General features: G+C 65.1%; 54 protein-coding genes and 1 other RNA gene (2 of these 55 running past the window's edge). 42 read left to right on the top strand and 13 right to left on the bottom strand.

Features of this window, described 5'->3' with window-relative positions; all coding sequences use genetic code 11:
* From HDG32_RS11605 to pyrF, 11 genes are all read left to right on the top strand, one after another.
* Positions 1 to 291, top strand: partial view of an IclR family transcriptional regulator gene (locus HDG32_RS11605; RefSeq protein ID WP_184066825.1) — the 3' end only. 738 nt of this gene lie to the left of the window's left edge; 291 of the gene's 1029 nt are visible here — the last part of the coding sequence; its start codon lies beyond the left edge, outside the window; its stop codon occupies positions 289 to 291.
* Positions 288 to 1403 carry a 2-dehydro-3-deoxygalactonokinase gene (locus HDG32_RS11600; RefSeq protein ID WP_184066822.1) on the top strand — a complete coding sequence of 372 codons (1116 nt, stop codon included), beginning with the start codon at positions 288 to 290 and terminating at the stop codon, positions 1401 to 1403. Before HDG32_RS11605 ends, HDG32_RS11600 begins: the two co-directional genes overlap by 4 nt.
* Positions 1404 to 1448: 45 nt before the next feature.
* Positions 1449 to 2129: a 2-dehydro-3-deoxy-6-phosphogalactonate aldolase gene (locus tag HDG32_RS11595; RefSeq protein WP_184066819.1), complete on the top strand. Its 681-nt coding sequence runs from the start codon at positions 1449 to 1451 to the stop codon at positions 2127 to 2129.
* Positions 2126 to 2914, top strand: coding sequence for an SDR family oxidoreductase (locus HDG32_RS11590; protein WP_184066816.1), 789 nt, complete (start codon positions 2126 to 2128; stop codon positions 2912 to 2914). Before HDG32_RS11595 ends, HDG32_RS11590 begins: the two co-directional genes overlap by 4 nt.
* Positions 2915 to 3034: 120 nt before the next feature.
* Positions 3035 to 4033: an arabinose ABC transporter substrate-binding protein gene (locus HDG32_RS11585; protein ID WP_184066814.1), complete on the top strand. Its 999-nt coding sequence runs from the start codon at positions 3035 to 3037 to the stop codon at positions 4031 to 4033.
* A gap of 207 nt (positions 4034 to 4240) precedes the next feature.
* Positions 4241 to 5797, top strand: a complete 1557-nt coding sequence (gene araG / locus HDG32_RS11580; RefSeq protein ID WP_184066812.1) for an L-arabinose ABC transporter ATP-binding protein AraG — start codon at positions 4241 to 4243, stop codon at positions 5795 to 5797.
* A 54-nt stretch (positions 5798 to 5851) separates the two neighbouring features.
* Complete coding sequence (gene araH, locus HDG32_RS11575) at positions 5852 to 6868, top strand: L-arabinose ABC transporter permease AraH (protein ID WP_184022903.1); 1017 nt, start codon at positions 5852 to 5854, stop codon at positions 6866 to 6868.
* A gap of 51 nt (positions 6869 to 6919) precedes the next feature.
* Entirely contained in the window at positions 6920 to 7720 is an 801-nt protein-coding gene (locus HDG32_RS11570; protein WP_090801880.1) for an SDR family NAD(P)-dependent oxidoreductase, read from the top strand.
* Positions 7717 to 8658, top strand: a complete 942-nt coding sequence (locus tag HDG32_RS11565) for an SMP-30/gluconolactonase/LRE family protein (RefSeq protein ID WP_184066810.1) — start codon at positions 7717 to 7719, stop codon at positions 8656 to 8658. The genes HDG32_RS11570 and HDG32_RS11565 overlap by 4 nt, the downstream gene beginning before the upstream one ends.
* A gap of 220 nt (positions 8659 to 8878) precedes the next feature.
* Complete coding sequence (locus HDG32_RS11560) at positions 8879 to 9940, top strand: aldose 1-epimerase (RefSeq protein ID WP_184066808.1); 1062 nt, start codon at positions 8879 to 8881, stop codon at positions 9938 to 9940.
* A gap of 171 nt (positions 9941 to 10111) precedes the next feature.
* Entirely contained in the window at positions 10112 to 10927 is an 816-nt protein-coding gene (gene pyrF, locus HDG32_RS11555) for an orotidine-5'-phosphate decarboxylase (protein WP_184066806.1), read from the top strand.
* An 81-nt stretch (positions 10928 to 11008) separates the two neighbouring features.
* Here the strand turns inward: pyrF and HDG32_RS11550 are convergent, their stop codons facing one another.
* The 4 genes from HDG32_RS11550 to thiL form a co-directional block, all read right to left on the bottom strand.
* Positions 11009 to 11539: a cupin domain-containing protein gene (locus HDG32_RS11550; protein ID WP_184066804.1), complete on the bottom strand. Its 531-nt coding sequence runs from the start codon at positions 11537 to 11539 to the stop codon at positions 11009 to 11011.
* 32 nt (positions 11540 to 11571) lie between these two features.
* A complete protein-coding gene (locus tag HDG32_RS11545; RefSeq protein ID WP_184022908.1) occupies positions 11572 to 12072 on the bottom strand; it encodes a CinA family protein in 501 nt (166 codons plus the stop codon).
* Positions 12073 to 12180: 108 nt separating this feature from the next.
* Complete coding sequence (locus tag HDG32_RS11540) at positions 12181 to 12756, bottom strand: phosphatidylglycerophosphatase A (RefSeq protein ID WP_184066802.1); 576 nt, start codon at positions 12754 to 12756, stop codon at positions 12181 to 12183.
* A complete protein-coding gene (gene thiL, locus HDG32_RS11535; protein WP_184066799.1) occupies positions 12746 to 13747 on the bottom strand; it encodes a thiamine-phosphate kinase in 1002 nt (333 codons plus the stop codon). The genes HDG32_RS11540 and thiL overlap by 11 nt, the downstream gene beginning before the upstream one ends.
* 178 nt (positions 13748 to 13925) lie before the next feature.
* Here thiL and HDG32_RS11530 point away from each other — a divergent pair, with 178 nt between their 5' ends.
* The 3 genes from HDG32_RS11530 to HDG32_RS11520 all read left to right on the top strand — a co-directional run bounded on the left by HDG32_RS11530 (position 13926) and on the right by HDG32_RS11520 (position 17675).
* Positions 13926 to 16265 carry an NADP-dependent malic enzyme gene (locus HDG32_RS11530; RefSeq protein ID WP_184066796.1) on the top strand — a complete coding sequence of 780 codons (2340 nt, stop codon included), beginning with the start codon at positions 13926 to 13928 and terminating at the stop codon, positions 16263 to 16265.
* Positions 16266 to 16684: 419 nt separating this feature from the next.
* On the top strand, positions 16685 to 17098 hold the full coding sequence (locus HDG32_RS11525) for a ribonuclease (protein ID WP_184066793.1): 414 nt from the start codon (positions 16685 to 16687) through the stop codon (positions 17096 to 17098).
* Positions 17099 to 17114: 16 nt separating this feature from the next.
* Positions 17115 to 17675: a barstar family protein gene (locus tag HDG32_RS11520; RefSeq protein WP_184066790.1), complete on the top strand. Its 561-nt coding sequence runs from the start codon at positions 17115 to 17117 to the stop codon at positions 17673 to 17675.
* 129 nt (positions 17676 to 17804) lie between these two features.
* On the opposite strand, the gene HDG32_RS11515 is transcribed toward HDG32_RS11520, so the two are convergent.
* From HDG32_RS11515 to speE, 3 genes are all read right to left on the bottom strand, one after another.
* On the bottom strand, positions 17805 to 18545 hold the full coding sequence (locus HDG32_RS11515; RefSeq protein WP_184066787.1) for a 16S rRNA (uracil(1498)-N(3))-methyltransferase: 741 nt from the start codon (positions 18543 to 18545) through the stop codon (positions 17805 to 17807).
* A 19-nt stretch (positions 18546 to 18564) separates the two neighbouring features.
* Positions 18565 to 18978: a glyoxalase/bleomycin resistance/extradiol dioxygenase family protein gene (locus tag HDG32_RS11510; RefSeq protein ID WP_090801864.1), complete on the bottom strand. Its 414-nt coding sequence runs from the start codon at positions 18976 to 18978 to the stop codon at positions 18565 to 18567.
* A 104-nt stretch (positions 18979 to 19082) separates the two neighbouring features.
* Positions 19083 to 19985, bottom strand: a complete 903-nt coding sequence (gene speE / locus HDG32_RS11505; RefSeq protein WP_184066785.1) for a polyamine aminopropyltransferase — start codon at positions 19983 to 19985, stop codon at positions 19083 to 19085.
* 266 nt (positions 19986 to 20251) lie between these two features.
* Here speE and tkt point away from each other — a divergent pair, with 266 nt between their 5' ends.
* Together tkt and gap are read left to right on the top strand one after the other, a co-directional pair.
* Positions 20252 to 22273, top strand: a complete 2022-nt coding sequence (tkt, locus tag HDG32_RS11500) for a transketolase (RefSeq protein WP_184066782.1) — start codon at positions 20252 to 20254, stop codon at positions 22271 to 22273.
* Positions 22274 to 22385: 112 nt separating this feature from the next.
* Positions 22386 to 23396, top strand: coding sequence for a type I glyceraldehyde-3-phosphate dehydrogenase (gene gap / locus HDG32_RS11495; protein WP_184066779.1), 1011 nt, complete (start codon positions 22386 to 22388; stop codon positions 23394 to 23396).
* A 71-nt stretch (positions 23397 to 23467) separates the two neighbouring features.
* On the opposite strand, the gene HDG32_RS11490 is transcribed toward gap, so the two are convergent.
* Entirely contained in the window at positions 23468 to 24154 is a 687-nt protein-coding gene (locus HDG32_RS11490) for a FadR/GntR family transcriptional regulator (protein WP_184066776.1), read from the bottom strand.
* A 236-nt stretch (positions 24155 to 24390) separates the two neighbouring features.
* Here HDG32_RS11490 and HDG32_RS11485 point away from each other — a divergent pair, with 236 nt between their 5' ends.
* The 3 genes from HDG32_RS11485 (at position 24391) to HDG32_RS11475 (ending at position 27405) form a co-directional block, all read left to right on the top strand.
* Entirely contained in the window at positions 24391 to 25719 is a 1329-nt protein-coding gene (locus HDG32_RS11485; RefSeq protein ID WP_184066773.1) for a C4-dicarboxylate transporter DctA, read from the top strand.
* A gap of 135 nt (positions 25720 to 25854) precedes the next feature.
* Positions 25855 to 26865, top strand: coding sequence for an allantoicase (gene alc / locus HDG32_RS11480; protein ID WP_184066770.1), 1011 nt, complete (start codon positions 25855 to 25857; stop codon positions 26863 to 26865).
* A 27-nt stretch (positions 26866 to 26892) separates the two neighbouring features.
* Positions 26893 to 27405: an ureidoglycolate lyase gene (locus tag HDG32_RS11475; protein WP_184066767.1), complete on the top strand. Its 513-nt coding sequence runs from the start codon at positions 26893 to 26895 to the stop codon at positions 27403 to 27405.
* Positions 27406 to 27507: 102 nt separating this feature from the next.
* On the opposite strand, the gene fur is transcribed toward HDG32_RS11475, so the two are convergent.
* Complete coding sequence (gene fur, locus HDG32_RS11470; RefSeq protein WP_013090534.1) at positions 27508 to 27936, bottom strand: ferric iron uptake transcriptional regulator; 429 nt, start codon at positions 27934 to 27936, stop codon at positions 27508 to 27510.
* Positions 27937 to 28088: 152 nt separating this feature from the next.
* On the opposite strand from fur, the gene HDG32_RS11465 reads away from it, so the two are divergent.
* The 9 genes from HDG32_RS11465 (at position 28089) to HDG32_RS11425 (ending at position 38010) form a co-directional block, all read left to right on the top strand.
* Entirely contained in the window at positions 28089 to 28937 is an 849-nt protein-coding gene (locus HDG32_RS11465; RefSeq protein ID WP_184066951.1) for an outer membrane protein assembly factor BamE, read from the top strand.
* Positions 28938 to 29291: 354 nt separating this feature from the next.
* Positions 29292 to 30089 carry a 4-hydroxy-tetrahydrodipicolinate reductase gene (dapB, locus tag HDG32_RS11460; protein ID WP_184066764.1) on the top strand — a complete coding sequence of 266 codons (798 nt, stop codon included), beginning with the start codon at positions 29292 to 29294 and terminating at the stop codon, positions 30087 to 30089.
* A 78-nt stretch (positions 30090 to 30167) separates the two neighbouring features.
* Positions 30168 to 30887: a MotA/TolQ/ExbB proton channel family protein gene (locus tag HDG32_RS11455; RefSeq protein ID WP_184058458.1), complete on the top strand. Its 720-nt coding sequence runs from the start codon at positions 30168 to 30170 to the stop codon at positions 30885 to 30887.
* 91 nt (positions 30888 to 30978) lie between these two features.
* Positions 30979 to 31410, top strand: coding sequence for a biopolymer transporter ExbD (locus HDG32_RS11450; RefSeq protein ID WP_184066761.1), 432 nt, complete (start codon positions 30979 to 30981; stop codon positions 31408 to 31410).
* 184 nt (positions 31411 to 31594) lie between these two features.
* Positions 31595 to 34186 (top strand): leucine--tRNA ligase, encoded by a 2592-nt coding sequence (gene leuS / locus HDG32_RS11445; RefSeq protein ID WP_184066758.1) that lies wholly within the window; start codon positions 31595 to 31597, stop codon positions 34184 to 34186.
* Between the two features lie 88 nt (positions 34187 to 34274).
* Positions 34275 to 34826 (top strand): LPS assembly lipoprotein LptE, encoded by a 552-nt coding sequence (gene lptE, locus HDG32_RS11440; RefSeq protein WP_184066755.1) that lies wholly within the window; start codon positions 34275 to 34277, stop codon positions 34824 to 34826.
* Positions 34827 to 34880: 54 nt separating this feature from the next.
* Positions 34881 to 36008 (top strand): DNA polymerase III subunit delta, encoded by a 1128-nt coding sequence (holA, locus tag HDG32_RS11435; protein ID WP_184066752.1) that lies wholly within the window; start codon positions 34881 to 34883, stop codon positions 36006 to 36008.
* Between the two features lie 264 nt (positions 36009 to 36272).
* On the top strand, positions 36273 to 37544 hold the full coding sequence (locus tag HDG32_RS11430; protein ID WP_184066749.1) for a glutamate-5-semialdehyde dehydrogenase: 1272 nt from the start codon (positions 36273 to 36275) through the stop codon (positions 37542 to 37544).
* A 49-nt stretch (positions 37545 to 37593) separates the two neighbouring features.
* Positions 37594 to 38010 carry a CopD family protein gene (locus HDG32_RS11425; RefSeq protein WP_184066746.1) on the top strand — a complete coding sequence of 139 codons (417 nt, stop codon included), beginning with the start codon at positions 37594 to 37596 and terminating at the stop codon, positions 38008 to 38010.
* Positions 38011 to 38122: 112 nt separating this feature from the next.
* Here the strand turns inward: HDG32_RS11425 and HDG32_RS11420 are convergent, their stop codons facing one another.
* A complete protein-coding gene (locus HDG32_RS11420; RefSeq protein ID WP_184066743.1) occupies positions 38123 to 38968 on the bottom strand; it encodes a MurR/RpiR family transcriptional regulator in 846 nt (281 codons plus the stop codon).
* A gap of 297 nt (positions 38969 to 39265) precedes the next feature.
* Between HDG32_RS11420 and edd the strand changes: the two genes are divergently transcribed.
* From edd to HDG32_RS11400, 4 genes are all read left to right on the top strand, one after another.
* Positions 39266 to 41242 carry a phosphogluconate dehydratase gene (edd, locus tag HDG32_RS11415; RefSeq protein WP_184066740.1) on the top strand — a complete coding sequence of 659 codons (1977 nt, stop codon included), beginning with the start codon at positions 39266 to 39268 and terminating at the stop codon, positions 41240 to 41242.
* 2 nt (positions 41243 to 41244) lie between these two features.
* Positions 41245 to 41886: a bifunctional 4-hydroxy-2-oxoglutarate aldolase/2-dehydro-3-deoxy-phosphogluconate aldolase gene (gene eda / locus HDG32_RS11410; protein ID WP_184022929.1), complete on the top strand. Its 642-nt coding sequence runs from the start codon at positions 41245 to 41247 to the stop codon at positions 41884 to 41886.
* 256 nt (positions 41887 to 42142) lie between these two features.
* Positions 42143 to 43546 carry a gluconate:H+ symporter gene (locus HDG32_RS11405; RefSeq protein WP_184066737.1) on the top strand — a complete coding sequence of 468 codons (1404 nt, stop codon included), beginning with the start codon at positions 42143 to 42145 and terminating at the stop codon, positions 43544 to 43546.
* Positions 43547 to 43556: 10 nt separating this feature from the next.
* Positions 43557 to 44051, top strand: coding sequence for a gluconokinase (locus tag HDG32_RS11400; protein ID WP_090801834.1), 495 nt, complete (start codon positions 43557 to 43559; stop codon positions 44049 to 44051).
* Between the two features lie 98 nt (positions 44052 to 44149).
* Here the strand turns inward: HDG32_RS11400 and purB are convergent, their stop codons facing one another.
* Positions 44150 to 45538 carry an adenylosuccinate lyase gene (gene purB, locus HDG32_RS11395; protein ID WP_184066734.1) on the bottom strand — a complete coding sequence of 463 codons (1389 nt, stop codon included), beginning with the start codon at positions 45536 to 45538 and terminating at the stop codon, positions 44150 to 44152.
* Positions 45539 to 45702: 164 nt separating this feature from the next.
* Between purB and HDG32_RS11390 the strand changes: the two genes are divergently transcribed.
* The 6 genes from HDG32_RS11390 to HDG32_RS11365 all read left to right on the top strand — a co-directional run bounded on the left by HDG32_RS11390 (position 45703) and on the right by HDG32_RS11365 (position 51553).
* On the top strand, positions 45703 to 46659 hold the full coding sequence (locus tag HDG32_RS11390) for a LysR family transcriptional regulator (protein WP_184066731.1): 957 nt from the start codon (positions 45703 to 45705) through the stop codon (positions 46657 to 46659).
* A 162-nt stretch (positions 46660 to 46821) separates the two neighbouring features.
* Positions 46822 to 48144, top strand: a complete 1323-nt coding sequence (locus HDG32_RS11385; RefSeq protein WP_184022933.1) for a Glu/Leu/Phe/Val dehydrogenase — start codon at positions 46822 to 46824, stop codon at positions 48142 to 48144.
* A 284-nt stretch (positions 48145 to 48428) separates the two neighbouring features.
* Complete coding sequence (locus tag HDG32_RS11380; protein ID WP_090801828.1) at positions 48429 to 49322, top strand: glutamate/aspartate ABC transporter substrate-binding protein; 894 nt, start codon at positions 48429 to 48431, stop codon at positions 49320 to 49322.
* A gap of 91 nt (positions 49323 to 49413) precedes the next feature.
* Positions 49414 to 50154 carry an amino acid ABC transporter permease gene (locus HDG32_RS11375; RefSeq protein ID WP_184066728.1) on the top strand — a complete coding sequence of 247 codons (741 nt, stop codon included), beginning with the start codon at positions 49414 to 49416 and terminating at the stop codon, positions 50152 to 50154.
* The gene (gene gltK, locus HDG32_RS11370) at positions 50154 to 50831 is read left to right on the top strand and encodes a glutamate/aspartate ABC transporter permease GltK (RefSeq protein ID WP_184022936.1); all 678 of its coding nucleotides are present in this window, start codon (positions 50154 to 50156) and stop codon (positions 50829 to 50831) included. The genes HDG32_RS11375 and gltK overlap by 1 nt, the downstream gene beginning before the upstream one ends.
* Positions 50828 to 51553, top strand: coding sequence for an amino acid ABC transporter ATP-binding protein (locus HDG32_RS11365; protein WP_090801826.1), 726 nt, complete (start codon positions 50828 to 50830; stop codon positions 51551 to 51553). Before gltK ends, HDG32_RS11365 begins: the two co-directional genes overlap by 4 nt.
* Before the next feature lie 100 nt (positions 51554 to 51653).
* On the opposite strand, the gene HDG32_RS11360 is transcribed toward HDG32_RS11365, so the two are convergent.
* Complete coding sequence (locus HDG32_RS11360; RefSeq protein WP_184066725.1) at positions 51654 to 52613, bottom strand: class II glutamine amidotransferase; 960 nt, start codon at positions 52611 to 52613, stop codon at positions 51654 to 51656.
* A 163-nt stretch (positions 52614 to 52776) separates the two neighbouring features.
* Between HDG32_RS11360 and pyrC the strand changes: the two genes are divergently transcribed.
* The 3 genes from pyrC to rnpB all read left to right on the top strand — a co-directional run bounded on the left by pyrC (position 52777) and on the right by rnpB (position 55228).
* Positions 52777 to 53838 carry a dihydroorotase gene (gene pyrC / locus HDG32_RS11355; RefSeq protein ID WP_184066722.1) on the top strand — a complete coding sequence of 354 codons (1062 nt, stop codon included), beginning with the start codon at positions 52777 to 52779 and terminating at the stop codon, positions 53836 to 53838.
* An 11-nt stretch (positions 53839 to 53849) separates the two neighbouring features.
* Positions 53850 to 54779, top strand: a complete 930-nt coding sequence (locus HDG32_RS11350; RefSeq protein ID WP_184066719.1) for a DUF3025 domain-containing protein — start codon at positions 53850 to 53852, stop codon at positions 54777 to 54779.
* Between the two features lie 35 nt (positions 54780 to 54814).
* An RNA gene (rnpB, locus tag HDG32_RS11345) (RNase P RNA component class A) lies at positions 54815 to 55228 on the top strand.
* 86 nt (positions 55229 to 55314) lie between these two features.
* Here rnpB and HDG32_RS11340 read toward each other — a convergent pair.
* On the bottom strand, positions 55315 to 55737 hold the full coding sequence (locus HDG32_RS11340) for an OsmC family protein (RefSeq protein WP_026226035.1): 423 nt from the start codon (positions 55735 to 55737) through the stop codon (positions 55315 to 55317).
* Positions 55738 to 56374: 637 nt separating this feature from the next.
* Here HDG32_RS11340 and rplM point away from each other — a divergent pair.
* Positions 56375 to 56640: the 5' portion of a 50S ribosomal protein L13 gene (gene rplM / locus HDG32_RS11335; RefSeq protein WP_013090508.1), read on the top strand. It continues 163 nt past the right edge of the window; only the first 266 of its 429 coding nucleotides appear in the window; the start codon lies at positions 56375 to 56377; its stop codon lies off the right edge, out of view.

Genomic DNA, 56640 nt, shown 5'->3' with positions numbered 1-56640 from the left:
GACAACCGCCCCGATGCGCCGACCTTCCTGCAGCGCATGACGAACTACGCGGCCGGCGGCTACACGTTCGATCTCGAAGAGAACGAAGCGGCGATCCGTTGCGTCGCGGCGCCGGTGCGCGATGCGTCGGGCGCGATCGTCGCGGCGTTGTCGGTGGCCAGCACGATTCCCTATATGCCGCTCGAACGGATGGACGAACTGATTCCGGTCGTGCAGCGCGAGGCGCGCGCGATATCGGAAGAACTCGGTTGGCGCGCACCGCGACCGGCCACGCGCAGGATCAAGCGATGAAACAAGCGGGCACCGCCACGCTGGCGAACCACCGGGCGCCCGCCGCGCCCACCTCGGGCGTGAAGCCGGACGCGACCGCCGCCGCCGATACCGCCGCCGTCGATTTCACGCACGCCGCGCTGATCGCGCTCGACTGGGGCACGACGTCGCTGCGCGCCTATCTGTTCGACGCGCACGGTCGCGTGCTGGCGACGCGCGCATCGACGGCCGGCATCATGAATCTGCCGCGTGGCGCGGCCGAGGGCGGCTTCGACGCCGCGTTCGACGACGCCTGCGGCGCATGGCTCGACCATGCGCGCGGCGTGCCGGTGATCGCGGCGGGGATGGTCGGCAGCGCGCAGGGCTGGCTCGAAGCGCCGTATGTCGAGACACCCGCGAACGCCGATGCGCTGGTGGCCGGTATCGTCCGCGTGCAGACCGCGCGCGGCGCGACGCTGCATATCGTGCCGGGCGTGCTGCAACGCGGGGAATTGCCGAACGTGATGCGCGGCGAGGAGACGCAAATTTTCGGCGCGCTCAGCGCGGACGCGGACGGCGCGCACGACGCGAACTCGGTCGACAGCAACGCCCGCTCGCTGATCGGCCTGCCCGGCACGCACGCGAAATGGGCGGTCGTGCAGGCGGAGCGCATCGAGCGCTTTCATACGTTCATGACCGGCGAGGTGTTCGCCGCGCTGCGCGAGCACACGATTCTCGGCCGCACGATGATCACGCCCGATCGCCCGGATACCGAAGCATTTCTGCGCGGCGTGAACATCGCGCGCGAGAAGGGCCAGGCAGGCGTGCTCGCGACCGTGTTCAGCACGCGCACGCTCGGCTTGACCGGCGCGCTGTCGAGCGAGGCACAGCCGGACTATCTGTCGGGCCTGCTGATCGGGCACGAACTCGCCGGCCTCGAAGCGGTACTCGCGCAGCAAGGCAGCTCGCTCGCGCAGCAGAGTCTGCGGCTGATCGGCAACGACGCGCTGTGCGAGCGCTACCGCCTCGCGCTCGCGCAATTCGGCTGTCTGCGCGCGGAGCCGGTCAGGCATGCAACCGAACGCGGCCTGTGGCGCGTCGCCGTCGAAGCGAAGCTCGTCCGGCCGTCCGCCCAGGCGGCGCGCGCAGGCTGACCGGCGGCAGAGCCCTTTACGACGCTCACGAAACAAGGAACCGACATGCAACCACACATCAATCTGCCCGCACCGTACATGCCGCACGCGGGTCTGATCGCCGCGTTCGAAGCCTGTCCGCTGATCGCGATCCTGCGCGGCGTCACGCCCGCCGACGCGGCCGATCACGGTCAGGCCCTGTACGAAGCCGGTTTTCGCATCGTCGAAGTACCGCTCAATTCGCCGCAGCCGTTCGACAGCATCTCGGCGATCCGCAAGGTGCTGCCGGCCGACGCGATCGTCGGCGCGGGCACGGTGCTGCATCCGCTGTTGGTGGACGACGTGAAGGCCGCGGGCGGCGAACTCATCGTGATGCCGCACAGCGATCCGGAAGTCGTGATCGCCGCGAAGGCGCGGGGCCTCGCCTGCGCGCCCGGCGTCGCGACGCCGACCGAGGCGTTCATCGCGCTGAAGAACGGCGCGGACGTGCTGAAGATGTTCCCCGCCGAGCAGCTCGGCTGCCAGGTCGTCAAGGCATGGCGCGCGGTGATCGCCGCGCAGGTGCCGCTCGTGCCGGTCGGCGGCGTCACGCCGGACAACATGGGGCCGTTCCTGAGCGCCGGCGCGAACGGTTTCGGCCTCGGCTCGGCGCTGTACAAGCCGGGCCAGAGCGCGGCGGTGACCGCGTCGCATGCGAAGGCGTTCATCAACGGTCTGCGGATCGCCCGCGCGGGCGTGAAGAAATGAACCGGCTCGCCGGCAAAGCCGCTCTCGTGACGGGCGCTGGACGTGGCATAGGCGCGGCGATCGCGCTGGCGTTCGCGCGCGAAGGCGCGGCGGTCGTGCTGGCGGAACTCGACTTCGACACGGCGCAGCGCACGGCCGCGCAGATCGAGGCGGAAGTTGGCACCGGCGCCGGCGCGCGCGTGCTCGCGGTGCAGACCGACGTGACGCAACCGGCGTCGGTGCGGCACGCGGTCAGCGAAGGCGAACGCGCGTTCGGCGCGCTCGACATCCTCGTCAACAACGCGGGCATCAACGTGTTCTGCGATCCGCTGACGATGACCGACGCCGACTGGCGGCGCTGCTTCGCGGTCGATCTCGACGGCGTGTGGAACGGCTGTCGCGCGGTGCTGCCGGGCATGGTCGAGCGCGGCGCGGGCAGCATCGTGAACATCGCGTCGACGCACGCGTTCAAGATCATTCCGGGCTGCTTTCCGTACCCGGTCGCGAAGCACGGCGTGATTGGCCTCACGCGCGCGCTCGGCATCGAGTACGCGCCGCGCAACGTGCGCGTGAACGCGATCGCGCCGGGCTACATCGAGACGCAGCTGACGCACGACTGGTGGAACGAGCAGTCCGATCCGGCCGCCGCGCAGCAGGCGACACTCGATCTGCAGCCGATGAAGCGCATCGGCCGTCCGGAGGAGGTGGCGATGACCGCGGTGTTCCTCGCGTCGGACGAAGCGCCGTTCATCAATGCGAGCTGCATCACCGTCGATGGCGGGCGCTCGGCGCTGTATCACGACTGAATTCGCATCGCCAGAAGACGCACAGAACACCGGACGACGCGCTGGCCGCGTGTGTCAGACCGGTACAAGAAGACGCGGCCGATTACCTTCTCGTTATCAATTAGTCAGGAGACACGCATTATGAAACGCAGAATTTTCCTCACGCTGGCAGCGGCGGCGGCGGGTGTGCTTCTCAACGCACCGGTCGTACAGGCCGCCGATTCGGTCAAGATCGGCTTTCTCGTGAAGCAGCCGGAAGAACCGTGGTTCCAGGACGAATGGAAGTTCGCCGAGATCGCCGCCAAGGAGAAGGGCTTCACGCTCGTGAAGATCGGCGCGCCGTCGGGCGAGAAGGTGATGAGCGCAATCGATAACCTCGCCGCGCAGAAGGCACAGGGCTTCGTGATCTGCACACCCGACGTCAAGCTCGGGCCGGGCATCGTCGCGAAGGCGAAGGCGGACGGCCTGAAGATGATGACGGTCGACGACCGCCTCGTCGACGGCGCGGGCAAGCCGATCGAAGCGGTGCCGCACATGGGCATCTCGGCGTATAACATCGGCAAGCAGGTCGGCGACGGCATCGCGGCTGAAATCAAGAAGCGCGGCTGGGACATGAAGGACGTCGGCGCGATCGACGTGACCTACGAGCAGTTGCCGACCGCGCATGACCGCACCACCGGCGCAACCGACGCGCTGGTCGCCGCGGGCTTCCCGAAAGCGAACATCGTCACCGCGCCGCAGGCGAAGACCGACACGGAAAACGCGTTCAACGCCGCCAACATCGCGCTGACGAAGAACCCGCAGTTCAAGCACTGGGTCGCTTACGCGCTGAACGACGAAGGCGTGCTCGGCGCGGTGCGCGCGGCGGAAGGCCGTGGCTTCAAGGCCGACAACATGATCGGCATCGGCATCGGCGGTTCGGAGTCCGCGATGAACGAGTTCAAGAAGCCGCAGCCGACGGGCTTCTACGGCACCGTGATCATCAGCCCGAAGCGCCACGGCGAGGAAACCTCGGAACTGATGTACGCGTGGATCACGCAGGGCAAGGAACCGCCGCTGCTGACGCTGACGACCGGCATGCTGGCGACGCGCGACAACGTCGGCGAAGTGCGCGAGAAGATGGGCCTCGCGTCGAAGTAATCGCAAGACTTGCGGTGGTATGAAGTACACCGCCGGCGCGTCGCTTTCCCTGCCTGGCGCAGGGGACGGCGCGCCGGCGGCGAGAGACGATCTGCGGTAGACAGACGGACCGCGCGCGATACGCGTACGGTCAACATGAAGCAGCAATATCTTGCATGGGACCGGAGTAAGCGCTAAAGCGCTAACTCCGGTCGACAAGGAGGCGAAGTGTCAGCGACGCTACGTTTTGACAATATCGGCAAGGTTTTTCCAGGCGTGCGTGCGCTCGACGGCGTGTCCTTCGACGTCAACGTCGGCCAGGTGCACGGCCTGATGGGCGAAAACGGCGCGGGAAAATCGACGCTGCTGAAAATTCTCGGCGGCGAGTATCAGCCCGATTCGGGCCGCATGCTGATCGACGGCAACGAGGTGCGCTTTCCGAGCGCGGCCGCGTCGATCGGTGCCGGCATCGCGGTGATTCACCAGGAACTGCAGTACGTGCCCGACCTCACGGTCGCGGAGAATCTGCTGCTCGGCCAGCTGCCCAATGCGCTCGGCTGGGTCAACAAGCGCGAGGCGAAGCGCTTCGTGCGCGAGCGGCTCGAAGCGATGGGCGTCGCGCTCGATCCGAACGCGAAGTTGCGCAAGCTGTCGATCGCGCAACGGCAGATGGTCGAAATCTGCAAGGCGCTGATGCGCAACGCGCGCGTGATCGCGCTCGACGAGCCGACCAGCTCGCTGTCGCACCGCGAGACCGAGGTGCTGTTCAAGCTGGTGCGCGATCTGCGCGCCGACAACCGCGCGATGATCTACATCTCACATCGGATGGACGAGATCTACGAGCTGTGCGACGCGTGCACGATCTTCCGCGACGGCCGCAAGGTCGCGTCGCATCCCACACTAGAAGGCGTGTCGCGCGACACGATCGTCAGCGAGATGGTCGGGCGCGAAATTTCGGACATCTACAGCTATTCGGCGCGGCCGCTCGGCGAAGTGCGTTTCGCGGCGAAGGCGATCGAAGGTCATCCGCTCGCGCAGCCGGCGAGCTTCGAGGTGCGGCGCGGCGAGATCGTCGGCTTCTTCGGACTCGTCGGCGCGGGCCGCAGCGAACTGATGCATCTGGTGTACGGCGCCGAGCATCGCAAGGGCGGCGAACTCATACTCGACGGCAAGCCGATCAAGGTGCGCAGCGCGGGCGAGGCGATTAAACACGGCATCGTGCTGTGCCCCGAGGATCGCAAGGAAGAGGGCATCGTCGCGATGGCGAGCGTTGCGGAGAACATCAACATCAGCTGCCGCCGTCACTATCTGCGCGCGGGCGTGTTTCTCGATCGCAAGAAGGAGGCGCAGACGGCCGACCGTTTCATCAAGCTGCTGAAGATCAAGACGCCGCATCGGCGGCAGAAGATCCGCTTCCTGTCGGGCGGCAACCAGCAGAAGGCGATTCTGTCGCGCTGGCTCGCCGAGCCCGATCTGAAAGTCGTGATTCTCGACGAACCGACACGCGGCATCGACGTCGGCGCGAAACACGAGATCTATAACGTGATCTATCAGCTCGCGGAGCGCGGCTGCGCGATCGTGATGATTTCGTCGGAATTGCCCGAAGTGCTCGGCGTGTCCGACCGGATCGTCGTGATGCGCCAGGGTTGCATTTCCGGCGAGCTCGCGCGCAAGGACGCGACCGAGCAGTCGGTGCTGAGCCTCGCGCTGCCGCAAAGCTCGACCGCGCTGCCTGAAAACGCGAACGCCAACGCCGCCAACCAGAGCGCGTCGCGCGCGGCCTGAACCTTATCCGGACGCGAGTCCGCAACCCGTGGGGAACGGGGAGGAGTATTGAACATGCAAGCCAGAGAAAACCTCGCGCAGCAGACCGCCAAGAGCGCGGCCGACGCGCTGATTCCGCAGACCGGCGACAAGGCCAAATGGTGGCAGCAGATCACCGAATACAGCCTGATCGTGATCTTCATCCTGATGTTCGTCACGATGTCGCTGACCGTCGATCATTTCTTCTCGATCGAGAACATGCTCGGCCTCGCGCTGTCGATCTCGCAGATCGGCATGGTCGCGTGCACGATGATGTTCTGCCTCGCGTCGCGCGACTTCGACCTGTCGGTCGGCTCGACCGTCGCGTTCGCCGGCGTGCTGTGCGCGATGGTGCTCAACGCGACCAACAGCACGGTCATCGCGATCATCGCGGCGGTCGCGGCGGGCGCGGTGATCGGCTTCGTCAACGGCGCGGTGATCGCTTATCTGCGCATCAACGCGCTGATCACGACGCTCGCGACGATGGAAATCGTGCGCGGCCTCGGCTTCATCGTGTCGCATGGGCAGGCGGTCGGCGTGTCGTCGGATACGTTCATCGCGCTCGGCGGCCTGACGTTCTTCGGCGTGTCGCTGCCGATCTGGGTCACGCTGATCTGCTTCATCGTGTTCGGCGTGATGCTTAACCAGACCGTGTACGGCCGCAATACGCTGGCGATCGGCGGTAATCCGGAAGCGTCGCGGCTCGCCGGTATCAACGTGGAGCGCACGCGCGTCTACATCTTTCTGATCCAGGGTGCCGTCACCGCGCTTGCCGGCGTGATTCTCGCGTCGCGTATCACGTCGGGTCAGCCGAACGCCGCCGAAGGCTTCGAGCTGAACGTGATCTCCGCATGCGTGCTCGGCGGCGTGTCGCTGTTGGGCGGCCGCGCGACGATCTCCGGCGTCGTGATCGGCGTGCTGATCATGGGTACGGTCGAGAACGTGATGAACCTGCTGAACATCGACGCGTTCTATCAGTACCTGGTGCGCGGCGCGATCCTGCTCGCGGCCGTGTTGCTCGACCAGTTGAAGAACCGCGGCTCGCGCGATTGAGTCGCTTTCACCCCATCCCAAGCACATCCAAGCTCATAAAGGAATCGAACGATGTCGTCTCCGGCCAATGCAAACGCCAGCCTCGCTGACACCGCGTACGCGCGCTATCCGAGCCTCGTCGACCGTACGGTGCTGATCACGGGCGGCGCGACCGGCATCGGCGCATCGTTCGTCGAGCACTTCGCGGCGCAGGGCGCGCGCGTCGCGTTCTTCGATATCGACGCGAGCGCGGGCGAAGCGCTCGCCGACCAGCTCGGCGATTCGAAGCACAAGCCGCTGTTTCTGGCCTGCGATCTGACCGACGTCGACGCGCTGCAAAAAGCGATCGCCGACGTGAAGGCCGCGCTGGGTCCGATCCAGGTGCTCATCAACAACGCTGCGAACGACAAGCGCCATCAGATCGGCGACGTGACGCGCGAGTCGTTCGACGCGGGCATCGCCGTGAACATCCGCCATCAGTTCTTCGCGGCGCAGGCCGTGATGGAGGACATGAAGGCCGCGCGTAGCGGCTCGATCATCAACCTCGGCTCGATCAGCTGGATGCTGAAGAACGGCGGCTATCCGGTGTACGTGATGTCGAAGTCGGCGGTGCAGGGGTTGACGCGCGGGCTCGCGCGCGACCTCGGCCACTTCAATATCCGCGTCAACACGCTGGTGCCGGGCTGGGTGATGACCGACAAGCAGCTGCGCCTGTGGCTCGACGACAACGGCCGCCGCCAGATCAAGGAAGGCCAGTGCATCGACGCCGAGCTGATGCCGGCCGACCTCGCGCGCATGGCGCTGTTCCTCGCCGCCGACGACAGCCGCATGATCACCGCGCAGGACATCGTCGTCGACGGAGGCTGGGCGTGAGCGCCAGCCCGCGCGTGCAGCGGGCCACGCTGCTGCTCGACGCGCAATGCGAGCTCGGCGAAGGCGCGACCTGGTGCGCGAGGAGCGGCCGCTTCTACTGGACCGACATCGAAGGCGCGCGGCTGTGGCGCTACGATCCGGCCGACGGCCGCAGCGATTCGTTCGACATGCCCGAGCGGCTCGCCACCTTCGCACTGTGCGAAAACCCGCGCTACGTGCTGCTCGGGCTCGCATCGCACCTCGCGTTTTTCGATCTGCAGACAGGCAGCACACAGCGCATCGTCGACGTCGAGCCAGGCATGAATACACGCGTCAACGACGGCCGCTGCGATCGGCAAGGGCGTTTCGTGTTCGGCACCAAGGACGAAAGCGGGCAACGGCAGACGGTCGCCGGCTTTTATCGGTTGAATCACGATCTGTCGCTCGAACGTTTACCGTTGCCAGCGCCGGCGATTTCGAACAGCATCGCATTCAGTCCCGAGGGCGCGACGATGTACTACTGCGATTCGCCGACGCGTGAAATCCGCGCGTGCGACTATCGCGCGGACGGCGGCATCGCGAACGATCGCCTGTTCACTCGCCTGACCGATGCGAACGGCATCCCCGACGGCTCGACCGTCGACAGCGACGGCGGCCTGTGGAACGCGCAATGGGGCGGCGCGCGCGTGGTGCGTTACGGTCCCGATGGCGTGGAAACCGAGCGCATCGACGTGCCGACCACGCAGCCGAGCTGCGTCGCGATCGGCGGTGCCGCGCTCGGCCAGGCCACGGGCAGCGCCCAGGGCGAGACGGCGCTCGACACGCTGTACATCACGAGCGCCTACGCCGAGCTCGATGCGACGGCGCGCGCGGCCGACACGCTCGCGGGCGACCTGTTCGTCGCGACGCTCGCGCGGCGCGGTGTTGCGGAGCCGCTGTTCCAGGGCGCGCCTATCTAGCGCAGAATGACGCAGCCCCGGCCGCACGCCGGGGCCGCGATCCTGAAGGTGAAGCAGAAGTCGATGTGGCAGTTTCGGTCCGCGAGCAATACGCCCGCGATCGGCCGGCAACGAATCGGCAGCATGCAGTTCGGACTCGAGGCGAATTGGTCACAAAAAGTCGCCCGCCACTCCCGTCAACCCTGACGGCAACGTCCCACGCCTCTCGATGGAGCCAGATATGACTGTTGCGAATCTCGTTTCAGCCTCATCCCCAACCTCTCAAACGCGACGCTCGCGACTCGCCGCGGCCGCCAATCCCGTGCTGGCGGGCCCGAGCACGTCGGCGGTGGCCCTCGGCGAAGGCAGCGCCGGCGATGTCGCGTGCATCACGCTCGCCAACTCGCACTTGCGTCTCGATGTCGCGCCGACGCTCGGCGGCGGCGTGACCCGCTTCGACTGGCGCGACGACGGCGCGTTGACGCCGATCTTCCGGCGCTGCAGTCACGTCGGTGTCGATACGCAACCGAACCAGCTGGCCTGCTATCCGCTCTTGCCGTACTCGAACCGCATCGGCGGCGGCCATTTCAGCGTGGCCGGGCGGCGCGTCGAGGTGCCGCGCAACCGCGCCGACGAGCCGCTGCCGATTCACGGCGACGGCTGGCTCGCGCAATGGCAGGTGCTCGACGCGGGCCGCGAGCACGTGCGTCTCGCGCTCGACCGCAGCGACGGCAAGCCGTACGCGTTCCGCGCGACACAAACCTACACGCTGGACGGCCCAACGCTGGTCGTCTCGCTCGACATCGAAAACGCTGGCCGCGAGACGCTGCCGTTCGGGCTCGGCGTGCATCCGTTCTTCGTGCGCGACGCGGACACCGAGCTGTCGGCGGCGGCCGGCGGCCTGTGGCTCTCGGGCGACGACTGGCTGCCGGTGCGCCACGTGCCGGCGCCCCCCGCGTGGCAGTTCGGCGTCGCGTATCCGCTGCCGGAGACGATCGTCAATCACGCGTTCACCGGCTGGAGCGGCCACGCGGCAGTGGTATGGCCGAAGCGCCGTCTGTCGCTGAACATCGCCGCCGACACCGACTATTACGTGCTGTACACGCCGCCCGGCGAAGACTTCTTCTGCTTCGAACCGGTCGATCATCCGATCAATGCGATGAACCTGGCGGGCGGCGCGAGCGAAAACGGCATGACGCTGCTCAAGCGCGGCGAGCGGTTGACGCGCACGTTCCGCTTCACGGTCGAGCGGACTGGACTGCGCTCGATGCCGGGCGGGCGCGGCGCGCGGCGCAGGCAGTAGCCGCAGTCGTAGCCGCCGGGCCGCCGGCCGGACGAACGTCCGAACGGGCGGCCTGGCGCTGCTATCGCCTATGAGGCGCGGGCCGCGCGGTGACCGCCATCGACGGACGGCGTTCGTGGGACAGGTAAAATACGCGCCTCCTCCGATTACCGGCTCGCCGCGAGACTCACCATGTCCAATTTCATCCAGACACTCAACGACGCCTGGCAGCGCACGAATTCGCTGCTGTGCGTTGGCCTCGATCCCGAGCCCAGCAAATTCCCAGGTGCGCTCGCGGGCCGCGCCGACGCGATCTTCGAGTTCTGCCGCACGATCGTCGATGCAACCGCGCCGTACGCGTCGTCGTTCAAGCCGCAGATCGCCTACTTCGCCGCGCATCGCGCAGAAGAGCAGCTCGAGCAGCTGATCGCCCACATTCACGCGAACCATCCGGGCCTGCCGGTGATTCTCGACGCCAAGCGCGGCGATATCGGCAGCACGGCCGGGCAATACGCACGCGAGGCCTTCGAGCGCTACCAGGCCGACGCGGTGACGGTCAATCCGTACATGGGTTTCGATTCGATCGAGCCGTATCTCGAGCACGCAGGCAAGGGCGTGATCGTGCTGTGTCGCACGTCGAACGCGGGTGGCTCGGATCTGCAGTTTCTCGAGACAAGCGGTCGGCCGTTGTATCAGGTCGTCGCGCAACTGGCCGCGCAGAAGTGGAATGCGAGCGGCCAGCTTGGGCTCGTGGTCGGCGCGACGTTTCCGAAGGAAATCGAAGTGGTGCGCGGAATCGTCGGCGACATGCCGCTGCTGATTCCGGGCATCGGCGCGCAAGGGGGCGACGTGCAGGCCACCGTGAGCGCCGGACGCACCGCGAACGGCACCGGCATGCTGATCAACTCTTCGCGCGCGATCATCTACGCGGGCAGGGGCGACGATTTCGCGCAAGCGGCCGCGCAGGCCGCGAAGGACACCCGCGACCGGATCAACGCGTTTCGTTGAACCGGCGGGCGATCCCGCGGCGGGCGATCCCGCGGCGGGCGATCCCGCGGCGGGCGATCCCGCGGCGGCCGGCGCGGCGCGTCAGCGCGCCGGTGCGAGCCGCCCGATCAACCCCGCATGCCGCGGATGCCGCGCCTTCAGCGCGTCCACCTCCGCGAGTTCGAACTCGCTGAATTCGAAACCCGGCGCGACCGTGCAGCCGACCAGCGCGAACGATGCCGGATCGGTGCACTCGGCCGCGAACCACAAGCCGGCCGGCACGACGGCCTGACAGACCGTATCGGGATGCGTGAGCGGATTGCCGAGCCGGTGCGTGACGAGCGCACCGCCGGCATCACTTTCATCGAGCACGTGGACCAGCAGCGGCTCGCCGGCATAGAAATGCCAGACTTCATCGGAACGGATCCGATGCCACGCCGAATGCGCGCCGTCGCACAGCAAGTAATGGATCGCAGTCGACGCCGCACGGGCGTTCCCAACCTCGCTCGGTTCGCCGACGCGCAGCACGCGCGCGGCCGAGCGGTAGGTCTCCGCAAAAAAGCCGCCTTCAGGATGGGGCTTCAGATCGAAGCGGCGGATCAGTTCGTCTGCGATCGCGCGCGAATCCGGCATTGTCCGCCTCCTCGGCGATAGTTAGACGCCGCTCAATGCTCGCGTTCGTCGAGCAGCGCCAGCAGGCCGCGCAGCGCGTGCGCCGCGGCCTGCACGCGGATCTGGTCGCGGTCGCCCTTGAAAATCTTCGTTTCCACCGATGTGTGCAGCCGGTTGCTCCAACTGAACGACACCATGCCGACAGGCTTGGTTTCCGTGCCGCCGCCGGGGCCGGCGACGCCGGTGATCGACAGCGACACCTGCGCTCGGCTGTTGCGCAGCGCGCCTTCGGCCATCGCTCGTGCGACCGGCTCGCTGACCGCGCCGTGCTTTTCGATCAGGTCGGCCGGCACACCGATCATTTCGCTTTTCGCCTGGTTCGAATACGTGACGAAGCCGCGTTCGAACCAGCCGCTGCTGCCGGAGATGTCGGTGATCGCGGTCGCGACCATGCCGCCCGTGCAGGACTCGGCGGTCACGAGCATCAGGCGCTCGTCGCGCAGACGGTTGCTCACGCGGATCGCAAGCTGGTGAACGACGGAATCGGTAGGCATGATCTCAGTCAATCCGGAAAACGAAGCCGCCGGGCGGCGCGGCGAACGGCAGGGGCCGGGCGGCGACCAAAAGAGTCGAACGGTACTCGAACGGTAAACAGGCAGCGCTCAAACCGACATCCGCCACAGCGCAATCACCAGCAACGTAAAAAATGCGGCGATCAGGTCATCGAACATGATGCCAAAGCCACCTTTCAGCCGGCGGTCGAAGTAGCCGATCGGCGGCGGCTTCACCATGTCGAAGAAGCGGAAGATCAGGAACGCCCCCACCTGGCCGGCGAGCGTGGCAGGCGTGACCATCAGCAGCACGAGCCAGAACGCGACGATTTCGTCCCACACGACCGCCGACGGATCCTCGACGCCGAGCCGCTTCGCGGTAAAGCCGCACAACGCGATGCCGCCGAGAAAGCCGACGCCGATCAGCACGCCCCATTCAATAACTGTCAGATAACGACTCAGCACCGCGAACGAGGCCCACCCGAGCAGCGTGCCCATCGTGCCCGGTGCGACGGGCGACAGCCCGCTGCCGAAGCCGAGCGACAGAAGGTGGACTGGATGCGACAGCATGAAGCGCGCGGTCGCGCGGCGCGGCTGAGCAGGCTTCGGCTCGCGCGGTCCAGGCGGCTGGGGCGGCTCGCCGCCGAGGAAGTCGTCGGCGGGGCCGAGCGGGGGGTCATTCTGCATGAAAGTGATCGAAACCTTGCAAGGTCAGAGTGAGCGGCGCGCCGCTGGCGTTGCGCCACGCGATGGCCGGGCGGTCGGTGACCGCCTCCAGTGCGCTTATTGTACCGATGCGGGTGACCGGCACGGCGGCCTTCTGCGCGGCGGCCTCGACCGCGGCGCGCGCGGCGGCGGGCGCGGTGAAGCACAGCTCGTAGTCGTCGCCGCCGGCGAGCGTGCAGCGCTGCTGGACGTCGGGCGGCAGGCGGCGTAGCGCGGCCGAGCGCGGCACCGCATCGACGTCGACGCTCGCGCCCACCGACGAGCGTTCGAGGATGTGCCGCAGATCGCCGGCGAGTCCATCCGACAGGTCGAGCGCCGCGTGTGCGATGCCGCGCAGCGCGAGGCCGAGCGCGATGCGCGGCTCGGGGCGTTCGAGCGCCCGGCGGAACGTCGCGGCGTCATTCGGGGTGGCGGACCATTCGCCGCGCTGCGCGCCGAGGCCGGCGCGCGCGTCGCCGAGAGTGCCGGAGATCCAGATGTCGTCGCCGGGTTGCGCGGCATCGCGGCGCAAGGCTGTTCGTGGCGGCACGCTGCCGAATACCGTAATGCACAGATTGAGCGGCCCGCCTGTCGTATCGCCGCCGATCAGCTCGCAACCGTAGCGCTCGGCGAGCGCGAACAGGCCTTCGCTGAAACCGGAAAGCCAGGCTTCGTCGGCTTTCGGCAGCGAGAAGGCCAGCGTGAACGCCCGCGGCTGCGCGCCCATTGCGGCGAGGTCAGACAGATTGACGGCAAGCGCCTTGTGACCGAGCGCTTCGGGATCGATATCGGCGAAGAAATGACGGCCTTCGACCAGCATGTCCGTCGATATCGCCAGCATTTCGCCGGCAGGCGGCGCCAGCAACGCGCAATCGTCGCCGATGCCGAGCGTGCCGCCTTCGGCATTGGCGGGCCGCACGGCGGCGGCGCGGCGGGCAAAGAAACGATCGATCAGCGAAAACTCGGAAAGCATGATGGCGGACGGTGAGCGGAGAACGATTGGAGAAATGGCGCGGATCAGGGTGATTGAGCGTGATGCCCCGTCGCAAACGCCGGACCATCCGGACAACGGGCAACGCGCGCTTTCACGCTGTTTCAGTCGCGGCTGTTGTACCCGTATTGAAGGAATTGCGTAGGCAATTGGGGCTACAATGCCGTCGAACGTCTATTCTAATCTGCCCTCCGAAGCCCGCCTTATGTCGAATCCCGTCAATACCAAACTCCGCGAAGCAGCTCTCGATTACCACGAGTTTCCGACTCCCGGCAAAATCGCGATCGCCCCGACCAAGCAGATGATCAACCAGCGCGACCTCGCGCTGGCGTATTCGCCTGGCGTCGCGTTCGCGTGCGAGGAAATCGTCGAGAGCCCGCTGAACGCCGCGCGCTTCACCGCGCGCAGCAACCTCGTCGGCGTCGTCACGAACGGGACCGCGGTGCTGGGCCTCGGCAACATCGGGCCGCTCGCGTCGAAGCCGGTCATGGAAGGCAAGGCCGTCCTGTTCAAGAAGTTCGCCGGCATCGACGTGTTCGATATCGAGATCAACGAGAGCGATCCGCACAAGCTGGTCGAGGTGATCGCCGCGCTCGAACCGACCTTCGGCGGCATCAACCTCGAAGACATCAAGGCGCCGGACTGCTTCATCGTCGAGCGCGAATGCCGCAAGCGCATGAAGATTCCGGTCTTCCACGACGACCAGCACGGCACCGCGATCGTCGTCGCGGCGGCGGTCACCAACGGCCTGAAGGTCGTCGGCAAGGACATCAAGGAAGTCAAGCTGGTCGCGTCGGGCGCGGGCGCGGCGGCGCTCGCGTGTCTGGACCTGCTGGTCGACATCGGCCTGCCGCTCGAAAACATCACCGTGACCGACCTCGCGGGCGTCGTGTACAAGGGCCGCACCGAACTGATGGACCCGGACAAGGAGCGTTTCGCGCGTGAAACCGACGCGCGCTCGCTTGCCGAGGTGATCGAAGGCGCGGACGTGTTCCTCGGGTTGTCGGCCGGCGGCGTGCTCAAGCAGGACATGGTCAAGCAGATGGCCGCCAGGCCGCTGATCCTCGCGCTTGCGAACCCGACGCCGGAAATCCTGCCGGAACTCGCGCTCGAAGTGCGTCCGGACGCGGTGCTGTGCACGGGCCGCACCGACTACCCGAACCAGGTCAACAACGTGCTCGTGTTCCCGTTTCTGTTCCGCGGCGCGCTCGACGCCGGCGCGACGACGGTCACGCGCGAAATGGAAATCGCCGCCGTCAACGCGATCGCCGAGCTGGCGCGCCAGGAGCAGAGCGACATCGTCGCGACCGCGTACGGCATCCAGGATCTATCGTTCGGACCGGAATACCTGATTCCGAAACCCTTCGATCCGCGTCTGATCGTGAAGGTCGCGCCCGCGGTGGCGAAGGCCGCGATGGAATGCGGCGTCGCCGAGCGTCCAATCGAGGACATGGACGCGTATGCGCAGCATCTGCAGCAGTTCGTTTATCACAGCGGCACGACGATGAAGCCGATCTTCCAGCTCGCGCGCAGCGTCGAGCCGGAGAAGAAGCGCATCGTGTTCGCGGAAGGCGAAGAAGAGCGTGTGCTGCGCGCGATGCAGATCATCGTCGACGAAAAGCTCGCAAAGCCGATCCTGATCGGCCGGCCGGCCGTGATCGAGCAGCGGATCGCGCGTTATGGCCTGCGGCTCGTCGCGGGGCAGGACTACACGGTCGTCAACACCGATCATGACGAACGTTACCGCGAGTTCTGGCAGGAATACGCGAAGATGATGTCGCGCAAGGGCATCACGACGCAGATGGCCAAGCTCGAGATGCGCCGCCGCACCACGCTGATTGGCTCGATGATGGTCAAGAAGGGCGAGGCGGACGGCATGATCTGCGGCACGGTCAGCACCACACACCGCCACCTGCACTTCATCGATCAGGTGATCGGCAAGAAGCCCGGCGCGAAAGTCTATGCGGCGATGAACGCGCTGGTGCTGCCGAATCGGCAGATTTTCCTCGTCGATACGCACGTGAACGTCGATCCGACACCGGCCGAGCTGGCTGAGATCACGATCATGGCAGCCGAGGAAGTGCGCCGTTTCGGCATCGAGCCGAAGGTTGCACTCGTGTCGCACTCGAACTTCGGTTCGAGCAACGCGCCGACGGCGCAGAAGATGCGCGATACGCTCGAGATCCTGCGCGAACGCGCGCCGGGGCTGCAAGTTGACGGCGAAATGCACGGCGACGTCGCGCTCGACGCCAACCTGCGCCGTGAGGTATTGCCCGATTCGACGCTCGAAGGCGACGCGAACCTGCTGGTGCTGCCGAACATCGACGCGGCCAATATCTCGTACAACCTGCTGAAGACGGCGGCCGGCAACAACATTGCGATTGGCCCAATTCTGCTTGGCGCGGCCAAGCCGGTGCACGTGCTGACGCCGTCGGCGACGGTGCGCCGGATCGTCAACATGACGGCGCTGCTGGTCGCGGACGTCAGCGCAACCCGCTAACCGCGCATCGTGATCGGGCCGCGACGGGCCCGGCGCCGGTTTTCCAACCGGCGTACCTGAAAAAAAAGGCGTGCCCGCAATGGGCACGCCCTCAGGGCAAGCTGGGGATCGCCACCCCGAAAAATGGCAATGACACGGCCTTTCGGCTCAGTGGTTTCAGGCTCTAACAACCGCAATCGAGCGCCTCTGCCAGCGGCCGCTTGCACCGCCCGCACTGCATTCGATCACGATTGAGCTCAGTTTAGCCCGATCGAGCTAAACATTCTGTCAAAAGTCGTCAAAGTCCCCGCCACCGGCTTTTCCGCGGGTGAGGCGGGGTGCCATCGGCCGTCGAACGTTGATTCCAAAGGCTATTAGCGATACCCTTACGACTTTCATGGTCGTCAAACTCGTGATCTGACAGCGGGGAAACCTGATACATGGCACGCAACTGGTTGCGCATGAAAGGCGTGCTGATCGGTGCCGCCGCACTCTGCGTGTTGTCCAGTTCCGCGCCCGAAGCGCTGGCGCGAGATTACTCGGCGCCAACTGGGGTGGAAGCGCAGGTGGGCACCATCGCGCTGGCGCAATTGCCGCGCGAGGCGGTCGATACGTTGAACCTCATTGCCGCCGGCGGGCCTTACCCGTATCAGAAGGACGGCATCGTATTCGGCAACTACGAACGGGTGCTGCCCGCCCACCGGCGCGGCTATTACCACGAATACACCGTCCCCACGCCTCACGCGCGTAATCGCGGGGCGCGCCGCATCGTCTGCGGAGGTCCGCTACAGCGGACCGACAATTGTTATTACTCGGACGACCATTACACCAGTTTTAACCATATTGTTGAATGACATTGGGATGAACGGCATGAGCGACAACATCTACGCGCACGATTCCGGAGTCGCGACGGATCTTTTCGCGGCCGGCGACGGCAATTTGTTCCAACGCGTCATGAAGATGCGCGCCGGCGAGCAGGGTCGCGACAATCAAAGCGAGGCTGCCACGGTGGTTTCATCGAACGAGGAGCCCATGAGCCTTTTCAGGACGGTGCGGCCGAACATCGTGCAGTCGATCCGCGCGTTCCGCGTGCAGGATCTCGCCGACGAGGCCAACCTGCTCGGCCAGCACTTTCTGTATGCGTACTGCGCGAACGCCGCCTCGAAGCAGGAAGTGCTCGAGACGATCGCGACGTCGTTCCTGTTTCCCAGGCATTTCGGCAAGAACTACGACGCGCTCTACGACTGCCTGACCGACCTCGTGCACAAGGCCGGTGCGCAGCCCGGCTTCGTGATCGTGCTCGAACACCTGCCGATCGCGCAGAAATTCGACAAGGAAGGGCGCGAGACGCTGCTCGACGTGTTCCGTGAAGCGGCCGAATTCTGGGCCGAGCGTAAGGTCGCGTTCCGGGTGTTCTACTCGTTCGCTTGAAGTTCGCCGGATTTTCGCCTGTTCAGGCGTAGCTGCTTGAGTCTGACAGTGAACGTCGCGGTATAAACGGCAAAGGCCCGCTAATTGGCGGGCCTTTGCTTTTGTCGCGCTGCTTGGGCAAGCACCCGCTCACCAGCCGCCCCAGCGCGCCGCGAGCCCCGCCAACACTGCGATTCCGACGGTCTCTGTGCGCAGCACACGCGGTCCCAAGCCAATCGCGGTAAAGCCCTGTTCGCCGGCGGCGGCTTCCTCGTCGGCGCAAAGGCCGCCTTCGGGGCCGATCAGCAGCGTCACGCCGCCAGGCGGCGGCGCGTCAGGCAGCGCCGCAAAGCCGATGCTCGCGCGCGGCGATAACAGCAGGCGCAGCTCGTCAGGCGCCGGCTCGCGCGACAGCGTATCGAGCCACGCGCCAATCTCGCACACCGGCATCACGTCCGGAAGCCGATTACGTCCGCACTGTTCGCACGACGCCCGCACCACACCCTGCCAGTGCTGCTGCCGCCGCTGCGCGCGCTCGCCGGTAAGCCGCACGACGCTGCGCGCGGTCGCGAGCGGCACGAAGCCCGAGGCGCCGAGTTCGACCGCCTTCTCGATCAGCCAGTCCATCTTGTCGCCGCCGGCGATGCCTTGGGCGAGCGTCAGCCGATATGGCGGCTCGACCTCGATCGCGCGAAATTCGCCGATTTTCACGCGAGCGGCACGACGCTCGACCTCGACGAGTTCGGCGCCGTATTCGCCGCCCCGGCCGTTGAACAACGCCAGGGAATCGCCTGGCTGCAGACGCAGCACGGCCACGTGGCGCACGACGTCGTCGGGCAGTGCGACCACGTCGTCGGCGTAAAGCGGGATATCAACAAAAAAACGGGGCATCGACGGGAGACTCTTGAATTCAGGACAGGTGGCGGGCGAGTGCCCAGCGATAGCCGTCGATATCCTCGACCTGCGCGAAGCGGTCGCCCCAGAACTGGTCCTGTGGCTCGCTCAGCGACTTCGCGCCGGCCGCGAGCGCGCGAGCATACACGGCGTCGACGTCCTCGACATAGACATAGAACGATTGCGGCGCGATCGTGCCCGCGCTTTTCGGCGTCTTCGCGGTCGAGCCGAACGCGCCTTCAGGCGCGAACATCACGATCAGCTGGCCTTGATAGGTCATCTCGACGTGCATGACGACGCCGTCGTCCTGCACGCTGTCGCGCACGTCGAAACCGAACGCCGCCGAGAAGAATGCCGTCGACGCGCGCGCGTCGCGCACCGTCAGATAGGGGGTGAGCCAGGGCACACCGGCGGGGTGGGGGGCGGTCATGGAGTTCTCCGGATCTCGTGAGGCGGCGAGGCCACGGTTGCGGGTTTCGGTCGGGCGCGGCACGCCGGCATCACACGAACCGATTCGCGCAAGGTGTCCGCGCTTCAAAAGGACGACTTCGTCAACGGGCTCAGTTTATCGCGCGCCGATCGCGCCGCCGAGAATAGCCCCGCGTGCAGGGCTGGTTCGTAATGACGCAGCGAATCGATGCCGCGCGCGGCGAGACGCTCGGTGAGCGTCTCGGCGGTGAGCGCGGCGGGGTCGAGCGTGTCGCTGGCGATCGCCATCAGCCATAGCGAGCCGTAGAGCGGCACGAAGGTGCCTAGCGTGCGCACCTGTGCGAACGCGGCGTGCAGATCGCCGAGCAGCGCGGCGATGCGCGGCGCGTGGTGGTACGGCGAGCCGAGATGGAGCGACAGCAACGCATCAGCACGTAGCACGCGCTTCAACTGCGCGTAGAAGGTCGGCGTGTACAGGCCGGCCGCGGGCGAATCGGGTGGCGTCAGGTCGAATACGACGAGGTCGAACTGCGCGGCCGCGACGTTCGTTGCACCCTGCGTCGCGCGGGCCGCCGCCGCGACGTAGTCCGCCGCATCGCCGATCACCAGCTCGACGCGCGGATCGTCGAACGCACCGCCATGCACCTGCGGCACATGTCCGCGCGTGAGCCGCACGACCTCGGGATCGAGCTCCGCGACGACGATCCGCTCGATGCCCGGATGCCTGAGCAATTGCCTCGCGGCCCCGCCATCGCCGCCGCCGAGCACCAGCGCCGCGCGCGGCGCCGGATGCGCGAGCGCGGCCGGATGCACCATGCATTCGTGGTAGATGAACTCGTCGCCTGCGGACGTCATCGGACGGCCGTCGAGCGTGAACAGCGCGCCGAGCTGCGGCGTGTCCCAGATCTCGATCGTCTGATAACGGGATTCGACACGCTCGACGAGGCGCGCGTGAGGAAAGCCGTAGACGGCGTCGGGACAAGGCTGGAACAATAGCGGGGCGTTCACGGCGGACGGGCTCGATCGGTAGTGCGGGCACACAGCTGCTCGAATTGTAAATGCCGCCTGGCGGTGTGCGTTGAACCTCGCGGCCAGGCGGCTTTCCGGCCGGGTAGGGGTTAACCTTCTGCTAGAATGTGACGCTTTCAGCCTTGTCCGCTTGCTCTGCCCGTTTCGCGTCTCCTGGCGCCGCATCGTGCGCCGTAGCGAAGTGACCGCCGAGCTCCCGGGCCTCAAGCGCGCCCCCGCTTTCTGACTCTGTCTCCGGACTCGACATGACGACCCCGTCTCCCGCACCCACCTCCCTGATGGCCAACGCGATCCGCGCGTTGGCCATGGACGCCGTTCAAAAGGCGAACTCCGGTCACCCCGGCATGCCGATGGGCATGGCCGAAATCGGCGTCGCCCTGTGGTCGCGTCATCTGCGCCATAACCCGAAAAACCCGCAATGGGCCGATCGCGACCGCTTCGTGCTGTCGAACGGTCACGGCTCGATGCTGCTGTACTCGCTGCTGCATCTGACCGGCTACGACCTGCCGATGGACGAGCTGAAGAACTTCCGCCAGCTCCATTCGAAGACGCCGGGTCACCCGGAATACGGCATCACGCCGGGCGTCGAGACGACCACCGGCCCGCTCGGCCAGGGTCTCGCGAACGCGGTCGGCATGGCGCTCGCCGAATCGCTGCTCGCCACCGAATTCAACAAGCCCGACGCCAGGATCGTCGATCACCACACGTACGTGTTCGTCGGCGACGGCTGCCTGATGGAAGGCATCTCGCACGAAGCCTGCTCGCTCGCGGGCGTGCTGAAGCTGAACAAGCTGATCGCGTTCTACGACGACAACGGCATTTCGATCGACGGCGAAGTGATGCACTGGTTCCACGACGACACGCCGAAGCGCTTCGAAGCGTACGGCTGGAACGTGATCCCGAACGTGGTCGGCCATGACGTCGACGCGGTCGACGCGGCGATCAAGCAGGCGAAGCTGTCGGACAAGCCGACGCTGATCTGCTGCAAGACCGTGATCGGTGAAGGCGCGCCGACCAAGGCGGGCTCGCACGATTCGCACGGCGCGCCGCTCGGCGACAAGGAAATCGCGGCGACGCGCGAAGCGATCGGCTGGAAGTGGGAGCCGTTCGTGATCCCGCAGGAAGTCTACACGGCATGGGACGCGAAGGAAGCGGGCGCGCGCTTCGAAGCGGAATGGGACGAGGCGTTCGCTGCCTACGCGGCGAAGTACCCGCAGGAAGCGGCCGAATTCAAGCGCCGCAGCGCGAAGCAACTGCCGGCCGACTGGAAAGATAAGGCGAAAGCGATCATCGCCGGCGCGAACGAGCGCGCTGAGACCGTGGCGACGCGTAAGGCATCGCAGCAGGCAATCGAAGGTCTGTCGGCCGTGTTGCCCGAACTGCTCGGCGGTTCCGCCGACCTGACCGGCTCGAACCTGACCAACTGGAAGGCCGCCAAGCCGGTGCGCGTGAATGCCGAAGGCCGTGCCGCCGGCAACTACGTGAATTACGGCGTGCGCGAATTCGGCATGAGCGCGGCGATCAACGGCGTCGCGCTGCACGGCGGCTACAAGGCGTTCGGCGGCACGTTCCTGACGTTCTCCGACTACAGCCGCAACGCGCTGCGCGTCGCCGCGCTGATGAAGTCGCCGTCGATCTTCGTGTTCACGCACGACTCAATCGGTCTCGGCGAAGACGGCCCGACCCACCAGTCGATCGAACACGTCGCGAGCCTGCGTCTGATCCCGAATCTGCAAACGTGGCGCCCGGCCGACACGGTCGAAACCGCGGTGGCCTGGACCCATGCGATCGAGCATGAAGGTCCGTCGTGCCTGATCTTCAGTCGCCAGAACCTGCAGTTCAACGAGCGCACCGACGCGCAGATCGCCAACATCGAGAAGGGCGGCTACGTGCTGCGCGACTGGGATGAAGAGATCGTCGCGCGTAAGATCATCCTGATCGCGACGGGCTCGGAAGTCGAACTCGCGATGAAAGCCGTCGAGCCGCTCGCGCGCGAAGGCATCGCCGCCCGCGTCGTGTCGATTCCGTCGACGACCGTGTTCGACAGGCAGGACGCCGAGTACCGCGAACGCGTGCTGCCGCATGGCGTGCGTCGCGTCGCGATCGAAGCGGGCGTGTCGGATTTCTGGCGCAAGTACGTGGGTCTGGAAGGCGGCGTGGTCGGCATCGACACGTTCGGCGAATCGGCCCCGGCAGGCGTGCTGTTCAAGCATTTCGGTTTCACCGTCGAGCACGTGGTGGCGACGGTCAAGGCCGCGCTCGGCTGATGGTTGCGTCGCATTGCCGTTGCGCCCCTCGTGGCTGCGCGCGGCAACGCACCGAACCGGAAGTCCGACCAGGCGAACATAGACGGATTTTTTAGCCATCAGGAGATAAATCATGACGATTCGCGTCGCAATCAACGGCTACGGCCGGATCGGCCGCAATACCCTGCGCGCCTTCTATGAAAACGGCAAGAAGCACGATATCGAAATCGTCGCCATCAACGATCTGGGCGATGCGAAGACCAACGCCCACCTGACGCAGTACGACACCGCGCACGGCAAGTTCCCGGGCGACGTGTCGGTGGACGGCGACTACCTCGTCGTGAACGGCGACAAGATCCGCGTGCTGGCGAACCGCAACCCGGCCGAACTGCCGTGGGGCGAGCTGGGCGTCGACGTCGTGATGGAGTGCACGGGCTTTTTCACGACCAAGGAAAAGGCGAGCGCGCACATCAAGGGCGGCGCGAAGAAGGTCATCATCTCGGCGCCGGGCGGTAAGGACGTCGACGCGACCGTCGTCTACGGCGTGAACCACAACGTGCTGAAGGCATCGGACACGGTCATCTCGAACGCATCGTGCACGACCAACTGCCTCGCGCCGCTGGTCAAGCCGCTGAACGACAAGATCGGCCTCGTGAACGGCCTGATGACGACAATCCACGCGTACACGAACGACCAGGTTCTGACCGACGTGTACCACGAAGACCTGCGCCGCGCGCGTTCGGCCACGCATAGCCAGATCCCGACCAAGACCGGCGCGGCATCGGCGGTCGGCCTCGTGCTGCCGGAACTGAACGGCAAGCTCGACGGCTACGCAATCCGCGTCCCGACGATCAACGTGTCGGTCGTCGACCTGTCGTTCATCGCCGCGCGCGACACGACGGTCGAGGAAGTCAACGCGATCATGAAGGAAGCATCGGAAGGCGCGCTGAAGGGCGTCCTCGGTTACAACGACGCACCGCTCGTGTCGATCGACTACAACCACAATCCGGCTTCGTCGACGTTCGACTCGACGCTGACCAAGGTGTCGGGCCGTCTCGTGAAGGTGTCGAGCTGGTACGACAACGAGTGGGGCTTCTCGAACCGCATGCTGGACACGGCTGTGGCGCTCGCGAACGCGAAGTAAGTTTCGGGTTTCACGCTGCATGAAAAAGCCGCTCTTCGGAGCGGTTTTTTTTCGTCTGCGATTTTTGCCGTCTACGGCGTGGGGAAATAGACGCCGGCGCGCTGCGCGGCGTTCGCGATGTGCGTCTCGATCGCCTTGCCCGCGGCGAGCGAATCGCGGGCCTTCAACGCGTCGAGAATCGCGCGATGTTCGGTGTACGTGGACAGCACCCGCTCGCGCCGGTAGAACGGCATGCGCTGGCTTTCCTGCATGATCTCGGCGCTGCTGCGCAGGATCGACTCGATCGCCGCATTGCCCGCGATGCTGACGATGCGCATATGGAACGCGTAGTCGAGCCGAGCCGCTTCGTCGAGTTCCTCGCAGGCGAGCGCGCTTTGCATCGCGGTGATGTTTTCCTCGAGCCACGCGAGGTCGTCGTTGGTGACCGCGAGCACCGCCATGCGCGCGACGAAGCCTTCGAGCGCGTAGCGCATCTGATACGTGTCGGGCAGCGACGACTGCTCGGCGAAGCGCCACGCCTGCGCGTTTTTCGCCTGCGCGCTTTCCACGTAGACGCCCTTGCCGGGGCGGATCACCAGCAGACCAAGCGCTTCCAGCGTGGACAGCGCTTCGCGCAGTGAGGCCCGGCTGATCGACAGTTCATCGGATAGCTGGCGCTGCGCCGGCAGCAGACTGCCCACCGGATAGACGCCCGCCTCGATACGTTCGCGGATGGTCGCGATGGCCGCGTCGGTGACGGTGTGCGGGACGTTTTTCATGAGGGATCGCTCGGTAGCGTGGTCTGACCGCAATTCTAATCCTTGCGCGCGAGAAGGCGCGCCGCGCGCCGTCTGAAATCCCGAATCCGACCCGAAATCGCCGAAAAAACAACGGGTAAACACTGCTCGATGAGTCCTTGACGCGGGTATATCGGCTTCCTACTATTCGCCATAACAGCACTGGTCGGACCAGTATGAACAGAAGTGACCGAGACAACCATCCGCAGGAGGAAGCCGTGTTGAAATTCTTCAATTCGCTATTTGGCCGGGTCGTGATAGCGCTCGTGGTCGGCATCGTGCTCGGTGCCGTGTTTCCGCATTTCGCGCAGTCCTTGCGGCCGCTTGGCGACGGCTTTCTGAAGCTGATCAAGATGGTGATCGGGCCGATCGTGTTCTGCGTGGTGGTGAGCGGCATGGCGCACGCGGGCGATCTGCGCAAGGTCGGCCGCGTCGGCTTGAAGTCGGTGATCTACTTCGAGGCGATGACGACGATCGCGCTCGTGATCGGCGCGGTGCTCGCTTACGCGACGCGTCCTGGTGCAGGTATGAACGTGAACCTGAAGTCGCTCGATGCGGCGTCGCTCGCGACCTATACCGAGCACGCGAAGAGCCTGAAGGACACAGCGGGCTTCCTGCTGAAGATCATCCCCGACACGGCGATCAACGCGTTCGCGACCGGCGACATTCTGCAGATCCTCGTGTTCTCGGTGCTGTTCGGCTCGGCGCTGTCGCTGCTCGGCAAGCGCGCGCAGCGCGTGAGCGGGTTGATCGATGAGCTGTCGCAGGTGTTCTTCCGCGTGATGGGCTTCATCATCAAGCTCGCGCCGCTCGGCGTGCTCGGCGCGATCGCGTTCACGACCGGCACTTACGGCGTCGAGTCGCTGAAGCAGCTCGGCATGCTCGTGCTGGTGTTCTACGCGAGCTGCGCGGTGTTCGTCGTGCTCGTGCTCGGCGCGGTGATGCGGCTCGCCGGCTTCAGCATCTTCAAGCTGATCCGCTATCTGCGCGAAGAACTGTCGATCGTGCTCGGCACCGCGTCGTCCGACGCCGTGCTGCCGCAGATCATGCGCAAGCTCGAATGGATGGGCGTCAAGGATTCGACGGTCGGTCTCGTGATTCCGACCGGCTACTCGTTCAACCTCGACGGCTTCTCGATCTATCTGACGCTCGCGGTGCTGTTCATCGCCCAGGCGACCAACACGCCGCTGTCTATTCATGACCTGATCGTCGTCGTGCTGGTGTCGCTGGTGACGTCGAAGGGCGCGCACGGCATTCCGGGCTCGGCGATCGTGATTCTCGCGGCGACGCTCTCCGCGATTCCCGCGATTCCTGTGCTCGGTCTCGTGCTGATTCTGCCGGTCGACTGGTTTGTCGGCATCGCCCGGGCGCTCACCAACCTGATCGGCAACTGCGTCGCGACGGTGGTGGTCGCCGTGTGGGAAAACGATATCGACAAGGCGCGCGCGCATCGCGTGCTGAATCGCGACGCGGCGCTGCGCTACGTGCCCGTCGTCGACGACACGCTCGTCGAACCCGGTGCGGCCGAACCCGCGCCGGCGGTCTGACGGCTGCGCGGGTATCTGGTCTGACCAGACGAACCGGCATCGCTTCCTGGACAGCTCCTCGACCTTTTTTCGCAAAGCCGGCGGTTGCCGTGGCGCCGCCGGCTGTTTCCGACCTCTTCGACACCGACCGACATCATGGCCAACCCGATCCTCGACCCGAACGCTCCCGCCTTCACACGCCGCTACGTGAACCTCGCCGATCCGCGCCTCGGCGCGAAGGCGCTGTTCGCCAGCGACGAATTCTTCGCGCCGAAAGAGCGCATGCTCGACCCGCAGCCGGCGGTGTTCATCCCCGGCAAATACGACGACCACGGCAAGTGGATGGACGGCTGGGAGACGCGTCGCAAGCGCACGACCGGCCATGACCATTGCGTGATCCAGCTCGCGCGGCCGGGCGTCGTGCATGGGGTCGATCTCGATACGAGCCACTTCACCGGCAATTTCCCGCCGGCGGCGTCGATCGATGCCTGTCATAGCGACGCTGACGTGCCGCCCGAGCACGCCGACTGGCAGCCGCTCGTGCCGGCGACAACGCTACAGGGCAACCAGCATCACTACGTCGAGGTGAAAGACGCGCGCCCGGTCACCCATCTGCGCGTGAATCTGTATCCGGACGGCGGGCTCGCGCGACTGCGCGTGTATGGCCAGCCGCAGCGCGACTGGAGCCGCGTCGAGCGCGGCACGCTGCTCGATCTCGCCGCGATCGAAAACGGCGCGTACCTCGTCGCCGCGAACAACCAGCATTTCGGGCCGGCCTCGCAGATGCTGATGCCGGGCCGTGGCGTGAACATGGGCGACGGCTGGGAAACGCGGCGGCGTCGCGAGCCGGGCAACGACTGGGCGATCGTCGCGCTCGCGCGGCCCGGCGTGATCCGCAAGATCGAAGTGGACACCGCGCACTTCAAGGGCAACTTCCCGGATCGCTGCTCGCTGCAGGCGGCATCGGTGACGGGCGGCACCGACGATTCCCTCGTCACGCAGGCGATGTTCTGGCCGGTGCTGCTCGGCGAACAGAAACTGCAAATGGATCATGTGCACGCGTTCGCGGACGACCTCGCCGCGCTCGGGCCGCTCACGCACGTGCGCTTCAACATCTTCCCGGACGGCGGCGTGTCGCGCCTGCGTCTGTGGGGCGAGATCGCTTAACGCAAGCAACGTCATGGAGCGGCACGCATGAAGATCCTGCAGATGGAACGCCTGACGCGCGCGGCCTTCGCGCCGTTCGGCGACGTGATCGAACTCGACGGCGCGCGTCGTTTTCCGATCAACGGCGGTACCACCGAGCGCTATCACGACCTCGCGCGCGTCGACGTGGTGGAGCAGGGCGGCCGGCCGCTCGTCAGTCTGTTTCGCGCGCAGCCGCGCGCGCTGCCCGTCGAGATCACGATGATGGAGCGGCATCCGCTCGGCAGCCAGGCTTTCATTCCGTTACGCGCGGGCCGATATCTGATGGTGGTCGCGCCGGCCGGCGAGTTCGACGCCGCGCGCATGCGCGCGTTCTGGACCGATGCGTGGCAGGGCGTCAATTACGCCAAAGGGGTCTGGCACCATCCGCTGCTCGCGCTGGATCAGGTCAGCGACTTCATCGTCGTCGATCGCGGCGGCGATGCGCCGAATTGCGACGAATTGCAGTTGGCCGAGCGGTGGCGGCTCGCCTTCGAGCCGAGCGCGGAACTGGTCGGATAGCGGCGATTGCCGCCGCCTGAATAAAAAAGACCCGGCCGATGCCCATCGGCCGGGTCTTTTTTCTGACTTGCCAGGTCGCGTTGGCAGGCGACCCGCGACGCATCAGTGCTTACGATGCGGGCAATTCTCCTTCGTGCACGCCCCATACAGTGCCAGCGCGTGTTCCTGCAGCTTGAAGCCGCGTGCCTTGGCGATGGACTGCTGACGGCTTTCGATTTCGGGGTCGAAAAATTCCTCGACCAGCCCGCAATCGAGGCACACGAGATGGTCGTGGTGCGACCCCTCGTTCAGTTCGAACACCGCCTTGCCCGATTCGAAATTGCTGCGCGAGAGCAGGCCGGCCTGCTCGAATTGCGTCAACACACGATACACGGTGGCGAGACCGATATCGAGCTCCTCGTGCAGGAGGTTGCGGTACACGTCTTCGGCGGTCAGGTGACGCACCGGGCTATGCTGGAAAATCTCAAGGATTTTGAGGCGCGGAAGGGTCGCCTTGAGCCCGATATTCTTGAGATCGGTTGGATTGGTCATGACAAGGGATCCCTAGAGTACAATGCTGGGCTCTCATAGTAATGTGTTTTGGCGTTCTGGTCATTTTCGATGGAATGAGCGCGGCCCGCAAGCGGGCCCGCACGGTGAGTGAAATGATTTCTAAATCTCAATTGATCTACCGGGGGAGCCGCATGCGGGGTACCTTGATCGCTGTTGCGACTGTCGCGGTTCTTGCCGGATGTTCCACATACGACAGCCTGACCCAGCGCATTGCCCAACGCATTACGCCGTATCGGATTACGGTTGTGCAAGGTAATTTCGTGTCGCAGGAAATGGCCGACCAGATGAAGGTCGGCATGACGCGCGCGCAGGTGCGTCAGTTGCTCGGCACGCCGCTGCTGACCGACATGTTCCACGCGAATCGCTGGGATTACGTGTTCTATTTCAAGCGCGGCTCGACGTCGATCGTGCAGCAGCGTGACTTCGTCGTGTACTTCTCCGGCGACCTCGTGACCCACTGGACGGGCGGCGAGGATCTGCCGACCAATCTCGAATTGCTGGCCGAAATCGACGGTGATCGCCGTGGCCGCCGCCCGAACGCGACGCCGCCGCGCGCGACGAGCGCGGCCGAGGCCGCCAACGCCGTGGCCGCCAGCGACGCAGCCGCCGCTAGCGCGGCCGCCGCCGCGGCACCGGCTACCGTGGATACGACGCGCTCGCCGTCGGTCGAAGGCGCCCAGCAGGCCGCCACGCCGTCCATGGACGCCAACGCGGAAGCCGCCCAGGCGGCCAATCGCGCAACGAGCGCGGTGCCGACGCCGAGCCGCGCGCCGTCCGTGCGGTCGGCCGTGCCGAGGGCGGGCGCCGGCGGGATCCCGACGCAAGGCCCGACGTCCGGCGGTCAGCCGCAGTTCCAGTTCAAGCGTCCGCCGCCGCCCGCTCAGGAGAACGAGAGCAACCCGGTCGGCCCGACGGGCTCGCAAAGCAGCGGCAGCCCGACGTTGAACACTTCGCCGGCGACGCCGGGAACGAGCAACTGATTTGCTCGTCGGTGTTGTGAGGCGGGCTGCGCGCCACATGTGCGGCGCCCGCCAGATGTGTGTTTGTCCGTCACCAGGCGAGGTCGGAAATGCGCCGCTTGGGCCGCATGAATGTGTTGCCGTGGTTGCCGCGGCAGTGGGTCGCCGCAGCGGGCCGTATCGGTCAGTCACCTGAGCGAGCCGTCCCGATCGGCCGCCCCCATTGGCTCCAGCAGCGAGCCGGGCGATTTCGCTCCCTGCCGCCGCATGTCCCTATATCGACCGGGCGCATTCCCCGGCACACTGGTCCGGGCATTCGCCGGGCCGCGTTTGCCGGGCTCCATACCGGTTGACTCTTTTCGAATCCTCATCGTCATGAAAATTGCCATTGCGGGCGCATCGGGCCGAATGGGCCGCATGCTCATCGAAACCGTCCTCAACGACGCCGACGCGACGCTGTCCGGCGCGCTCTGCCGCACGGGCGCTGCGCAGCTTGGCCAGGACGCCGGCGCGTTCCTCGGCAAAGAGACCGGCGTGCTGATGTCCGACGACATCGAGCGTGTGTTCGCCGAATCCGACTACCTGATCGACTTCACGCGTCCCGACGCGACGCTCGCGCATCTCGAAGCCGCGCAGCGCCACGACGTGAAAATGGTGATCGGCACGACCGGCTTCGACAACGCGCAAAAAGCGCAGCTGCGAGCGGCGGCGCGGAAGATCGGCGTCGTGTTCGCGTCGAACATGAGCGTCGGCGTGAACGTCACGCTGAAGCTGCTCGAATACGCGGCGCGGCACTTCTCCACCGGCTACGACATCGAGATCATCGAGGCGCATCATCGTCACAAGGTCGACGCGCCGTCCGGCACCGCGCTGACGATGGGCGAAGTGATCGCCAACGCGCTCGGCCGCAACCTCGACGACTGCGCGATCTACGGTCGCGAAGGCGTGACCGGCGAGCGCGATCCGTCGACGATCGGCTTCTCGGCGATTCGCGGCGGCGATATCGTGGGCGATCATACGGTGCTGTTCGCGGGCATCGGCGAGCGCATCGAGATCACGCACAAATCGGCAAGCCGCCTGTCATATGCACAAGGCGCGCTTCGTGCTGTACGCTTCCTCGAAGGCCACGACAACGGCTTCTTCGACATGCAGGACGTGCTCGGCCTGCGTTGAGCGAAGCCCGTTGCGCATAGTCGGAGTAGCGCATCCCGAGCGCGCCCTCCCGAAGTCACTTTCCCAAGGCGAGGTCAGATGGCAGGCAGCAGCGGCATCATCCATTACCTGCAAACGAGCGACGCAATCACGCATGGCGTCGCCTATGTGCTGCTGGCCATGTCGATTGCGAGCTGGTGTTTTCTGATCGTCAAGAGCTGGATTCTGACGCGCGCGAAACGCCAGGCCAACCGGGCGATCGCGCGCTTCTGGCAGGCGCCGACGCTCGCCGAAGGCGTCGCCATCCTGCGCCGCACTGATCGTGAGCGCGTGTTCGCGCCGCTCGCCGAAGCGGCGCTCAATGCGGCCGAGGTCGACATTCCGGGCGCGCTGCTCGCGCGCGTCGAGCGCAGCGAACGGGTGCTGCGCGCGCTGCGCCAGGCGCTCAATGCGTCGCAGCGGCGGCTCGAGTTCGGTCAGGTGCTGCTTGCGTCGGTTGGCAGCACCGCGCCGTTCGTCGGTCTGCTCGGCACCGTATGGGGTATCTATCACGCGCTCGGCAGCATCGCGGCGAGCGGGCAGGCGCAGATCGAGAACGTCGCGGGACCGGTGGGCGAGGCGCTGATCATGACCGCCTTCGGTCTGGTGGTGGCGATTCCGGCGGTGCTCGCGTACAACGTGCTGGGCCGCCTCGTGCGGCAATTGTCCGAGGAGTTGGACGGCTTCGCGCACGATCTGCATGCGTACGTGTGCTCCCCAACCGAGCACGCGCCGACGCCTCCGCGCGCGCAGCAGGCGGCGCGCGAGGCGCACCGCTGACTTGTCACGCGCGGCGGGCTCGGCACATCGCGACCTTCCTCGCACGACACACCGCCCATCGCACGGGCAAGCTCAGACGCAAGGAGGCGACATGGCATTCGGCGGACTCGAGAAGAAGCAGACGGCCGCGCCGATGGCCGAGATCAACATGACGCCGCTGATCGACGTGATGCTGGTGCTGCTGGTGATTTTCATCATCACCGCGCCGCTGTTCTCGCACGCGATCCGGCTCGATCTGCCGAAGGTCGCGGCGGCGCCCGCGCGCCAGACCCCGCAAACCATCTCCCTTTCGATCGACGGCGCCGGCAAGCTCTACTGGAACGGCAAGCCGATCACGCTCGCGCAGATGCGCGCGCAGTTCGCCGAGGCCGGCAAGCGGGCGGATCAGCCGGACATCCAGTTGCGCGCGGAGCGCTCGACGCGCTACGAAGTGATTGCGCAGGTGATGGGCGCCGCGCAGCAGGCGGGGCTCGAGCGGATCGGCTTCGTGACGGACCCGCCGCCGCCCGCCGCGCGGCACTGAGCGCCACCGGGTGCGCACCGCGTTCACCAATCCGGCATACCCAGTCCCGCACCACGCCGCGCGGCGCACCCGTCCGCGAACGGTATAATCAGCCCTTTCCCCGCCGAAGGGGACACGACGCAACGACATTCTGCAGAGCACCGGGCCGGTGCGAAAGCACCGAACCTGGCGATCCCATCACACCATGCACGAAAAATACGTTCCCTCCGACGTCGAAGCCGCCGCGCAAGGGCAATGGCGCGCCATCGACGCCTACAAGACGACGGAAACCACCGACAAGCCCAAGTTCTACTGCGTCTCGATGCTGCCGTATCCGTCGGGCAAGCTGCACATGGGGCACGTGCGCAACTACACGATCAACGACGTGATGTACCGCTATCTGCGGATGAACGGCTACAACGTGCTGATGCCGATGGGTTGGGACGCCTTCGGCATGCCGGCGGAGAACGCCGCGATGGCCAACAACGTGCCGCCCGCGCAGTGGACCTACGACAACATCGCTTACATGAAGAAGCAGATGCAGTCGATGGGCCTCGCGATCGACTGGTCGCGCGAAGTCGCGACCTGCAGCCCTGACTATTACAAGTGGAACCAGTGGCTGTTCCTGAAGATGCTCGAAAAGGGCATCGCGTACAAGAAAACCGGCACCGTGAACTGGGACCCGGTCGACCAGACCGTGCTCGCGAACGAGCAGGTGATCGACGGGCGCGGCTGGCGCTCGGGCGCGCTCGTCGAAAAGCGCGAAATCCCGATGTACTACATGCGCATCACGCAGTACGCGGATGAACTGCTGAACGATCTCGAAGGCCTCGGCTGGCCCGAGCGCGTGAAGATCATGCAGCAGAACTGGATCGGCAAGAGCTTCGGCGTGAACTTCGGCTTCCCGTATGAAATCGACGGCGAACAGAAGCTGCTGCGCGTGTTCACGACGCGCGCCGACACGATCATGGGCGTCACGTTCTGCGCGATCGCCGCCGAGCATCCGCTCGCCACGCGTCTCGCGCAAGACAAGCCGGAACTGCAGCCGTTCATCGACGAATGCAAGCGCGGCGGCGTCGCCGAAGCCGACGTCGCGACGATGGAAAAGAAAGGCATGGCCACCGGCTTCTACGTCACGCATCCGCTGACGCAGGCGAAGGTCGAGGTGTGGATCGGCAACTACGTGCTGATGACTTACGGCGAAGGCGCGGTGATGGGTGTGCCGGCGCACGACGAGCGCGACTTCGCGTTCGTGAAGAAGTACGGTCTGCCGGTCAGGCAGGTCGTCGCGGTCGAGGGCAAGGAATTCTCGACCGAAGCGTGGGCGGAGTGGTACGGCGAGAAGACCGGCACGCTGGTGAACAGCGGCAAGTACGACGGCCTCGCCTACGACGAAGCCGTAGACCGCATCGCCGCCGATCTCAAGGAACTGGGCCTCGGCGACAAGCAGATCACGTGGCGTCTGCGTGACTGGGGCGTCTCGCGCCAGCGTTACTGGGGCACGCCGATCCCGATCATCCACTGCCCGAAGTGCGGCGACGTGCCGGTGCCGGAAAAAGACCTGCCGGTCGTGCTGCCGGAAGACCTGGTGCCGGACGGCACGGGCAATCCGCTCGCGAAGTCCGAAGCGTTCCTGAACTGCACGTGCCCGAGCTGCGGCGGCGCGGCAAAGCGCGAAACCGACACGATGGACACCTTCGTCGATTCGTCGTGGTACTTCTACCGCTACGCGTCGCCGGATGCGAAGACGATGGTCGACGAGCGCACCGACTACTGGGCGCCGATGGATCAATACATCGGCGGTATCGAACACGCGATCCTGCACCTGCTGTACTCGCGTTTCTGGGCGAAGGTGATGCGCGACCTCGGTCTCGTGAAGTTCGGCGAACCGGCGAAGAACCTGCTCACGCAGGGCATGGTGCTCAACGAAACCTATTACCGCGAAAACGAAGCGGGCAAGAAGACCTGGTACAACCCGGCGGAAGTGACCGTGTCGTTCGACGACAAGGGCCGCCCGGTCGGCGCGGTGCTCAACGCTGACGGCCAGCCGGTCGTGCTCGGCGGCGTCGAGAAGATGTCGAAGTCGAAGAACAACGGCGTCGACCCGCAGATGCTGATCGATCAGCACGGCGCGGACACCGCGCGTCTGTTCGTGATGTTCGCGGCGCCGCCCGAGCAGCAGCTCGAGTGGTCGGGTTCGGGCGTCGAAGGCGCGAGCCGCTTCCTGCGTCGCGTGTGGAACTTCGGCTATACGAACGAAGCCGCGCTGCGCGCGGGCGGCCAGTTGGACGCCGCACGCTTCAACGACACCGACAAGGCGCTGCGTCGTGAGATCTATAGCGTGCTGAAGCAGGCCGATTTCGACTATCAGCGCCTTCAGTACAACACGGTGGTATCGGCCGCGATGAAGATGCTCAACGCGCTCGACGGCGCGAAGGGCGCGCAGACCGCCGTGCTGCGTGAAACCTACGGTGTGATGCTGCGCGTGCTGTACCCGGTCGTGCCGCACCTGACGTTCCAGCTGTGGCAGGAGCTCGGCTATGCCGACGAATTCGGCCCACTGCTCGACGCGCCGTGGCCGAAGGTCGACGAGAAGGCGCTCGAACAGGCCGAGATCGAACTCGTGCTGCAGGTGAACGGTAAGGTGCGCGGCGCGATCACGGTCGCGAAGGACGCGTCGCGCGAAGCGATCGAGCAACAAGCGGCCGTGCACGAAATGGTAGCGAAATTCAGCGAAGGCAAGGCGCCTAAGAAGATCATCGTGGTACCGGGCCGTCTCGTGAACGTGGTCGTTTGACGTTCCAGGCCCTCATCCGGCAGACGGAGCGCCGCCCGCCCGGCGGCGTTCCTCGGCACCGCGAATCCACTGCGAACCGGGAGCGAATGTGACTCGCAGATCGTTTTTGACGCTCGCTTGCAGCGTAATGATGTTGTCGGCCTGCGGCTTCCAGTTGCGCGGCCAGCAGGACTTCGCGTTCAAGCGCCTCTATGTGGCGGGCGGCTCGCCCGCGGCCATGGCGCGCTTCACGCGCATCGTGCAGGGCGGCAGCGACACCGTGGTGGTCAGCTCGCCCGCCAATGCCGATGCGCTGCTGCAGATCACGCAGAACCGCAACGTCAGCACGCTGACGCTGAATTCGCTGGGTGTCGTCGCCGAGTATCAGCTGAATTTGCAGATGACCTACACGCTGACCGGCAAGGACGGCACCGTGTTGATTCCGGGCAGCGTGATCGCGCTGAACCGCGCGATGACCTATAGCGACCAGTTCTCGCAGGCGAAGGCCGCCGAGTCCGACATCCTGTTCGCCGACATGGAAAACGACGCGGTCGATCAGTTGGTCCGCCGTCTCGGCGTGGTGCGCTCGCTGCATCCGACGCAGGCCGAGGCCGTGCCGGCCATCGTGCCGCGCGCACCGCTGCCGCCGCCGCCGCTGTGAGCATCGCACCGTTCGTGATTCGTCGAATCTCATTCATCCCGTCAACCGCCAGCCATGCAACTGCGACCTGACGCGCTCGAAACGCATCTCGCCCGCGGCCTCGCCGGACTGTACGTCGTATACGGCGACGAGCATCTGCTCGCGCAGGAAGCGTGCGATCGCATCCGCGCGGCGGCGCGCGCGGCCGGCTTCACCGACCGCTCGGTGTTCACGGTCGAGCGCGGTTTCGACTGGAGCTCGCTGCTCGGCGCGAGCCAGTCGATGTCGCTGTTCGGCGACCGTCAGCTGGTCGAGTTGCGCATTCCGTCGGGCAAACCCGGTAAGGAAGGCGCCGATGCGCTGAAGGCGCTCGCATCCACCGTCAACGACGACGTGCTGACGATGATTACGCTGCCGCGCCTCGATGCGGCCACGCAAAAGTCGGCATGGTTCACCGCGCTCGCCGACGCCGGCGTCGCGCTGAAGATCGATCCGGTCGAGCGCGCGCAGCTGCCGAACTGGGTCGGGCAGCGGCTCGCGGCCCAAGGTCAGCGCGTCGCAGCCGGCGAGGAGGGGCGGCGTGCGCTCGCGTTCATCGCCGAGCGCGTCGAGGGCAATCTGCTCGCCGCGCATCAGGAAATCCAGAAGCTCGGGCTGCTGTATCCGAACGGCTCGCTGAGCTTCGATCAGGTTCAGGACGCGGTGCTCAACGTCGCGCGCTACGACGTGTTCAAGCTCAACGAGGCGATGCTCGCGGGCGACGTCGGCCGTCTCGCGCGCATGCTCGACGGGCTGCGCGGTGAAGGCGAGGCCGCGGTGCTCGTGCTGTGGGCGGTCGTCGAAGAAGTGCGCACGCTGCTGCGGATCAAGCGCGGCGTCGCGGCCGGCAAGCCGCTCGCGATGCTCACGCGCGAGAACCGCGTGTGGGGTCCGCGCGAACGGCTGGTCGGACCTGCGCTGTCGCGCGTCAGCGAAGCGGCGCTCGAAACGGCACTCGCGCTGGCGGCGCGGCTCGACCGGCAGGTGAAGGGGCTGTCGGGCGGCACGCGGGGTAATCATCGCAACGATCCGCCGCCCGATCCGTGGGACGGCCTGTTCGAACTCGCGATGACGGTGGCGGCGCCGAAACCGTCGGCAGCTTCGCCAGTGCCGCCGCCGCGACCTCGGGTGCCAACGGCGGCGCCAGCGCGGCGGCCAGTCTGAAGCGGCACAGCTGATTCGCGCGAGCGTCGAAGCAGTGGCTGACGCGAGCAATCGTGGACCGACTGCCAGTCGTTCCACACATACAGACCAGCGTGTTTCGCGTGCCACGCGCCGAACGAAACGCATCGGCGAACCTGCGACAGCACAGTGCACCCGCCGCCCGCGTGCGAGCAAAGCCCCGGTACCCGACTTACAATCGTTTGATCTTTCGCTAATCCTGCCCGACCACCGCATGCCAACGTGCGGGGCATCACGAGAATGACCATGGATATCGACCAGTACATGACCGACCTCGGCCAACGCGCCCGTCAGGCTTCGCGCGCGATGGCGCGGGCGTCGACCGCCGCGAAGAATGCGGCGCTTGCGGCCGTTGCCGAGGCGATCGAGCGCGATGCCGATCTGCTGAAGGCCGCCAATGCGCGCGACGTCGAACGCGCGCGCGGCAAGGGCCACGATGCCGCGTTCATCGACCGGTTGACGCTGTCCGACAAGGCGCTGAAAACGATGGTCGAAGGCCTGCGCCAGGTCGCGGCGCTGGCCGACCCGATCGGCGAGATCAGCAATCTGAAGTACCGGCCGAGCGGCATCCAGGTCGGCCAGATGCGTGTGCCGCTCGGGGTGATCGGCATCATCTACGAATCGCGCCCGAACGTGACGATCGACGCGGCCGCGCTGTGCCTGAAGTCCGGCAACGCGACCATTTTGCGCGGCGGCTCGGAAGCGCTCGAATGCAATACCGCGCTCGCGAAGCTGATCGGCGAGGGCCTCGAAGCGGCCGGTCTGCCGCAGGACGCGGTGCAGGTGGTCGCGACGTCGGACCGCGCGGCGGTCGGCAAGCTCATCACGATGACCGAGTACGTCGATGTGATCGTGCCGCGCGGCGGCAAGAGCCTGATCGAGCGTTTGATGAACGAAGCGCGCGTGCCGATGATCAAGCACCTCGACGGCATCTGCCACGTTTATGTCGACGATCGCGCGGACCTGCCGAAGGCGCTGAACGTCTGCGACAACGCGAAGACGCACCGCTACGGCACCTGCAACACGATGGAGACGCTGCTGGTCGCGCGCGGCATTGCGGCCGAAGTGCTGCCGCCGCTGGGCAAGCTGTATCGCGGCAAGGACGTCGAGCTGCGCGTCGATGCGGCGGCGCGCGCGGTGCTGGCCGATGCGGGCGTCGGTCCGCTCGTCGATGCGAGCGAGGAAGACTGGCGCACCGAATATCTCGCGCCGGTGCTCGCGATCAAGGTGGTCGACGGCATCGACGCGGCGATCGAGCACATCAACACGTATAGCTCGCAGCACACCGACGCGATCGTCACCGAAGACCACGATCGCGCGATGCGCTTCCTGCGCGAAGTCGATTCGGCGAGCGTGATGGTCAACGCGTCGACGCGTTTCGCGGACGGCTTCGAGTTCGGCCTCGGCGCCGAGATCGGCATTTCGAACGACAAGCTGCACGCGCGCGGCCCGGTCGGCCTCGAAGGGCTGACGTCGCTGAAATACGTCGTGCTGGGTCATGGCGAAGGCCGTCAATAAAGCACGAATCGAAGCGCCACAACAACAAGGACCACAAGGACCCCCGCCGATGCTTTGGGTAAAGACGTTTCACATCGTATTGATTGCCTCCTGGTTTGCCGGCCTGTTCTATCTGCCGCGCATCTTCGTCAATCTGGCGATGGAAACTGAACCCGCCGCGACGGCGCGTCTTCTGCTGATGGCGCGCAAGCTGTTCCGCTTCATGAGCTTCATCGCCGTGCCCGCGATCGCGTGCGGCCTGTGGTTGTGGCTCGTGATCGGCATCGGCAGCGGGCAGGCCTGGATTCACGCGAAGGTCGGCGTGGTCGTGCTCCTCGTCATCTATCACGCGTATTGCGGCGTGCTGTTGCGCAGGTTCGAGCGCGGCGAGAATCGCCGCTCGGACAAGTGGTATCGGATGTTCAACGAGCTGCCGGTGCTCGGTATGCTCGCGGCGGTCGCGCTGGTGGTGATCAAGCCGTTCTGAGCGGCTGACGGCGTTAAGCAGGGCGCTGGAAAAGATCAAAGGGCGGTATGCCGGTTGAATGGCACACCGCCCTTTTGCGTTATCCCGTCGTTCCGCATTCCATCGCAGCGGTTCACCCCTGCGAATCCACCCGCCGCCGGTGGATCACTTCCTTCGTTTGCGCGAGCTTCTCCAGCAGTTCGGGCCCGCGGGTCAGCGCGACGCCGACCGCCAGAATGTCGCCGATCGCCAGATGTGACACTCGCGAGGTCATCGGGGAGAAGATGTCGGTGTCTTCGTCGACGTTCGCAAAGAGGCCGACGGTTGCGAGCCGCGCGAGCGGCGAGTTGCCGTGCGTGATCGCGATCACCTTCGCGCCCGCGTTCAGCGCGGCCTTCGCGGCATCGATGATGTCGCGCGTGCGGCCCGTATTGGAAATCGCGACGACCACGTCCCCAGGTCCGAGCAGCGCGGCCGACATCAGAAACGTATGCGGGTCCGAATACGCGACGCTCGGCATGCCGAGCCGAAAGAACTTGTGCTGCACGTCGAGCGCGGCGATGCCTGAGCCGCCCGCTCCGTAGAACTCGATGCGCTTCGCTTGCGCGAGCATGTCGATCGCCGCGGCGACGCTATCCGACGACAGATTGTTGCGCACCTGAATCAGCGCGCCGATCGTCCGGTCGAGCACCTTCGCGGCGACGCCCGGCGTCGGCTCGTCGGGCCGCACGTCGCGATAGACGGCGGGCACTTCGCTGGCGATGCCCTGCGCGAGACGGATCTTGAATTCGCGAAAGCCGGAGAAACCGAGCGCGTGGCAGAAGCGCGCGATCGTCGGCTGACTCACGCCCGCGCGCGCGGCGACCTCGGTCATCGACAGATCGAGCACCTCGCGCGGCGCCTCGATCACGTAATCGGCCAGCTTGCGCTCGGACGGGCGTAGCTGGTCGCGCATCTCTTCCACCTGGGACAGCATCATCGGAAAACTCGCACTATGCTGAAGAACGTGTGGACTATATCCGATTGGTCGTTGGCGCACAAAAGCTAGGTACAAAAACTACATATCGGTGGGTAAGTGTATTCCCTAGTTTTCTGCTGTAAAGCGCTGAGGTACGCCAGTAGGGTGACTTGGCGATCCGTGCCATGCGGCGCCGCAACAGAGTTCGTCATTGCGATCGTGTAGTTTTTCTACTAAGATGGCGTCGTTCGATAACACAACCCCGCGATACCGACTGGTGTCATGCGTGCGCCTGCCGCCAGCGACGAAGGAGCTCCGATGGTTTCCCCGCATTCGCAATTGTTGAAGGTCACGCAACGCGTGATCGAGCGCAGCAAGCCCACGCGCGAAGCGTATCTGGCCCGCATCGAGCATGCGCAGGGGCGCTTTCCGGCGCGCGGCGCGTTGTCGTGCGCGAACCTCGCTCACGGTTTCGCCGGCCTCGAGGGCAACGACAAGCTCGTGATCAAGCAGATTCGCGAGCCGAATATCGGCATCGTGTCGTCGTACAACGAGATGCTGTCGGCGCACGCGCCGTACAAAAACTACCCGGACATCATCAAGCAGGCCGCGCGCGAAAACGGCGGCGTCGCGCAATTCGCGGGCGGCGTGCCGGCGATGTGCGACGGCGTCACGCAGGGCAACGCGGGCATGGAGCTGTCGCTGTTCTCGCGCGAAGTGATCGCGATGAGCACGGCCGTCGCGCTTACCCACAACATGTTCGACGCGGCGCTGTGCCTCGGCATCTGCGACAAGATCGTGCCGGGCCTGCTGATCGGCGCGCTGCAGTTCGGCCATTTGCCGACCATCTTCGTGCCGGCCGGCCCGATGGCAAGCGGCCTGTCGAACGACGACAAAGCCAGGACGCGTCAGCAGTTCGCGACCGGCCAGTGCGGCCGCGACGCGCTGCTCGAAGCGGAAGCGGCCGCCTATCACAGCCACGGCACCTGCACGTTCTACGGCACCGCGAACAGTAACCAGATGCTGATGGAAGTGATGGGCCTGCATCTGCCGGGCTCGGCCTTCGTGCATCCGCACACGCCGCTGCGCGACGCGCTGACCGCGCAGGCCGCGCGCCGCGTGCTCGATCTGACGGTCGAGCGCGGCCACTACATGCCGATCGGCCATGTGGTCGACGAGAAGGCGATCGTCAACGGCATCGTCGCGCTGCTGGCGACCGGCGGTTCGACCAATCACACGCTGCACCTCGTCGCAATCGCGCGCGCGGCCGGCATCGTGATCGACTGGGACGACTTCGACACGCTGTCGCAGGCGGTACCGCTGCTTGCGAAGATCTATCCGAACGGCAAGGCCGACGTGAACCACTTCCACGCGGCGGGCGGCGTCGCGTTCCTCGTGCGCAATCTGCTCGAAGGCGGTCTGCTGCATGAAGACGTGAATACGGTCGCGGGCAAGGGCCTGAAGCGCTACACCGAGGAGCCGAAGCTGCTCGACGGCAAGCTGCAATGGGTGGCAGGTGTCGAGGCGAGCGCGGACACAGCGGTGCTGCGCGGCATCAAGGAGCCGTTCCAGCCGGACGGCGGCCTGCGTCTGATGCAGGGCAAGCTCGGCCGCGGCGTAATCAAGATTTCGGCGGTCGCGGCTCAGCACCGCAAGGTAAAGGCGCCGGCAATCGTGTTCGATTCGCAGGAAGCGGTGCAGGAAGCGTTCGACAAGGGCGAGCTCAAGCGCGACTTCATCGCGGTGGTGCGCTTCCAGGGCGCACGCGCAAACGGCATGCCCGAGTTGCATCGTTTGACGCCGCTGCTCGGTGTGCTGCAGGATCAGGGTTTCCATGTCGCGCTGGTGACCGATGGCCGTATGTCGGGCGCGTCGGGCAAGGTGCCGGCGGTCATCCATCTGTCGCCGGAAGCGTTGCTGCAAGGCCCGATCGGCAAAGTGCGCACGGGCGACATGCTGGTGATCGACGCCGAAGCGGGCGTGCTCGACATCGAGATCGACGCAGCCGAGTGGGCCGCGCGTCCGAACGCCGAGCCGCTGCATCAGGCGGACAACGAAGTCGGCTTCGGCCGCGAGCTGTTCGGCGTGTTCCGTGCGGCGGCGGCGCCGGCCGAGCAGGGCGCGTCGGTGTTCGGCAAGCTGGTCGGCGAGGGCGGCACGGTCGACGGCCAGCACGGCCACGGCAGCCATCACAAGCACGGCCACGACGGTGACCATCAGCACGGCCATCAACCCAGCGACCATCACACGAGCACCGCGCAAGCCGGCGCGGCGCCGCAGAAACAAGGAGTCTGACTATGACGTCGAAAACAGTAAGCGATATCGTGCGCCTCGGCCCGGTGATTCCGGTGCTCGCGTTCGACACGGTCGAACAGGGCGAACACGTGTCGCGCGCGTTGCACGCGGGCGGCGTGAAGGTGCTCGAAATCACGCTGCGCACGCCGGCGGGCCTCGGCGCGATCGAGCGTGCGTGCGAACTCGCGGACGACATCGTGGTCGGTGTCGGCACGATCACGAAGCCCGAGCATTGCGCCCAGGCGAAGAAGGCGGGCGCGCAGTTCGGCGTGTCGCCGGGTCTGACCAAGGACATGCACAAGGCCGCGCAGGATGTGGGTCTGCCGCTGTTGCCCGGCGTGATGACGCCGTCGGACATCATCCTCGCGCTCGAGCTCGGCTACGAGATCGTCAAGTTCTTCCCCGCACAGCAGGCGGGCGGCGTGCCGATGCTGCAGGCGTTCCACGGCCCGTTCCCGGCGCTGAAGTTCTGCCCGACCGGCGGCATCACGCCGGAAAGCGCGCCGCACTTCCTGTCGCTGCCGAACGTGGTCTGTGTCGGCGGTTCGTGGCTCACGCCGAAGGCCGCGCTCGCCGCGCAGAACTGGGACGAGGTCACGCGCCTCGCGCGCGCCGCGAGCCAGCTGGCGGCACCCGCGCACTAAGCCCCACAACCCAATAACGCATCGGTCAACTGAACCGGGCCCAGGAGTCTCGTCGATACAGCCGCATCAGGCTGTCGCGCCGAGACTCTTTTTTTACTTGATATGCGTGCTGGATTTGCGCGCGCTTTCTGGAAACAAACAGTAAAATTCAGCGTCCGCGCGGCTAGCCGGGTTTTCAGGCATCGCGCAGGTTGCCGTGAGACGAAGTGCCGGCCGCATCCGCACTCTGAAATCAATAAACCAAAGGAGGGGCTTCATGGAATCTGCCCACGGCAGCTTGCTGCTGGTCTACGCATTGATCGCGATCGCGCTGCTGATCTTGATGATCACGCGCTTCAAGGTCTATCCGTTTCTCGTTCTGATCATCGTGTCGTTGCTGCTGGGCCTCGTGGCCGGCATGCCGATGCAGACCATCGTCAAATCGTTCGAAACGGGGAACGGCAACACGCTCGGGCACATTGCCATCGTCGTCGGTCTCGGTACGATGCTCGGCAAGATGATGGCCGAATCGGGCGGCGCCGAGCGCGTCGCGACCACGCTGATCAACTGGTTCGGTGAGAAACACATTCACTGGGCGATGATGGTGGTCGCGATCATCGTCGGCTTGCCGGTGTTCTTCGAAGTCGGCTTCGTGCTGCTGATTCCGATCGCGTTCAACGTCGCCAAGCGCACCAACAAATCGCTGCTGCTGGTCGGCCTGCCGATGGTCGCGGGTCTGTCCGTCGTGCACGGGCTGATTCCGCCGCACCCGGCCGCACTGCTCGCCGTGCAGGCGTATCACGCGGACATCGGCAAGACGATCGCCTACGGTCTGATCGTCGGCGTGCCGTGCGCGATCGTCGCCGGTCCGCTGTTCGCGTTGCTGGTGAGCCGTCATGTCCAGTTGCCGAAGGAAAATCCGCTTGCCGCGCAATTTCTGGGCAGCGACGTGAAGGACGCCAACGGCGTGCAAAGTGGTAACGCCGCGAAGGCCGCTGCACCGAAGCGCGAACTGCCGGGCTTCGGCATCACGCTGGTCACGATCCTGTTGCCGGTGGTCCTGATGCTGGTCGGCAGCTGGGCCGACCTGGTCTTCGAGCCGAAGACGCTGCCGAACGATCTGCTGCGCTTCTTCGGCAACACCGACGTCGCGCTGCTGACGGCCGTGCTGGTCAGCTTCTGGACCTTCGGCGCGAGCCGCGGCTTTAACCGCGAGCAGATTCAGAAGTTCTGCGGAGAATGTCTGGCGCCGATCGCGGGTATTACACTGATCGTCGGTGCGGGCGGCGGTTTTGGCCGCGTACTGATGGATAGCGGTATTTCGAAGGAAATCACCAACGTGGCGACCGCGGTGCATCTGTCGCCGCTGCTGTTCGGCTGGCTCGTCGCGGCGATGATGCGTCTCGCAACCGGCTCGGCCACCGTCGCGATGACGACCGCCTGCGGCATCGTCGCGCCGATCGCGGCGGCGGGCGCGGTGCAGGTGAAGCCGGAACTGATGGTGCTCGCGACCGGCTCGGGCTCGCTGATCTTCTCGCACGTGAACGACGGCGGCTTCTGGCTGATCAAGGAATATTTCGGCATGACGGTGGTGCAGACCTTCAAGACGTGGTCGCTCCTCGAAACCATCATTTCGGTGATGGGGCTGGGCCTGACCTTCGCACTCGCGGCGGTCCTGTAAGGAGTTTCAAATGATTCTGATCGCAATGGGCGTGTCGGGCGCCGGCAAGACGAGGATTGGCGAAATGCTGGCCGAGCGCCTGCATTGTGCGTTCACCGACGGCGACGCGTTCCATAGCGCGGCGAACAAGGAGAAGATGCACCACGGCATTCCGCTCACCGACGAAGACCGCTGGCCGTGGCTGAAGACGATCCGCGCGGCGATCGAGGAAAAGCAGAAAGCGGGCGAGACGGCGGTGTTCACGTGTTCGTCGCTGAAGCGCTCATATCGCGACATTCTGCGTGCCGGCGACAAGGACGTGTGCTTCGTCTACCTGAAGGGTTCGCGCGAGGTGCTCGCGGAGCGTCTCGGGGATCGCACCGGGCATTTCTTCGATCCGTCGCTGCTGCAAAGCCAACTCGATACGCTCGAGGAGCCCGGTGACGACGAAGCGATCACGGTCAGCATCGATCTGACGCCGGAACAGATCGTCGACGAGGTGCTCAGGCAGGTCGAAGCGCGCTGAGTCGTTGATTGCTTCGCGTTCCAGCTTTGAACGCGGGACGAAAAAAAGCCGCTCCTCGGAGCGGCTTTTTTATGCATTGAAGAAGCTGGGCCAGCAGATCAGCCGATCCGCTTCGCCAGTTCGACGGCCCGGCCGATGTACGAGCCGGGCGTCATGGCGAGCAGGCGGTCCTTCGCGTCCTGCGGAATCGCCAGGCCGCCAATGAAGCTCTGCAGCGCCTCGCGCGTGATGCCCTTGCCGCGCGTGAGCTCCTTCAGCTGCTCGTACGGATTCTCGATGCCGTAACGGCGCATCACGGTCTGCACCGGCTCGGCCAGCACTTCCCAGCAGTTGTCGAGGTCTTCGTTCAGACGCTGCGCATTCACTTCGAGCTTGTCGAGGCCGCGGATCAGCGAGTCGTACGCGAGCAGCGAGTAGCCGAACGCGACGCCGATGTTGCGCAGCACCGTCGAGTCGGTCAGGTCGCGCTGCCAGCGCGACACCGGCAGCTTGTCGGCGAGGTGGCGCAACGTGGCGTTCGCGAGGCCGAGGTTGCCTTCCGAGTTTTCGAAGTCGATCGGGTTGACCTTGTGCGGCATCGTCGACGAACCGATTTCGCCGGCCTTCGTGCGCTGCTTGAAGTAGCCGAGCGAGATGTAGCCCCACACGTCGCGGTCCAGATCCAGCAGGATCGTGTTCGCGCGCGAGATCGCGTCGAACAGCTCGGCCATGTAGTCGTGCGGCTCGATCTGGATCGTGTACGGATTGAACGCGAGCTTCAGACGGTTCTCGACGACGTCCTTCGAGAATGCTTCCCAGTCGAACTCCGGATACGCGGACAGGTGCGCGTTGAAGTTGCCGACCGCGCCGTTCATCTTGCCGAGCAGTTCGACCTTCGCGACCCGCTCGATCGCACGCGCGAGCCGCGCGGCGACGTTGGCGATTTCCTTGCCGAGCGTGGTCGGGCTGGCCGGCTGGCCGTGCGTGCGCGACAGCATCGGCTGGGCGGCTTGCGCGTGCGCGAGCGCAACGAGGCGTTGATGCACCGAGCGCAGCGCCGGCAGGATCACGTGTTCGCGCGCGCCGGCGAGCATCAGGCCGTGCGACGTGTTGTTGATGTCTTCCGACGTGCACGCGAAGTGGATGAACTCGCTCGCGCGCTCCAGTTCTTCATGGCCCTTCACCGATTCCTTCAGCCAGTATTCGACGGCCTTCACGTCGTGGTTCGTCACGCGCTCGATTTCCTTGATGCGCGCGGCGTCGTGCGCGGTGAAGCGCTCGGCCAGTTGCAGCAGGAATTGCTCGGACGCCTCGGAGAAGCGCGGCACTTCGGCGAAGCCGGCGCGCGACAGCGCGATCAGCCAGTGGATTTCGACCGTCACGCGATTGCGCATGAAGGCGGCTTCCGAGAGCCAGTCGCGCAGGGCTTCGGTTTTGGCGGCGTAGCGGCCGTCGAGCGGGGAAAGCGCGTTCAGCGCGAACAGGGTGTCGGGGCGGGTGTCGGACATGATGAGGACCGGGTTGAAGCGGTTGAGCGCTCAGCGAGCGGGTCGGGAACGGAGGGAACCGTGGATTTTACCACTGTGACGCGATCGGCCCGCCCGGATGCGTCGGTCGCAATCCGCGCCGCTAGAATGCAGGCTTCTTCCCTCTCGACGGCAAGCGCAAGCGCATGGAACTGAAATGGCTCGAAGACTTCATTTCGCTCGCGGAAACGCGTAGCTTCAGCCGCTCGGCCGAGTTGCGCCACATCACGCAGCCGGCTTTCTCGCGCCGCATCCAGGCGCTCGAGGCGTGGCTCGGCACGGAACTGATCGACCGTTCTGTTTATCCGACGCGGCTCACGGCGGCCGGCCAGGTGTTCAACGAGCAGGCGCTCGCGATGCTGTCGCAATTCCACGAGGCGCGCGCGCTGCTGCGCGGCCACACGGCGACGCCGCAGGCGACGATCGAATTCGCGGTCCCCCACACGCTGTCGCTCACTTACTTCCCGCGCTGGCTGCAGCGCATCGAGGCGCAGATGGGCCCGATCCACACGCGGCTGCGCGCGCTGAACGTGCACGACGCGGCGCTCTCGCTGGTGGAAGGCGGCTGCGATCTGATGATGGGCTACCACCATCCGAGCCACCCGGTCGCGCTCGATCCGGCGCGCTACGACATGCTGACGCTCGGCCACGAGCCGATCAGCCCGTTCTCGGCGCCGGCCCGCGCGGGGCGGCCGCGTCACACGCTGCCAGGCTCGGCCGAGGCGCCCGCGCCGTATCTGTCGTACACGCCGAACGCGTACCTCGGGCGCATGACCGAGGTGATTCTCGCGAACGCGCCGGAGCGCCTGTACCTTGACCGGCTCTACGAAACCGACATGGCCGAGGGGCTCAAGGCGATGGCGCTCGCTGGTCACGGCATCGCGTTTCTGCCGCATAGCGCGGTCGAAGATGCGGTGGCCGAAGGCCGGCTGATCCGCCTCGATCGCGCGACGCGCGGCACGCCGGAAGGGCAGCTGACGCTCAGCATGGAGATTCGCCTGTATCGCGACAAGCTCGCCGCCAAAAGCGACGACGCGCGCCAGATTCTCGTGCGCCAGTTGTGGGACGTGGTGTCGGAGGAACTCCGGCAGAGCGCCGCCTGAGCCGCGGCATAAAACTCAAACTCGAACCTGCGTCGCGACGACGCGAATTTGCGGCTTTGCGAACGTTATGCAAGAAAGACATAACGGGATAAGGAAACGGCATTGGATTTCGATACGGCGTTTTTCCACAATGCCCGTACTCGATCAAACGCCGGAGCGTTCATGTCATCCCAGCAACAAGCCGCAGAATCGGTACAAGCCGCCTCAACGTTGCAAGCCGTTCCCTCCTACCTCAATAAGGAAGACCTCGGCCCTTGGGGCAACTATCTGCGCCAGGTCGACCGCGTCGCGCCGTATCTCGGTTCGCTGTCCCGCTGGCTCGAAACCCTGAAACGCCCGAAGCGCATTCTCGTCGTGGACGTGCCCATCGAACTCGACAACGGCACGGTCGCGCACTTCGAGGGTTATCGCGTGCAACACAACGTGTCGCGCGGTCCGGGCAAGGGCGGCGTGCGTTATCACCAGGACGTTACGCTATCCGAAGTGATGGCGCTGTCCGCGTGGATGTCGGTGAAGAATGCGGCGGTGAACGTGCCGTACGGCGGCGCGAAGGGCGGCATCCGCGTCGATCCGCGCACGCTGTCGCGTGGCGAGCTCGAGCGCGTGACGCGCCGCTACACGAGCGAGATCGGCATCATCATCGGACCGAATACCGACATCCCCGCTCCGGACGTGAACACGAACGAGCAGATCATGGCGTGGATGATGGACACGTACTCGATGAATCAGGGCCAGACGGCCACCGGCGTCGTGACTGGCAAGCCGATCACGCTCGGCGGCTCGCTCGGCCGTCGCGAGGCGACCGGCCGCGGCGTGTTCGTGGTGGGCTGCGAAGCGGCTCGCCGCATCGGCTTCGACATCGAAGGCGCACGTATCGCGGTGCAGGGCTTCGGCAACGTCGGCGGCATCGCCGCGCGTCTGTTCCAGGAGGCGGGCGCGAAGGTCGTCGCGGTGCAGGACCACACCGGCTCGGTGTACAAGTCCACCGGCATCGACGCGGTCGCGCTGCTCGACTACGTCGCGAAGACGGGCGGCGTCGGCGGTTTCCCCGAAGCGGACGCGATCACCGGTGATGAGTTCTGGACCGTCGAGTCGGACATCCTGATTCCGGCGGCGCTGGAAAATCAGATCACCGAAAAAAACGCCGGCAAGATCAAGACCAGGATCATCGTCGAGGGCGCGAACGGCCCGACCACTACGGCGGCGGACGACATCCTGCACGATCGCGGCATCCTCGTGATTCCGGACGTGGTCGCAAATGCCGGCGGTGTGACAGTGTCATATTTCGAATGGGTCCAGGACTTCTCGAGCTTCTTCTGGACCGAGGACGAGATCAACGAGCGCCTCGAGCGCGTGATGCGCGAAGCGTTCGCGGCGGTGTGGCAGGTGTCGAGCGAGCAGAACGTGTCGGTGCGCACGGCTGCGTTCATCGTCGCGTGTAAGCGGATTTTGCAGGCGCGCGAGATGCGCGGCTTGTATCCCTGATGGACCGTGTCCTATCTTGTTTGAAACGGCGGTGACGCGGCCCGGTATCCGGGCCGGGAGGCGCATACCGTCGAAATTTCGTGCATCAACGCGGTCCACAAGACGGCGTGTTTGACCGGCGGGCGGCATCCTATCGATGCCGCCCGCCTTCTCATATGCGCGAAACGGCCGTGCCACGGCGCCGCGGGCCCATCGCGGCGTGCGCGCAACAGAATGGTTAATAGCGATACTTTCAGAAAAATTACTTTGTTACACTGGCGCCGGTTCTTGCCAAGGAGATCAGGATGAAGATTAAAAAAGCTGCGCTGCTGCTCGCGACTCTCGGACTGTTTACGGTTGGCGCGCATGCGCAAGACTCGGGCACGCTGAAAAAGATCAAGGATACGGGCGTCATTTCGCTGGGCCATCGCGAATCGTCGATCCCGTTCTCCTATTACGACGAAAAGCAGAACGTGATCGGCTACTCGCAGGATTACGCGATGAAGATCGTCGAGGCCGTCAAGCAAAAGCTGAACATGCCGAACCTGAAGGTGAAGCTCGTGCCGGTCACGTCGCAGAACCGCATTCCGCTCGTGCAGAACGGCACGGTCGACATCGAGTGCGGCTCAACCACGAATAACCTCGAGCGTCAGCAGCAGGCTGCCTTCACGAACACGATCTTCGTGATCGGCACGCGCCTGATGACCAAGAAAGATTCCGGCATCAAGGACTTCCCGGACCTGAAGGGCAAGACGGTCGTCACGACCGCCGGCACCACGTCCGAGCGCCTGCTTCGCAAGATGAACCAGGACAAGAACATGGGCATGAACATCATCAGCGCGAAGGATCACGGCGAATCGTTCCTGACGCTGTCGACGGGCCGTGCCGCCGCGTTCATGATGGACGACGCGCTGCTCGCCGGCGAGCGCGCGAAGTCGAGCAACCCGGGCGATTTCGTGATCGTCGGCACGCCGCAATCGCGGGAGGCGTACGGCTGCATGCTGCGCAAGAACGACCCCGACTTCAAGAAGGTCGCCGATGACGCCATCGCGAAGGTGCAAACGTCGGGCGAAGGCGAACAGATCTACAAGCGCTGGTTCGAATCGCCGATCCCGCCGAAGGGCCTGAACCTGAACTTCCCGATGAGCGACGATATGCGTGCGCTGTTCAAGAACCCGAACGACAAGGCAATCGACTAAACCCTAGCTGCTTTTTCGACACTTTCGAAACGCTGAACGGAACGGAAGGGGCCACGCGCTTCTTCCGTTTCTTTTTGCCGGAGTCTTGGTCATGTCATATCACTGGAACTGGGGCATTCTGCTGAGTCCCGTCTCCACGGGCGAGCCCACCACCTATCTGGGCTGGCTGTTCTCGGGGCTGTGGGTGACGGTCACCGTGTCGCTGTCGGCATGGGTGATCGCGCTGATCGTCGGCTCGCTCTTCGGTGTGCTGCGCACGGTGCCCAACAAATGGGCGTCGGGCGTCGGCACCGTCTACGTCGCGATTTTCCGTAACATTCCGCTGATCGTGCAGTTCTTCATCTGGTATCTGGTGATACCGGAGCTGCTGCCCGTGTCGATCGGCAACTGGTTCAAGCAATTGCCGCCGGGCGCGCAGTTCTTCTCGTCGTCGATCGTGTGTCTGGGCCTCTTCACCGCCGCGCGCGTGTGCGAGCAGGTGCGCTCGGGCATCAACGCGTTGCCGCGCGGGCAGCGCGCGGCCGGTCTGGCGGTGGGCTTCACGCAGTGGCAGACGTATCGCTACGTGCTGCTGCCGGTCGCGTACCGCATCATCGTGCCGCCGCTCACCTCCGAGTTTCTGAACATCTTCAAGAACTCCGCGGTCGCCTCGACGATCGGTCTGCTCGATCTGTCCGCGCAGGCGCGCCAGCTCGTCGACTACACGTCGCAAACTTACGAGTCGTTCATCGCAGTCACGGTCGCATACATGCTGATCAATCTGATCGTGATGCAACTGATGCGCTGGGTCGAAGTGAAGGCCCGGCTGCCCGGCTATATCGGAGGAAAGTGATGCATCATTTCGACTGGAGCGGTATTCCGGGCGCGCTGCCTACGCTATGGACCGGCGCGATCATCACGTTCAAGATCACGCTGATCGCGATCGTATTCGGCATCATCTGGGGCACCATTCTCGCGATGTTTCGACTGTCGCCGATCAAGCCGCTCGGATGGTTCGCGCAGGGTTACGTGACGCTCTTCCGTTCGATCCCGCTCGTGATGGTGCTGCTGTGGTTCTTCCTGATCGTGCCGCAGGTGCTGCAAAGCGTGCTCGGTCTGTCGGCCGACATCGACATCCGGCTCGCCTCGGCGATGGTCGCGTTCTCGCTGTTCGAGGCCGCGTATTATTCGGAGATCATCCGCGCCGGCATTCAGGCGGTGCCGCGTGGTCAGGTCAACGCGTCGTTCGCGCTCGGCATGACCTATGGGCAGGCGATGCGCCTGATCGTGCTGCCGCAGGCGTTCCGCGCGATGGTGCCGCTGCTGCTCACGCAGGGTATCGTGCTGTTTCAGGATACGTCGCTCGTCTACGTGATCAGCCTCGCCGACTTCTTCCGCACGGCTACGAATATTGGCGATCGTGACGGCACGAACGTCGAGATGGTACTGTTCGCGGGCGCGTGTTATTTCGTGATCTGCGTGATCGCGTCGAGCCTCGTCAAAGGTCTTCAGAAAAAGGTCGCAAGATGATCTCTATCAAGAATGTTTCGAAGTGGTACGGCCATTTCCAGGTGCTGACCGACTGCACGACGGAAGTCAAAAAGGGCGAAGTGGTCGTGGTGTGCGGGCCGTCCGGTTCGGGCAAGTCCACGCTGATCAAGACCGTCAACGGACTCGAGCCGTTCCAGAAGGGCGAGATCGTCATCAACGGCCAGTCACTGACCGACAAGAAAACCAATCTGTCGAAGCTGCGCTCGAAGGTCGGCATGGTGTTCCAGCACTTCGAACTGTTTCCGCATCTGTCGATCGTGCAGAACCTGACGCTCGCGCAGGTCAAGGTGCTCGGCCGCTCGAACGACGAGGCGACCGCGAAGGCCCTGAAGCTGCTCGATCGCGTCGGTCTGCGCGCACATGCGGACAAGTATCCGGGGCAGCTGTCCGGTGGTCAGCAGCAGCGCGTGGCGATTGCGCGTGCGCTCTCCATGGACCCGATCGCGATGCTGTTCGACGAGCCGACCTCGGCGCTCGATCCGGAGATGATCAACGAAGTGCTCGACGTGATGGTCGAACTCGCGCAGGAAGGCATGACGATGATGTGCGTGACGCACGAAATGGGCTTCGCGAAGAAGGTCGCGCATCGCGTGATTTTCATGGACAAGGGTTTGATCGTCGAAGACGACCGCAAGGAAGACTTCTTCGCGAATCCGAAGTCGGATCGCGCGAAGGATTTTCTCGCGAAGATTCTGCACTGAGGGTTGGCGCGCAGGCCTCGTTTCGGGGCTCGCGCGGGACGAAAAAAAGCCGCTCCGTGGAGCGGCTTTTTGTTTCGCACGCGTAGGGTGACGCGGCGGCTTACGACTCGAACGCTGCCGTGTCATCGGCGGCTTCGAGATCGGTTTCGCTGTCGGGTGAAAGCGTGGTTGCGCTCGTGCCCACCGCGTGCGCGCCGTTCGACGCCGCGATCGTCGTGGCCGACGCCGATGCGTCGAGCGCCGGATTGCGCAGCTTTTCGAGCACCGACTCCGGCACCGGAATATTGGCGCAGCCGATCACGTCGCCATGCTGGAACATCAGCAGATCGCCGGGCTTGAACGCGGTCCACACTTCGTTGTCGGTCAGCGGCTTGGTCGCGATGACTGCGACGCGGTCTTCGGGTGTCGTGTATTTGGCGAAATCGATCGACACGTCCGCGTCGACCAGATGCGCGGTCGAAAACGGCCAGCGACGCACGACGTAATGCAGATGCGTCGAGCAATGCGCGAACAGGGCCTGGCCGTTAGACATCAGGAAATTGAACACGCCGTACTGCGTGATTTCACGCGTGAGCGTCTCGAGCGCGGCGAACAGCTCGTGAAGCGGCGGCTGCTGCGCGCCCGGAAAAGCCTTACGCAAACCTTCCAGCAGCGCGCAGAACGAGAGTTCGCTGTCGGTCGTGCCGACCGGCTGATACACGCCGTTCAGTTCCGGCGCGTAAGCCTGCAGGTCGCCGTTATGCGCGAAGATCCAGTGACGCCCCCACAGTTCGCGCATGAACGGGTGGCAGTTTTCGAGCAGGATGTGCCCTTGCGTCGCCTTGCGGATGTGCGCGATCGTGTTTTTCGATTTGATCGGATAGCGCTTGACCATCTCGGCGATCGGCGACGTGGCCGACGATTGATGATCGATGAACAAGCGGCACGCCTTGTCTTCAAAGAAAGCGATGCCCCAGCCGTCGGCGTGGTGATCGGTGACGCCGCCACGCGCCGCAAAGCCGGTAAAGGAAAACGTGACGTCCGTCGGCGCGGCGCAGTTCATTCCGAGAAGTTGGCACATGTTGCAGGTGAGCCTGTGAACGGAGTGAGCCGTTACAATGATGATCTTCCAAGCATATCACCGAGCCGAACCCGCCAAATAGCGAAATTGACATGTGTTTGGGCCGCTACAACGCGGTTTGACCGGTCGATCAGCGAGGCGCCCGAAGTCTCGTATTCCTGCCATGACTGCTTCCAACGTTTCCCCCGATTCCGTCACACTGGTCCGTCCGGACGACTGGCATCTGCACGTGCGCGACGGCGCGATGCTCGCGGCCGTGCTGCCTGACACCGCGCGCCAGTTCGGTCGCGCGATCATCATGCCGAACCTGAAGCCGCCGGTCACGACGACCGCGATGGCGAAGGCATATCGCGAGCGCATCATCGCCGCGATTCCCGAGGGCGCGAAATTCGAGCCGCTGATGACGCTGTACCTGACCGACAACACGCCGCCCGACGAGATCCGCCGCGCGCGCGAGAGCGGCTTCGTGCACGGCGTGAAGCTGTACCCGGCGGGCGCGACGACGAACTCCGACGCGGGCGTCACCGATCTGATGAAGTGCGCGAAGACGCTGGAAGTGATGCAGGAAGTCGGCATGCCGCTGCTCGTGCATGGCGAGGTGACCGATTCGGACATCGATCTGTTCGATCGCGAAAAGGTCTTCATCGATCGCGTGATGATGCCGCTGCGCCGCGCATTTCCGGCGCTGAAGGTCGTGTTCGAGCACATCACGACGAAGGACGCGGCCGACTACGTCCGCGAAGCGGGCGTCGCGCCGGAACTGCTTGGCGCTACGATCACCGCGCACCATCTGCTGTACAACCGCAACGCGATTTTCCAGGGAGGCATCCGTCCGCATTACTACTGCCTGCCGGTGCTCAAACGCGAGACGCATCGCGTCGCGCTGGTCGAGGCGGCGACCTCGGGCGATCCGCGCTTCTTCCTCGGCACCGACAGCGCGCCGCATCCGAAGGGGCTGAAGGAACACGCGTGCGGTTGCGCGGGCTGCTACACCGCGCTGCACGCGCTCGAGCTCTATACCGAAGCATTCGAGAAGGCCGGCGCGCTCGACAAGCTCGAAGGCTTCGCGAGCTTCCATGGTCCGGACTTCTACCGTCTGCCGCGCAATACGGAGAAGGTCACGCTGCGTCGCGAGGAATGGACGCTGCCGGCCGAGCTGCCGGCCGGCGATACGCCGGTCGTGCCGCTGCGAGGCGGGGAGTCGATTGGCTGGCGTCTCGTTTGAGGCTGCGGTAGATGCGGGAGCGTGAGGCGGGGCAGCGCGCTGCCAATATTGATAAGGCGGCGAAAGCGGGCTCCGCGGTAGACCATGAAGCCGCGGCGACCCAAGCTGCGCGCGGCATGGCACCCGAGCCTCTGCCACCGTGCTTCGCCGCAATCGACTGGTCGAAGCCGTGGTTCGCGCAATTCGCCACACGCGGTCAGCGTTGGCAGCAAGCCGCGCTGACCGGCTACGCGGACCTTCTCGCCGCGATGAACGCCGACGCCGCCCAGATGCAACAGACCACCGGCCGCGGCCAGCCTCTTGCGTTCATCGCGCAGGACGACCTGCCACCGGGTGCCGCGTACGAGGGGCATATAGCGTCGACCGGTTGCGTGCCGACGCGCCACAATCTGCACGACTTCTTCAACGGTTCGATGTGGTTCGCGTTTCCGCGCATCAAGGCGGCGCTGAACGCGCGCCAGTCGGCGGAACTCGACGTGCTCGGCGTCGGCCCGACGCGTGGCGGTGTGCGCGACATGCTGACCCTCTTCGACGAAAACGCGCTGCTGTTCGCTTGCGCCGATTCTTCGCTGAGCGCCGCGCTACGCGGCTTCGAGTGGCAGACGCTGTTTGTCGCGTGGCGCGATGCGTGGGGGCGGCGCTGCGAAGTGCGGTGCTTCGGCCATGCGCTGCTCGAAAAGCTGATCGCGCCGTTCAAGGGCTGCACCGGCCATGCATGGATCGTCGACGTTCCGGCAGAGTATTTCGAATGGGACACCCCGACGCGCGACGCATACCTCGATGAAGCCGTCAGCGCGGCGCTGCTCGGCCCCGACGCTTTGACGAGCCGCATGTTCGCGCCGCTGCCGGTGCTCGGCATTCCGGGCTGGTGGCCCGAGAACGAATCGCCGGCGTTCTACGACGACACGTCCGTGTTCCGCACGGGGCGGCGCAAGCGCTAGGCGCTTCCAAGTTCGGTGTTAAAATTCGCGCCAGCAAAGCAGGCCAGGCAGTCGCGGCCTCGACGGCTTCGGCCAACGAGGGCGAGGAAAGTCCGGACTCCACAGGGCAGGGTGATGGCTAACGGCCATCCGTGGCGACACGCGGAACAGGGCAACAGAAAGCAAACCGCCGATGGCCCGGCGCAAGTCGGGATCAGGTAAGGGTGAAACGGTGCGGTAAGAGCGCACCGCGGCTGTCGCAAGGCAGACCGGCACGGTAACCTCCACCCGGAGCAATTCCAAGTAGGCAGGCGCGCATCTTCGCGATGCAGGACGGGGCCCCCGTCTCGTCTGCGGGTAGGAAGCTTGAGCGCGTCAGTAATGGCGCGCCTAGAGGAATGGCTGCCACGCGGGTCGAGTCTTCGGGCGCGGCGCGTGCACAGAATCCGGCTTATCGGCCTGCTTTGCCGCTGTATAAGGAAAGCCGGCGTCCGTTGGGACGCCGGCTTTTTCATTTGGGGCGGGGTGGCGGCCGTGGCCGCCATCGCTTTCGCGCTCAGAGCGCGACGATGTCGAACGAATGCGTGAGCTCGGCGGTCTTCGCGATCATGATCGACGCCGAGCAGTATTTGTCGTGCGAGAGGTTGATCGCGCGCTCGACGGTCGCCGGGTTCAGATTCTTGCCCGTCACCGTGAAGTGGAAGTGGATCTTCGTGAACACCTTCGGATCTTCGCTCGCGCGCTCGGCCTTCAGCGTCACCGAGCAGCCGGCGATCTCCTGGCGGCTCTTCTTCAGGATCATCACGACGTCGTAGGCGGTGCAGCCGCCGGTGCCGAGCAGCACCATTTCCATCGGGCGCGGCGCGAGGTTGCGTCCGCCACCCTCGGGTGCGCCGTCCATCGCGACCAGATGACCGCTGCCCGTCTCGGCCGCGAACGCCATCCCGTCTTGTCCCATCCAGCTTACTTTGCATTCCATGCTGTCACTCCCACCGCGCATCGCTTTGTCGAGACGGCATTGTAGCCCGGTGTCTGACGATTGGCGCACGCTGAGCGCATCCCGCGTCCATGCACGGCGATTGCTTTCTTGTTGCGGTGCGGAATGGGCGGGCGGTTCCAGAATTCCTCGGGCAGTTTAGGGTCCTTACTCTTGGGCATGCCTGATGCGATTCGAATTCTTTGGCCTTTAGTGCTTGATCCAAAAGGAGTTTCGTCAAATGTCCTCCGTGCATCGAATCTGTCACATTATGAAAACTCATTTCACAATGCAAATCTTCTTGCGTTGCACAAGGGTGACTCTTATAATTTACTCCATCGTTGCAGCAGTTCTGCAACCTCCGCTGTCTCCTCCACCTCCTCCTTTGGTGGATTAAACCCGAGCCGCTCGTTCGGGTTTTTTTTCGCCCCCGTTTGTCAGGCGTTTCGCCCCGTTTCCTGGCCGCTCGCGGCGAGCGCATCGCACGTTTTGACTTGCCAGCACAAATTCCTTTATAATTCAGGGCTTTTCCGCATCCGCGCCCGCGGAAGAAGAACCAGGGAGAGCCTGCACGCGCCTCGATGCGCACACTACAAGCAGGAAAGAACACATTGGGCGCAGCAATTTTTTTGGATCGATCATGAAGACGTTTTCCGCAAAAGCCCATGAGGTGACGCGCGAATGGTACGTGATTGACGCGACGGATAAGGTTCTCGGGCGTGTCGCCAGCGAAGTGGCACACCGTCTTCGCGGCAAGCACAAGCCTGAATTCACTCCCCACGTCGACACCGGTGATTTCATCATCGTCATCAACGCCGGCAAGCTGAAGGTCACGGGCAACAAGGTTACCGACAAGAAGTACTACCGTCACTCGGGCTACCCGGGCGGTATCTATGAAACGACGTT

This window comes from Paraburkholderia sp. CI2 (assembly GCF_014201055.1).
Taxonomy (GTDB): Bacteria; Pseudomonadota; Gammaproteobacteria; order Burkholderiales; family Burkholderiaceae; genus Paraburkholderia; species Paraburkholderia tuberum.
The sequence above is the reverse complement of the archived record's forward strand: the minus strand, read 5'-3'. Positions and strand labels throughout refer to the sequence as shown.

Bases quoted from the DNA above. Each gene is read 5' to 3' on its own strand.
- HDG32_RS11600 (WP_184066822.1), top strand. From the start codon at position 288: ATGAAACAAGCGGGCACCGCCACGCTGGCGAACCACCGGGCGCCCGCC.
- HDG32_RS11595 (WP_184066819.1), top strand. From the start codon at position 1,449: ATGCAACCACACATCAATCTGCCCGCACCGTACATGCCGCACGCGGGT.
- HDG32_RS11590 (WP_184066816.1), top strand. From the start codon at position 2,126: ATGAACCGGCTCGCCGGCAAAGCCGCTCTCGTGACGGGCGCTGGACGT.
- HDG32_RS11585 (WP_184066814.1), top strand. From the start codon at position 3,035: ATGAAACGCAGAATTTTCCTCACGCTGGCAGCGGCGGCGGCGGGTGTG.
- araH (WP_184022903.1), top strand. From the start codon at position 5,852: ATGCAAGCCAGAGAAAACCTCGCGCAGCAGACCGCCAAGAGCGCGGCC.
- HDG32_RS11570 (WP_090801880.1), top strand. From the start codon at position 6,920: ATGTCGTCTCCGGCCAATGCAAACGCCAGCCTCGCTGACACCGCGTAC.
- HDG32_RS11560 (WP_184066808.1), top strand. From the start codon at position 8,879: ATGACTGTTGCGAATCTCGTTTCAGCCTCATCCCCAACCTCTCAAACG.
- pyrF (WP_184066806.1), top strand. From the start codon at position 10,112: ATGTCCAATTTCATCCAGACACTCAACGACGCCTGGCAGCGCACGAAT.
- HDG32_RS11550 (WP_184066804.1), bottom strand. From the start codon at position 11,539: ATGCCGGATTCGCGCGCGATCGCAGACGAACTGATCCGCCGCTTCGAT.
- HDG32_RS11545 (WP_184022908.1), bottom strand. From the start codon at position 12,072: ATGCCTACCGATTCCGTCGTTCACCAGCTTGCGATCCGCGTGAGCAAC.
- HDG32_RS11540 (WP_184066802.1), bottom strand. From the start codon at position 12,756: ATGCAGAATGACCCCCCGCTCGGCCCCGCCGACGACTTCCTCGGCGGC.
- thiL (WP_184066799.1), bottom strand. From the start codon at position 13,747: ATGCTTTCCGAGTTTTCGCTGATCGATCGTTTCTTTGCCCGCCGCGCC.
- HDG32_RS11530 (WP_184066796.1), top strand. From the start codon at position 13,926: ATGCCGTCGAACGTCTATTCTAATCTGCCCTCCGAAGCCCGCCTTATG.
- HDG32_RS11525 (WP_184066793.1), top strand. From the start codon at position 16,685: ATGGCACGCAACTGGTTGCGCATGAAAGGCGTGCTGATCGGTGCCGCC.
- HDG32_RS11520 (WP_184066790.1), top strand. From the start codon at position 17,115: ATGAGCGACAACATCTACGCGCACGATTCCGGAGTCGCGACGGATCTT.
- HDG32_RS11515 (WP_184066787.1), bottom strand. From the start codon at position 18,545: ATGCCCCGTTTTTTTGTTGATATCCCGCTTTACGCCGACGACGTGGTC.
- HDG32_RS11510 (WP_090801864.1), bottom strand. From the start codon at position 18,978: ATGACCGCCCCCCACCCCGCCGGTGTGCCCTGGCTCACCCCCTATCTG.
- tkt (WP_184066782.1), top strand. From the start codon at position 20,252: ATGACGACCCCGTCTCCCGCACCCACCTCCCTGATGGCCAACGCGATC.
- gap (WP_184066779.1), top strand. From the start codon at position 22,386: ATGACGATTCGCGTCGCAATCAACGGCTACGGCCGGATCGGCCGCAAT.
- HDG32_RS11490 (WP_184066776.1), bottom strand. From the start codon at position 24,154: ATGAAAAACGTCCCGCACACCGTCACCGACGCGGCCATCGCGACCATC.
- alc (WP_184066770.1), top strand. From the start codon at position 25,855: ATGGCCAACCCGATCCTCGACCCGAACGCTCCCGCCTTCACACGCCGC.
- HDG32_RS11475 (WP_184066767.1), top strand. From the start codon at position 26,893: ATGAAGATCCTGCAGATGGAACGCCTGACGCGCGCGGCCTTCGCGCCG.
- fur (WP_013090534.1), bottom strand. From the start codon at position 27,936: ATGACCAATCCAACCGATCTCAAGAATATCGGGCTCAAGGCGACCCTT.
- HDG32_RS11465 (WP_184066951.1), top strand. From the start codon at position 28,089: ATGCGGGGTACCTTGATCGCTGTTGCGACTGTCGCGGTTCTTGCCGGA.
- dapB (WP_184066764.1), top strand. From the start codon at position 29,292: ATGAAAATTGCCATTGCGGGCGCATCGGGCCGAATGGGCCGCATGCTC.
- HDG32_RS11455 (WP_184058458.1), top strand. From the start codon at position 30,168: ATGGCAGGCAGCAGCGGCATCATCCATTACCTGCAAACGAGCGACGCA.
- HDG32_RS11450 (WP_184066761.1), top strand. From the start codon at position 30,979: ATGGCATTCGGCGGACTCGAGAAGAAGCAGACGGCCGCGCCGATGGCC.
- leuS (WP_184066758.1), top strand. From the start codon at position 31,595: ATGCACGAAAAATACGTTCCCTCCGACGTCGAAGCCGCCGCGCAAGGG.
- holA (WP_184066752.1), top strand. From the start codon at position 34,881: ATGCAACTGCGACCTGACGCGCTCGAAACGCATCTCGCCCGCGGCCTC.
- HDG32_RS11430 (WP_184066749.1), top strand. From the start codon at position 36,273: ATGGATATCGACCAGTACATGACCGACCTCGGCCAACGCGCCCGTCAG.
- HDG32_RS11425 (WP_184066746.1), top strand. From the start codon at position 37,594: ATGCTTTGGGTAAAGACGTTTCACATCGTATTGATTGCCTCCTGGTTT.
- HDG32_RS11420 (WP_184066743.1), bottom strand. From the start codon at position 38,968: ATGATGCTGTCCCAGGTGGAAGAGATGCGCGACCAGCTACGCCCGTCC.
- edd (WP_184066740.1), top strand. From the start codon at position 39,266: ATGGTTTCCCCGCATTCGCAATTGTTGAAGGTCACGCAACGCGTGATC.
- eda (WP_184022929.1), top strand. From the start codon at position 41,245: ATGACGTCGAAAACAGTAAGCGATATCGTGCGCCTCGGCCCGGTGATT.
- HDG32_RS11405 (WP_184066737.1), top strand. From the start codon at position 42,143: ATGGAATCTGCCCACGGCAGCTTGCTGCTGGTCTACGCATTGATCGCG.
- HDG32_RS11400 (WP_090801834.1), top strand. From the start codon at position 43,557: ATGATTCTGATCGCAATGGGCGTGTCGGGCGCCGGCAAGACGAGGATT.
- purB (WP_184066734.1), bottom strand. From the start codon at position 45,538: ATGTCCGACACCCGCCCCGACACCCTGTTCGCGCTGAACGCGCTTTCC.
- HDG32_RS11390 (WP_184066731.1), top strand. From the start codon at position 45,703: ATGGAACTGAAATGGCTCGAAGACTTCATTTCGCTCGCGGAAACGCGT.
- HDG32_RS11385 (WP_184022933.1), top strand. From the start codon at position 46,822: ATGTCATCCCAGCAACAAGCCGCAGAATCGGTACAAGCCGCCTCAACG.
- HDG32_RS11380 (WP_090801828.1), top strand. From the start codon at position 48,429: ATGAAGATTAAAAAAGCTGCGCTGCTGCTCGCGACTCTCGGACTGTTT.
- HDG32_RS11375 (WP_184066728.1), top strand. From the start codon at position 49,414: ATGTCATATCACTGGAACTGGGGCATTCTGCTGAGTCCCGTCTCCACG.
- gltK (WP_184022936.1), top strand. From the start codon at position 50,154: ATGCATCATTTCGACTGGAGCGGTATTCCGGGCGCGCTGCCTACGCTA.
- HDG32_RS11365 (WP_090801826.1), top strand. From the start codon at position 50,828: ATGATCTCTATCAAGAATGTTTCGAAGTGGTACGGCCATTTCCAGGTG.
- HDG32_RS11360 (WP_184066725.1), bottom strand. From the start codon at position 52,613: ATGTGCCAACTTCTCGGAATGAACTGCGCCGCGCCGACGGACGTCACG.
- pyrC (WP_184066722.1), top strand. From the start codon at position 52,777: ATGACTGCTTCCAACGTTTCCCCCGATTCCGTCACACTGGTCCGTCCG.
- HDG32_RS11350 (WP_184066719.1), top strand. From the start codon at position 53,850: ATGCGGGAGCGTGAGGCGGGGCAGCGCGCTGCCAATATTGATAAGGCG.
- HDG32_RS11340 (WP_026226035.1), bottom strand. From the start codon at position 55,737: ATGGAATGCAAAGTAAGCTGGATGGGACAAGACGGGATGGCGTTCGCG.